Origin of the sequence: Nonomuraea sp. NPDC050540, from assembly GCF_044457485.1 — a bacterium.
Classification (GTDB): Bacteria; Actinomycetota; Actinomycetes; order Streptosporangiales; family Streptosporangiaceae; genus Nonomuraea.
The window spans coordinates 57,672-113,647 of the sequence record NZ_JBITHA010000016.1; the positions used below are offsets into that span (position 1 = coordinate 57,672).

Below are 55,976 nucleotides of genomic sequence, written 5' to 3' on the forward strand. Positions count from 1 at the left end.
GCGGATCGCGGCGAAGCCGACGGCCAGGATGAGGAACGGGAAGGCCAGGACCAGGTCGGTCAGGCGGGAGACCAGGCCATCGAAGGTCCTGAAATATCCGGCGACGAGGCCCAAGGGGACGCCGATGCCCACGGCCAGCAGCACGGACAACACCCCGACCTGCAGGGAGGCCCGCATGCCGTACATGATGCGGGAGAGGATGTCGCGGCCGAGGTCGTCGGTGCCGAGGAAGTGTCCGGGCGAGCCGGGCGGGCGGAACAGGCCGCCGAAGTCGGCGCGGTCGAAGGCGTGCGGCGCGAGCCACGGCGCCAGCAGCGCGGCCCCCACGCCGATCACGAGGACGAGCAGCCCGCCGACGGTCAGGGGATTGCGCAGGAGCCTGCGCACGGCCCTCATGCGACCCTGATCCGCGGGTCGATGACCGAGTAGAGCAGATCGACCAGGAGGTTGATGACGATGTACGCGGTGGCGGTGACCAGCACCACGCCCTGGATGATCGGGTAGTCGCGCTGGAAGACCGCGTCGACCGTCAGCTTGCCGAAGCCCGGAATCGCGAAGATCCGCTCGGTCACCACCGCGCCCGAGATCAGCACGCCCAGTTGCAGCCCGGCGATCGTGACCACCACGATCAGGCTGTTGCGCAGCGCGTGCACGCCGATCACCTGGCGTTCTGCCAGGCCCTTGGCCCGCGCCGTCCGCACGTAGTCGGCCGACAGCGCCTCCAGCATCGACGCCCTGGTCTGCCGCATGATCACCGCGGCCAGGCCGGTGCCCAGGACCACGGCGGGCATGACCATGCGGTGCAGGTTGCCCAGCGGGTCGGTGAAGAACGGGACATAGCCTGAGGCCGGGAACAGGCCGAGCGCCACCGACAGCCACAGGATGCCCATCAGGCCCAGCCAGAAGTTCGGGATCGACAGGCCGAGCAGGGCGAAGCCGTTGGCGACCCACTCGGCGGGGCGGCCGCGCCGTACCGCGGCGACGACGCCCGCGAGCACGCCGATGAGAACCGCGATCGCGAGCGAGAGCAGGGCCAGCTCCACCGTGACCGGCAGCGCCTGGGCCAGCATGTCGCGCACCGGCAGGCCGGTGCGCAGGCTCGTGCCCAGGTCGCCGGTGACGCTGGTCGCGACGTAACGGGTGTACTGGACGAGAAGCGGCTGGTCCAGGCCGTACTGCTCGCGGATGGCGGCGAGCAGTTCGGGCGTGGCGTCCTCACCGGCCAGCGCGCGCGCCGGATCGCCCGGCAGCGCCCGCACGCCGGCGAACACCACCACGGTCGCCAGCAGAAACGTCACCGCCGACTCGGCCAGCCGCCGGAGCAGGTAGCGCCGCATGTCACGACACGAAGCCGGCGAAGGCCACGCGGACCAGGCCGTCCGCGAACCCCTGTACGCCCGTGAGCCGGGCGCTGACGCCGGTGATGTTGCGCTGCCGGTAGAGGTAGATGAGCGGGTTGTCGCGCTGGAGCAGTTCGATCACCTGCGCGTAGGTTTGCGCGCGCTCGGCGGGCTGGAGCTGTTCGCGCGCCTTGTCCAGAAGGGCGTCGACCTGCTCGTCGCTGTAGCCGGCGACGTTCTGCGCCGCCTGGGTGCGCACGAACGGCGTGAGGTTGGCGTCCGCGTCCACCCGCCCCGACCACCCGATCTGCAACGTCTCGTAGTCGCCGGCGTCCTGCAGGTCGAGCAGCGAGGCGAACTCCGCCGCCTGGATCTCCATCTCGAACCCGCCGTCCTTCACCATGGCCTGGAGCGTCTGGGCCAGGCGCAGGTTCAGCGGCGTGTTCGTGACGGCCATCTTGATCTTGTACGGCACCGCCGCCCCCGCCTCGGCCAGCAACTGCCGCGCCTTGGCCGGATCGTGCGGCCGGCATTGCTGGGCCCGCTCGCTCGTATAGGGCGAGTTGGGCGAGACGGGCGAGCAGGCCGTCCGGTAGAGCCCGCGGAAGACGGTCTTGACCAGGGCGTCGCGGTCGATCGCGTGCTCAAGCGCGATCCTGATGCGGGCGTCCTTGGCGATCGGGGTGCCGAGCGTCTTGGGCGGTTTGCCCAGCCCGTCGGTGTTGCCGACGTTGACGGTGAGCGACTGGTAGCCGAGCGAGTCGGACTGCAGCACCCGCAGGTTCGGGTCGGCGCCGAGCTGGGGAACGTCCTCCGGCGAGATCGTGTCGGCGACCTGGGCGTCGCCCGAGCGCAGGTTGGCCGCCCTGATGCTGCCGTCGGTGATGATCCGGTAGACGAGCTTGTCCAGCTTCACCTTGGCCGCGTCGTAGTAGTTGGGGTCCCTGACCAGCTCGATGCTGCTCTGCGGGACCCGCGAGGCGAACTTGAACGGCCCGACGCAGACCGGGCCGGCGGCGAAGTTCCCCTGGAGCGCCTTGGGCGACATCACCATGCCCGCCCGGTCGGCCAGGGCCGCGGTGAGCGGGGCCGTGGGGCGTTCGAGCGTGATGGTGACGGTCCGCGGGTCGGTGGCGCGCACGGCCGTGATCGGCCCAAGTTCGCTGCGGCGCGAGGAGGTCTCCAGCGTGAGGTGCCGGTCGAGGCTGCGCTTGACCGCCTCGGCGTCGAGCGGCGTGCCGTCGGCGAACCTCACTCCGGCGCGCAGGGGGATCGTGTAGGTCCTGCCGTCGGGGCTGATGCTCGGCAGGGCGGCGGCCAGCTGAGGGATGACCTGGACCTTCTCGTCGACGTCGTAGAGCTTCTCGCACATGGCGTGGAAGATCTGCCGACTGACCAGCGAACGGCTGAGCGTGGGATCCAGGTGGTCGGGGTCGGCGTTGAGCGCGAAGGTGAGCGTGCCGCCCGCGCGCACGGGGCCGGTGGAAGGGGCGGGGCTCTGGGGCTGGACGGGTTGGATCGAGGAACAGGCGGCGACGGTCAGCATGGCCGCCACCATGGGGATCACGGGTCTCATGGGGGCCTCCCGTGACCACGAGCTGATCACTCTGACTGGCGCCTGTCAAGAAGTTCAGCGCCGGACTAATCACGTCATAGGACGCGTTATCGTGACTGAGACATAGGTGTCTCGTCATGAGACAGAGGAGGTTGGTCGTGCGCTGGGATCACAGCTTCGACGTCGTCGTGGTCGGATCGGGCGCCGCGGGGCTCACCGCGGCGCTGACCGCGCGGTTGCGCGGGCTCACCGCGGTGGTCATCGAGAAGACGGACAAGTACGGCGGGTCGAGCGCGCTGTCCGGCGGCGCCATCTGGGTGCCCGGCAACCTCTACCTCGACGGCACCGGCCTGAAGGACAGCAAGGAGGAGGCCAGTGCCTACCTGAAGGCGACGGTCGGCGACCGGGTGCCCGAGGAACGCCGGGAGGCGTACCTGGACAAGGGACCGGAGATGGTGCGCTTCCTGCACGAGCGGACCCGCCACGTCCGCTTCGAGTACGCCCGCGGCTACCCCGACTACTTCCCCGAACTCCCCGGCGGCAAGGCGATGGGCCGCTCGGTGGAGCCGCCCGTGTTCGACCTGCGCCGGCTCGGCGCGCTGCGCGGGATCATGCGGCGCTCCGAACTGGCGACCTACGGGATGGTCATGAAGTCCTCGGAGTTCCACGAGGTCAACATGATGACGCGCACCACGCGCGGCAAGCTGATGGCGGCCAAGATCGGGCTGCGCGCGGTCAAGGGGCTGCTCACCGGCGCCCGCTACGCCGCGCTGGGCGAGGCGCTGGTCGGCCGGCTGAGCCTGTCGCTGGCCGAGGCGGGCGGCAAGATCTGGGTGAACACGCCGTTCGAGGAGTTCGTCGTCTCCGGTGACCGGGTCGCCGGAGTACGCGCGGGCGGCAGGACGTTCGAGGCGCGGGGCGGGGTGGTCCTGGCGGCGGGCGGGTTCTCGCACAGCCAGGAACTGCGGGAGAAGTACCTGCCCCTGCCCACCGACGCCCGCTGGAGCTCGGCGGCCCCGGCCCAGACCGGCGACACGATCGCCGCCGCCCTCGCGCTCGGCGCCGAACTCGACCTCATGGAGCGGGTCTGGGGCATGCCGGCCGCGGTGCCGCCGGGCGAGCCGCCGACGTTCCTCGTCACCGACCGCGGCGTGCCCGGGATGATCGTCGTGGACGGGCGGGGCGAGCGCTTCGTCAACGAGGCGGCGCCGTACCACCTGTTCGTCGACACCATGTACGCGCGCGACGCCGTGCGTTCCTGGATGGTCATCGACCAGCGGACCAAGAACCGGCACATCATGCTCGGCCACTTCCCCGGCCAGGCGTTCAAGGCCGCGTGGCTCAAGAACGGCTTCGTCAAGAAGGCCACGACCGTCGAGGAACTGGGCGCCCGCATGGGACTCGACCCGCTCAAGCTGCGCGCCACCGTGGACCGCTTCAACGGCTTCGCCCGCTCCGGCTCCGACGCCGACTTCCACCGCGGCGACAGCGCCTACGACCACTACTACGGCGACCCGACCCTGCCCAACCCGAACCTGCTGCCGATCGAGAAGGGCCCCTTCTACGCGATCCCCCTGATACCCGGCGACATCGGCACGAAGGGCGGCGTGGTCACCGACGTGGACGCCCGCGTGCTGCGGCGGGACGGCGAGCCGATCACCGGCCTGTACGCGGCGGGCAACGTCGCGGCCGCCGTCATGGGCGAGACCTACCCGGGGCCGGGCGCCACGCTGGGCCCGGCGATGACGGCCGGCTACACCGCCGCCCTGCACATCGCCGCCTCGCTACGCTGACCTCCATGGACATAGCAGCATCAATCGCCTCGTTCGCCGCCGTCGTCGCCCTGCTGACGCTGACACCCGGCCTGGACACGGCCTTGATCCTGCGTACGTCCGTGCTGTCGGGCCGGCATCCGGCATGGGGTGTGGTCCTCGGCATCCAGGCCGGCATCCTGGTCTGGGGCCTGGCGACCGCCGCCGGCCTGTCCGCCCTGCTGGCGGCCTCGCAACTGGCCTACGAGATCCTGCGCTGGGCCGGCGTCGCCTACCTCGTCTACCTGGGCGCCCGCATGCTCTGGGACGCCCGCCATCCCGCCCCGCAGGAGGCCGCCCCGGTCACCGACCAGACCTTCGCGCGGGCCTTCCGCCGCGGCCTGCTGACCAACCTCCTCAACCCCAAGGTCGGCGCGTTCTACGTGGCGATGCTGCCCCAGTTCATCCCGGACGACGTGCCGCCCGCGCTGATGGGGCTGGCGCTGGCCGGCGTACACGTGGGCGAGGGGCTGGTGTGGAGTGCCCTGCTGGTCGCCTTCGCCACGTTCATGGGCGGCGTCCTGCGCACCCCCAGGGTCCGCCGCCTGCTCGACCGCCTCACGGGCGTGGTGATCATCGGCTTCGGGGTACGGCTGGCCGTACAGGACTGACCGGAACCGGCCAAGCCCGCTGGCGGCACCCGGGCATCCGATCGTCCAGGGCCGGACAGTAACCAGGTGCTGGAAGGGCTGCGATACTCCCGTTTATGGTCGATAGTCTGCTCGGCCGGGCCGCGTCGATCCTGGAACGGCGCCTGCCGCCACCGGCCGACGAGGCCGGGCCATGACGCGGGCTCCTGCCGGAGACGGCACCGACCCGTCGCCGGACGCGCTGGGGGGCGTGCCGGACACGGGGAGCGTTCTCGTTCTGCGTGACCCCGGTGCCGGGCCGGTCGGCCGTGCGGGGTGAGCTGCGGGATCGGGTCCGGAGGCTGGTGGCGTGGCTGGGGCGGCATCCGCTGGCCGCCGACGCGTCGCCGGCCGGGATCGCGTGTGCGTATCTGCTGATCGAGGTGCCCTACAGCGAGGCGACGCTGGCCCGGATCGGGAGCGTTCCGCTGACGTTCTGGGGGGATCTGGCGGCCTTCGCCTGCCTGGCCCTGCGGCGGCGGTGGCCGCTCGGGGTGCTGGCGGCGGTCTGGGTGTTGTGGCTGGTGGTGGGGCGCTGGGACGTCTGGGCCGAGGTCAACGCCTCGTGGGCCGAGCTGGGGGCGTCCACCGCCCTGCAGGTCGCCTTCTACACGGTGGGCAGGTGGCGGGCCTCGCCGTACCACGGACTGCTGCTTTTGGGGGTGCTGGTGCCGGCGGGGGTGATGTCGGCGCTGGTGTGCGCGCTGCCGTGGGGCGCGGGGGTGGCGCGGCGGCGGTGGGTGGTCGCGGCGGCCGATGCCGAGGAGGGGCGCGCGCGGGCCATGGTGGCGGAGGAGCGGGTGCGGATCGCCCGCGAACTGCACGACATCGTGGCGCACAACGTCAGCGCCATGGTGATTCAGTCGCACGTCGCGGTGTCGGCACTGGCGGCGGAGGACCACGGGCCGGCGCGGACCTCGCTGGAGTCGATCAGGGAGTCGGGGCAGGCGGCGCTGACGGAGCTGCGGCTGCTGCTGGGCGGGCTGCGCGAGGAACCGGGGGAGCGGCAGCCCGGCATCGAGGCGATCGACGCGCTGGTGGAGCGGCATCCGCTGGAGGTGCGGTTACGGGTCGAGGGGCGGGTCAGGGCGGTGCCGGCGGGGCTGGGGCTGGCCGCCTACCGGATCGTTCAGGAGGCGCTGACCAACGCGCTGAAGCACGCGGGCAAGGACGCCGAGGCGGACGTGGTGCTCCGCTACGGCGAGCGGGCGCTGGACATCACGGTCGTCGACGACGGCGCCGGTCGTCCGCCCGCGCCGCGGCGCAGGTCCGGGCACGGCCTGGTCAACATCGCCGAGCGTGCCGCGCTGTTCGGCGGCGTCTCGCGGGCCGCGCCGTCGCCGCAGGGCGGGTTCAGGGTGGAGGCGACGCTTCCGTGGATGTGAGCCGGGCGCCCTGGAGGTAGAGCCTGACGATGGTGTCCGTGGCGTCCTCCACGCCCAGCTCCGACAGCGGCGCCAGCGTCAGCGCGCCCAGGATGAGCGCGCCGTGGGCGGCGGCCAGGAGTTCGGCGGGGACGTCGGCGCGCAGCACGCCCTCGCGCTGACCTCGCTCGGCCAGGGTGCGCAGCCGCTCGCCGACCTCTTCCTCCTCGGGCCACAACTGCGGCCGGTGGGTGCTGACCACCCAGAACTCGCGGCCGGACGTCAGCAGCGCCCTGGTCAGGCGGGTCAGGGCGGCCTCGGTCGCGACGCCGTCGATGCCGGCCGCGTCGATCACCCGGATGGACTCCTCCGCGGCGAAGCGGCCGAGCTCGACCAGCAGGTCGTCGCGGGTGGCGAAGTGGCGGTAGAGGGTGGCGCGGCCGACGCCGGCCGCGGCGGCGATGTCGGCCATGCCGGCTCGCTCGTGGGTACGCAGCGCCGTGGCGGCGGCGCGGAGGATCGCGTCCCGTGTTCTCGCCATGGAGTCGGAGGTGCTCATCAGGACATATCCTAGACGAGACATAGCTGTCTCGTAGTGAGACGTGGAGGATTCATGGAGCGTTTCGCGGGTAAGAAGGTCCTGCTGACCGGCGCGGCCACCGGGATCGGGCGGGCGACGGCCCTGCGGCTGGCGGAGGAAGGGGCGCGGGTCTTCGCCGTCGACCTCAACCCGGAGATTCCCAGCCATCCGGCCATCACCCCGCATGTCGCCGACGTGGCCGACGAGGGGCAGGTCAAGGAGGCCGTGGCCCAGGCGGCCGAGGAGTTCGGCGGGATCGACACGTTGATCAACGTCGCCGGCATCCACAAGACGACGCCGCTGGCCACGCTCTCGCTCGCCGACTTCCGCAGGCTGCTCGAGGTCAATCTGCTCGGCACGTTCCTGTTCTGCCGGGAGGCCATGCCGTACCTGGTGGAGAGCAAGGGCGTCGTGGTCAACACGGCCTCGACCTCGGCCACGCACGCGCACCCCTACATGACCGGGTACGCGGCGTCGAAGGGCGGCGTCCTGGCGTTCTCGCTGAGCCTGGCGGCGGAGGTGGCGCCGCGGGGCGTCCGGGTCGTGGCGGTCTCGCCGGGCGGCGTGGTGACGCCGCTGATGAGCTCGGTGACCTTCCCCGAGGACGTGGACGCCTCCTTCTACGGGCGGATCATGCCGCAGGTCGGCTTCGGCGAGCCGGAGGCGATCGCGGGCACCATCGCCTACGCGGCCTCGGCCGACGGCGCCTACCTCACGGGCGTGGAGCTGCGCGTCGACGGCGGCTCCCACGTGTGAGCCCGAGCCCCGAGGACGGCGAGCCCGTCCTCGGGGCCGGGGTCTCAGGGGATCAGAAGCAGCTTCCCCGTCGTACGGCGGGCCGCCAGGTCCTCATGCGCCCGCGCCGCCTCGGCCAGCGGGTAGCGGTGGGAGACGTCGATGCGCAGCTGCCCGGCGGCGATCCACCCGAAGACCTCGCGGGCCCGCCACAGCAGTTCCTCCCGCTCGGCGACGTGGTGGACCAGCGTGGGCCGGGTCAGGAACAACGAGCCCGACCGGTTGAGCATCTGCGGGTCCATGGGCGGCACGGGGCCGCTGGCCGCGCCGTACAGGGCCATGAGGCCGCGCGGGCGCAGCGCGGTCAGGCCGCCGTCGAAGGTGGTGGCGCCGACGCCGTCGTAGACCACGTCGATGCTGTCCTTGAGCGTCTGCGCGAAGTCGTCGTAGGAGTGGACCTCGTCGGCGCCGGCGGCGCGGGCCAGCTTGGCCTTCTCGTCGGTGGAGACGGTGGTGTGGACGGTGGCGCCGTAGAGCTTGGCGAGCTGGATGAGCAGCTGGCCCATGCCGCCGGCGCCGGCGTGGACGAGGACCCGATCGCCCTCCTTGACCTCGTGCGTGGAGCGTGTGAGGAAGTGGGCGGTCATGCCCTGCAGGAGGGTGGCGGCGGCCAGGTCGGCGCCGACGCCGCCGGGCACGGGCACGAGGCGGTCGGCGGGGACGACGGCCTTCTCGGCGTAGCTGCCCAGGACGTTCGCCCAGCCAACGGTGTCGCCGACGGCGAAGCCGGTGACGCCGGGGCCGACGGCCGCGACGGTGCCGGCGCCCTCACAGCCGATGGGGCTCGGGAGCTGCAGCGGGTAGACGCCGGAGCGCTGGTAGATGTCGATGAAGTTGACGCCGCTCGCGGCGACGTCGACGACCACCTCTCCGGGACCCGCGACAGGATCGGGGTGCTCGGCGTATTCGAGGACCTCTGGGCCGCCCTGGGCGGCGATGACGACTGCGCGCATAGTCCTGTCTAACCCAGGCGCGCGCGTATTGCTTCCAGCCGCGCGGACACCGGCGATCACCGGCAGGTGGTCAGGGCTGCTCCGAGCGCTGGCCGCGCAGTTCGAAGTCGTCGAAGACGGTCTTCATGATCGACTGCTCGTCCTTCGGCACCCGGGCGAACAACCCGACATGACCGGTCTTGATGCCGTTGGGGTCCTCGGCCCGCAGCACCTGCTTGCCGTCCACCCACATGGTCAGCTTCACCGTCGAGCCGGACTGCTCGCAGAAGGCCTCCAGCCGGACCTTGGCCTGCGGTTTGATCTCGAGCTTCGCCTGCTGCGCGAGCGTGCCGCCGGCGCCGTCGATGATCTTCCTGATCCGGGCGTTGCCCGTGGTGTCGAGGCCGAACTCGTAGAAGGTGCCGTCCGCGGTGTTGTGGCAGTACACGCCGTACTCGCCGTCGCCGGAGACCTTCCTGGCCTGCGCCGTCACGCTGATCAGCACGGAGTCGGGCATGAGCGGGGTCGGGGTGGCGCTGGGGGAGGGCGTGGGCGAGGCGTTGGCGAAGGGCGCCGGAGCCTTGGCCCAGCGCTGCTCGTAGCTCGGCTCGACGTCGAGGCCGTAGGTGCCGTCGGTCTTGTAGCCGAAGCTGGCCTCGTCGTCGGCGTCGTAGGTGCCGTCCCAGCCGCCGGAGGAGGTCGTGAAGTCCTCCTGGTAGAGACGGCCCAGGTGAGTCGGCGGCGAGCCCTGCGACAGCATCAGCGCCGCCACGACGCCGCCTGCGATCAGCACCGCCCCGGCCGTGAAGCCCGCGATCAGCTTGACGCGCCGCGCGCCGCCGCCCGGCGGAGCGGGCTGCGCCGTGGTGATCGGGGTGGTCGCCCGCTGCCAGGCCACCTGCACGGTGTGCGCGGCCTGCTCGGGCGCGGCCTGCCTGCCCACCAGGTGGTCGAGCAGTTGCTGCGCGGTCGGGCGCATCGCCGGATCCTTCTGCAGCGCCGCCACGACCAGCGGGCGCAGCCCCGGCTCCACGCCGCCGAGGTCGGGCTCGGTGCTGAGCACCGAATAGATCATCGAGGGCAGCGAGTCGCCGCCGAACGGCGCGCGCCCGCTGGCCGCGAAGGCGATCAGGCAGCCCCAGGAGAACACGTCGCAGGCGGGCGAGACCGGCTCGCCCCGCAGCACCTCGGGCGCCATGTAGCGGGGCGTGCCGATGATCTCGCCGGTGCCGGTCACGCCGCCCAGCTCGTCCAGCGCCCGCGCGATGCCGAAGTCGATCACCCTCGGGCCGACCGGCGACAGCAGCACGTTCGACGGCTTCAGGTCACGGTGCACGACCCCGGCGCCGTGGATGGCGGTGAGCGCGGTGGCCACGCTGACCGCCAGCGCGTCGAGGCTGGAGCCGGTCAGCGGTCCCGACTGCTTGACCGCCTCCTCCAGGTTGGGTCCCGGCACGTACTCGGTGACGACGTAGAGCTGGTTGCCGTCGAGAGCGGCGTCCAGCACCGCGGCCGTGCAGAACCGCCGCACCCGCTGCGCCGCGTCCGCCTCCCGGCGAAAGCGCATGCGAAACTGCTCGTGCTGGCTGAACTCGGGGTTGATCACCTTGACCGCGACCCGCGCGCCGGCGGGGTCCTCGGCCAGGTGAACCGTGCCCATCCCGCCGCGGCCCAGCACACTGATCAGTTTGTAGCGCCCGATGTGGGAGGTTTCACCGCTCACGGCGGGTTAGCTTACCGACATGGAGTGGAGTTCGGGCAGGCCGTGCGCAGGATCGACCACCACGACCCGGCATCCGGCCGAGGTGGCCGCGGCGATGCCGGTCGGACTGTCCTCCACGGCGACGCACTCCTGCGGCCGTACCCCCAGCAGCCGCGCCGCCTTCAGATAGGGATCCGGGTACGGCTTGCCCCGCGAACTGTCCTCCGCCGTGATCACCAGATCGAAGCGGTGCCCGTCGAGGTTGGGCAGCACCCGCTCGACGATGCTGCGCGGCGAGGCGGTCACCAGCGCCGTGGGCACCCCGGCGGCCGTCAGCTCGCGCAACAGGTCAAGGGCGCCGGGGATGAGGTCGATGCCACCGGCGATGCGCTCGGCGAAGGCGTCGGTGAGGCGGACCGCCACCGCCCCCGCGTCGGCGGGCGCCAGGTGGGCGGCGGTGTCCTCGACCGAGCGCCCGAGGACGTGGGGGACGTCATCGGGGCCGAGGCCGCCGTGGCCGAGCGACTCGGCGACGTCGGCGGTGGCCTGCCACCACAGGCCCTCGGTGTCGACCAGGGTGCCGTCCATGTCGAACAGGACGGCGGCGGGGAGATCAGACGGCATCTGCTGTTTCCGTGACGGGGGCGGGGACCGTGACCGTGCGGGTGGCCACCAGGACCGGTCGTTCGACCAGGCGTACGGTCACCTTAGTGCCGGCCGCCAGCCGTACCGCCTCGTGACCTGGTACGTCGGCGAGCACCTCACCCCCTTCCAGGGCCACCCTGAGCCGGACCGAGGCGCCGCGGAAGGAGGCGGCGAGGATCTCGGCCCTGCCGTCCGCCGCGGGGGTGACCTGGACGGCTTCCGGCCGGATGAGCACGTCCACGGACGGGTCCTCGGGCACCTCGCCGTCCACGGGCAGGAGCTGGCCGAGCACCGTCACCTGGTCGCCGGACACCCGCCCGGCCAGGTGGTTCATCGTGCCGACGAACTCGGCCACGAACGGGGTGGCGGGCCGGTCGTAGACCTCGGCGGGGGCGCCGCACTGCTCCAGGCGGCCGTCCCGCAGCACCGCGACCCGGTCGGCGATCGACAGCGCCTCCTCCTGGTCGTGGGTGACGAAGATGGTGGTGATACCGAGGTCGAGCTGCAGGCGGCGGATCTCCTCGCGCAGGTTGACGCGGACCTTGGCGTCGAGCGCCGACAGCGGCTCGTCGAGCAGCAGGACGCGCGGTTCCAGGGCCAGCGCGCGGGCGAGCGCCACCCGCTGCTGCTGGCCGCCGGAGAGCTGGTGCGGGTAGCGGCCGGCGTGGGAGGGCAGGCCGACCAGCTCCAGCAGTTCCAGCGCCTTCGCCCGGCGCTGCGCGGCCGGAGCCTTGCGCACCCGCAGGCCGAAGGAGACGTTGTCGGCGGCGTTGAGGTTCGGGAAGAGCGAGTAGGACTGGAAGACCATGCCCGCGTCACGCTTGTTGGCGGGGACGGCGGTGATGTCCTTGCCGTCCACGAGCACGGCTCCCGAGTCGGGACGCTCGAACCCGGCCACGCAGCGCAGCGCCGTCGTCTTTCCGCAGCCCGACGGGCCGAGCAGGGCGACGAGCTCGCCCGGCTCGATGGTCAGGTCCAGGCCGTCGAGCGCGACCGTCTTGCCGAACACCCTGCGAAGAGCCCGAAACTCGACCTGGGCCGTCATTGCTTCTTCTCCTTACCGAAAACGCTGGAGACCACGAGCAGCAGCAGCCAGATGAGCAGCAGGCTGAGGATCGAGACCGCGACCGACATCTGGCCCCTGGAGCCGGAGATCGTCACGATCCAGACCGCGAACGGCTGGTAGCCGAGCAGCCTGGCCACGGTGAACTCGCCCAGCACCAGGGCCAGCGTCAGGAACGAGGCGCTGGCGATGGCCGAGCGCAGATTGGGGATGATCACCCGGAACATCACGTACGGCCACGAGGCGCCGAGGTTGCGCGCCGCCTCGACCAGCGTGCGCACGTCCATGGTGCGCAGGCCCGCGTCGAGGGAGCGGTAGACGAACGGCAGCACCAGCACCACGTACGCGAGCACGAGCACCATGGGGAAGCCCGGGTTCTGGATCGCGATGAGCGTGGCCCAGAACGGGGTCGGGGCGAGCACCTCGCCGCCCACCGCCAGCGACCTGCCGATCCCGACGACGAACGTGATCGGGGGCACGACGAGGGGCAGCGTGCACAGCACTTCCATCACGGGGCGCAGGCGCGGGGCGGCCAGCCGTACGGCCAGCATCGCCGGCAGCGTGAGCAGCAGGACCAGCACGATCGTCGCGACGGCCAGGCTCAGCGACAGCAGCAGCGACTGGGCGAAGCCCTCGGCGGTCAGCAGTTCGGCATACGGCGCGAGGGAGAAGCCGGTGCCGGCGTTGTAGACCGTGTACCAGAGCGAGGCGCCGAGCGGCACCAGGAAGTACAGGGCGGCCGGCAGGAACACGGCCCACCGCCAGCGGCCTCCCCGCTGCGTGGCGCGGACCTTCTCCAGGCCCGTCACTGCAGCCATCGGGTGCTCCTCTTCTGCAGCGGCAGGTAGACCGCCATCACGAGCCCGGCCACCACGATCATGTCGAGGCTGAGCGCGAGCGCGACGTTCTCCTGGCCGATCAGCACGTCGCTGGTCAGCGCGTTGGCGATCTTGAGGGTGACCAGCGGGACGACGGTCCCGGCGCCCATGGCCGCGGCCGTGGCGTAGGCGGAGAACGCCATGCCGAACAGCAGCACGACGCCGCCGAGCAGGGCCGGGGTGAGCACGGGCAGGGCGACGTAGCGCCAGTAGTGCCAGGAGGTGGCGCCGTTGTTGGCGGCCGCCTCCCGCCACTGGGGCTTCAGCCCGTCCAGCGCGGGCGCCATCACGAGCACCATCATCGGCACCGAGAAGTACAGGTAGACGATGACCAGCCCCCAGAACGTGAACAGCACGCCGGAGGGCAGCCCGAACAGGCCGCTGACGATCCCCGAGTTGCCGAGCGTGGCCACCCAGAAGAACGCCAGCGGCACCCCGCCGAAGTTGGCCAGCACGCCGGAGGCCGTCAGCACGGCCGAGCGCAGCGCGCCCGACCCGGAGGTGACGACGGCGTAGGCCAGGAACGTGCCCAGCACGGCCCCGGCCACCGCCACGACCGCCGACACCTGGACGCTGCCGGCGATCGCGGTCAGGTTGCCGCCCTGCAGGCTCAGCCGCATGTTGTCGAGCGTGGGCTCACCCCGCGAGGTGAACGCCCCGGCCAGCAGGGCGACGGCCGGGACGCCGAAGACGAGCGCGTAGACGGCGAACAGCGGCAGCGCGCCCAGCCAGCCCCGGGACTTCCTCATCCGGAGATCGCGGCGTCCCAGCCTTCGGCGAGCTTCGCCTTGGCCGCGTCCACCTGCTCGGGGGTGGGGAACGTGGGCGTGCCGTCGACCTGCGGCAGCTTCTCGGCGGCGGCCTTGTCGACGCTGCCGTCGGTGGTCATGACGGGCAGCAGGACCGGGCGGGCGAAGCCCTTGAGGTAGAGGTTCTGGCCCTCGGCGCTGTAGAGGTACTCCTGCCACAGGCGCGCGGCGGCCGGGTGCGGGGCGTCCTTGTTGATGGCCTGGGCGTACATCTGGAAGTACTTGCCGTCGCTCGGCACGTTGACCTTCCAGTCGAGGCCCTTGGGGGCCAGCTGCGGCGCGTAGGCGGCGTTGTTGTAGTCCCAGTCGATGCTGATCTGGGTCTCGCCCTTCTCGATGGTCGCCGGCGTGGTCTCGACCGGGTTGTAGTTGCCGGCGGCCTTGAGCTGCTTGAAGAACTCGATGCCGGGCTGGATGTCGTCGAAGGAGCCGCCGTTGGAGATGGCCGCGGCGTAGACGCCGGCGAAGGCGGAACCGGACTTGGTCGGGTTGCCGTTCATCGCGACCTTGCCCTTGTACTCGGGCTTGAGCAGGTCCTTGAAGCTCGTGGGGCAGTTCGGGATCTTCTTGGCGTCGCAGCCGATGGAGACGTAGCCGCCGTAGTCGTTGGTCCAGAGGCCGGTGGCCTCCTTCTGGCCTTCGGGGATCTTGTCGAAGGACTGCACCTTGTAGGGCGCGAACAGCCCCTCCTTGGCGCCGCTGATCGCGAAGGACTGGCCGAGGTCGAGCACGTCGGGCGCGCGGTCCTGGCCCTTGCGGGTCTTGACCGCGTTGATCTCGTCCGCGCTGGCCGCGTCCGGGTCCTCGCTCTCGATCTTGATGCCGTACTTGGCCTCGAAAGTCTTGATGATCTCGCCATAGTTGGCCCAGTCCGGGGGAAGCGCGATCACGTGGAGGTTGCCCTCCTTCTTGGCCGCTTCCACGAGCTTGTCGAAACCACCGAAGTCGGCGGCGGAGGTGGCCGTCTTGGCGTCCACCCCGCCCTTCGACGGCTCGGCGGTCTGCGTGCCGGGTGCCGCGCCGCAGGCGGCGGTGGCTACGGTTAGGGCTGCTATGACGCCTGCCACGCTGGCGCGAGGAGTGAACACGTCGCCTCCACTCTGGGGGTGTAGAACGAACCTAGGGGAACTTGTACAAACAAGGCCAGCCCCTAGTAAGTCGGATAAAGATTGCTCTTTCGTGAACGGGAAGGGTCGAGAATGGTCGCGCGCTATGAACGAATCGCCGCTGAGCTGCGCGATGACATTCTTCGAGGTGCGCACCCCGTGGGGTCCACGTTGCCGACCGATGCCGAGCTGGCTGCGCGCTACTCCGCCGCCCGCGGCACGGTGCGGCAGGCGCTGGCCGTACTGGTGGCGGAAGGGCTGGTCGGCAGCCGTCAGGGAGCGCGCCGCATTGTCCTCGGCAACTCACGCAGTCAGAGTTTCGCGGAATTGCACAGCTTTGCCCAGTGGGCCAAATCCAACGGCTATAGCTTCGGCGGCCAGGTGCTCCAGCAGCGCCGCCGGGCGGCGGGTCCCGCGGAGGCGGCCCGGCTGGGCTCCGAGGAGGTCCTGGAGGTCCTGCGCCTGCGTACGCTCGAGACCGAGCCCGTCCTCGTCGAGCGCACCGTCTACGCGGGCTGGATCGCCGCCGCCGTCGAGGCCATCCCGCGCGACTGCGGCTCGATCACGCAGGCGCTCTACGACTCCACCGGGCTGGTCTTCGCCTATGGCGAGCACCTCATCGACGCCGTGGCCGCGGGCGCGCAGGACGCCCGCCTTCTGGGTGTACGGCGCGGCAGCCCTCTCCTGCGCCAGCGCCGGATCACCACCACGCAGGAGGGCCGGCCGGTGGAGAGCTCGGACGACCGCTACCGGGCCGGCAGCGTGACGTTCAGCATCCGCAACTCGATCGGCGCGAACCCGCTCATACGGCAGGCGGGCGACTTGCACTTCGGGGCGTGAGAACGTATGTTCGAGTATTAGAAGCACCCGTCTTCCCCCGGGTGGCTCACCGAAGGACCAGAGCCGCGGGGAGAAGAAGCGTCTTGAGCAGACTCTATGGCGATCCGATCGAGGTGTGGACCCGTGACGGGCAACCCACCCAATTCGTCTGGCGTGACCGCCTCTACCTCGTCCGGCGCGTCCTCGACCACTGGGTCGTGGCCCGGGAGTGGTGGAAGACCGGCGAGGGGGACCCGGGCGAACGGCAGTTCTGGCGGGTCGAGGCCAGCCCCGGCCGCGAGACCGGCTCCTACGAGCTCCGTTTCGACACCGCCAGCGGTGGCTGGCTGCTGCTGCGGGCGTGGGATTGATGGCGCGCCCGTTCCCGCACCTCAGCGTCAGCTCCGCCTACTCGATGCGCTACGGCACCGCCTTCCCGCGGCAGCTGGCCGTCCGCGCGGCCGAGCACGGGATGGACGTCCTCGCCCTGACCGACCGCGACGGTCTCTACGGCGCGGTCAAGCACGCCCAGGCCTGCGCCGACGCCGGGCTGCGCGCGGTGTTCGGGGTGAACCTGGCGCTGCGGCCGGACATCTACGCGGGCGCGCCGGGTCCCGACCTGTCCTTCTGGGACGCCCCCCCGGCCTCCTTGAGCGATGATCTCTCCGGGTTCGCCGGCAGCGGCTCTTCCCGAGGCGGCTCAAGGGGCGGCTCCCAAGGCGGCTCGCGGGGCGGCGGCCTGCCTAGTAGCTTTTCGGGTGGTTTTTCGGGTGGTGGCCCTTCCCGTGGTGGCCTTTCCGGTGGGCGGCCGAAGACCGGGCCCATGGCGGAGGATCGTGTCACCGTGCTGGCCCGCAAGGGCGGCTGGCCGAGGCTGGCCAGGCTGGTCACCGCCGCTCACCACATGGGCGAGCGCGGCGACCCGTGGATCACCCGCGAACTGCTGGCCGAACTCGGCGCCGACGACCGGCTCGTCGTGCTGCTCGGCCCGCGTTCCGACGTGGGCAGGGCGGTCGCCGAGCGCCGCGACGAGCACGCCAGGGTGCTGCTCAACCTGTGGCGCTCCATGGTCTCCGGGATCGCGATCGAGCTGGTCGACCAGTACGGCTACCGCGACTCCGGCACCGCCGTGCGCATGCTGGCCCTGGCCGAGTCGCTCGGCGTACCCGCGGTGCTGACCAACGCGGTGCGCTACCTCGACCCCGCCGACCACCAGGTCGGCGACGTCCTCGACGCGGCCAGGCAGCTCGTCCCGCTGCACCCCCGGCACCTGGACCGGCCCACCTCGCACGCCTATCTCAAGAGCACCAAGGAGATGTGGCAGGTGGCGCTGAAGGTCACCGGCGCCGACCGCGAGCGGGCCGGGCGGCTGCTGCTGACCACGCGGCAGCTCGCCGAGGCCTGCGCGGTGGAGCCCGAGTCGATGCTGGCGCTGCGGAGCGAGCCGCCGAACCTGCACCTGCCCGAGATCGGCGGCGACCCGGTGCCGCTGCTGCGCCACCGGGTGGAGGACGGCCTGCACGCCCGCGGGCTGGAGGGCTCGCGCGACGCCAGAGAACGGCTGGACGAGGAACTGGCGATCATCGAAAGCAAGCGTCTGTCCGGATATTTCGTGGCAGTGGTCGGTATCACCGACATGATTCGAAAAATGGACATCAGGTGTGCCATCCGGGGCTCCGGAGCGGGCAGCCTGGTCAACTACCTCATCGGCATCGGCGAGGTGAACCCGCTCGAACACGGCCTGCTCATGGAACGCTTCCTGTCCCACGGCCGCATCGGGCTGCCCGACATCGACATCGACGTCGAGTCCGCCCGCCGCCTCGACTGCTACAAGGCCATCTTCGAGGAGTACGGCGAGGCCCGCGTCGCCTGCGTGTCCATGATGGAGACCTACCGGGCCCGCAGCGCCATCCGCGACGTGGCCGGAGCCATGGGCCTGCCGCCCCACGAGATCGACGCCATCGCCAAGGCCTTCCCGCACATCCGCGCCCGCCAGATCACCGCCTCCCTCAGCGACCTGCCGGAACTGCGCGACAGCCGCCTCGGCGAGGCCGGGCTCGACCGGGTCTTCCGGCTGGCCGAGAAGCTCGACGGCCTGCCCAGGCACATCGCGCTGCACCCCTGCGGCGTGCTGATCGGCAACGCCGGGCTCAAGGACGTGACACCGGTCGAGCGCAGCTTCCTGGACTTCCCCATGTCGCAGTTCGACAAGGACGACGTCGAGGAGGCGGGGCTGCTCAAGCTCGACGTCCTCGGCGTACGCATGCAGTCGGCCATGGCCTACACGCTCGGCGAGATCAAGCGGGTGGACGACGCCGACGTCGACCTGGACGCCGTTCCCCACGACGACGCGGCCACCTACGACATGATCTGCGCGAGCCGTACCCTGGGGTGCTTCCAGATCGAGTCGCCGGGGCAGCGCGAGCTCGTCGCCAAGCTCGAACCGCGCACGATGCACGACCTGATCGTGGACATCTCGCTGTTCCGGCCGGGGCCGGTCAACTCCGACATGGTCACGCCGTACCTGGAGGCCAGGCACGGGTGGCGGCAGCCGTACTATCCGCACGAGAAACTGCGGGAGGCGCTCAAGGAGACGCACGGCGTGGTCGTCTTCCACGAGCAGGTACTCAAGATCATTTCGGTGATGACGGGGAAGGACCTGCACTTCGCCGAGAGCATGCGGCGCACGCTCGCCACCGAGGCGGGGCGGCTGAAGGTGCGCGGCCACTTCGTCCCGCTGGCCAAGTCGCGAGGCTTCTCCGACGAGGAGGTGGAGAAGGCGTGGAAGGTGCTCGACGCGTTCGGCGCCTTCGGCTTCTGCAAGGCGCACGCCGCCGCCTTCGCGCTGCCCACCTACCAGTCGGCCTGGCTCAAGCGGCACCACGCGGCCGCCTTCTTCGCCGGGGTGCTCACCCACGAGCCCGGCATGTACCCGCAGCGGGTCATCATCGACGAGGCCCGCCAGTGCGGGGTGGCCATCCTGCCGCTCGACATCAACAAGTCCGGCAAGGACTGGCAGGTCGAACGCCTGAAGGTCCGGGTCAAACCGGCCGACCTGGGCGACTACCGGCGGCGTGAGTTCAAGATCTCCGAGATCGGCAAGGGGTACGCGCTGCGCGTGCCGTTCTCCGCCGTCAAGGGGGTGAGCGAGGCCGAGGTGGAGCGGATGGTGGCGGGCCAGCCGTACACCTCGATGGCCGACTTCTGGGACCGGGCGCGGCCCGCGCGGCCGACCATGGAGCGGATCGTGCAGGTGGGCGGCCTCGACGCCCTGCACGACCTGCACCCCGGCGGCGAGCGCTGGCGCGCGGGCGAGCTGACCAGGCGCGACCTGATCGCCCAGACCGGCGTGCTGGAGCGTGCCTCCACGTCCGGCGCGACCACCGCGCCGCGGCGGCGTCGCGGATACACCCCCAGAACAGCCCCCCGGCAGAACGGAGCCGCGACCCCACCGGGCTCACCGGGCGGCCATCGTCTGCCGGGGGGCCTGCCTTCCGGCATACCTGATTCCGCGCCACCGGACCAGCCGGAAGCCGGAAGCGCGGTGCAACTGCCGCTGGGGTTCACCGAGCACATCGCGCCCGGCGAACTGCCCGAGATGACCGAGAGCGAGATGGTCGAGGCCGAGCTGGAGATCCTCGGCATCGACGTGAGCAGGCACGTGATCCGCTTCCACGACGAACTGCTCGACCTGATCGGCGTGGTGCGCTCCCAGGACCTGCTCGACCAGCGCAACGGCGCCGAGGTGCTGGTGGCGGGGGTCAAGGTGGCCACCCAGACGCCGGCCGTACGCTCCGGCCAGCGGGTCATCTTCGCCACGCTCGACGACTCGACCGGGCCGGTGGACCTGACGTTCTTCGAGTCGGTGCAGGGGCGGTGCGCGGCGACGGTGTTCGGGTCATGGCTGATGGTGGCCCGCGGCGTGATCAGGCGCACCGGGCCGCGGGCGATCTCCATGCGGGCCGTGGACTGCTGGGACCTCGTCGACCTGGACCGCCTGTGGCGCGCACAGGGCGTCGACGCGGTCAGGGCGCTGCTGGCCCAGACGCCGGAGGAACGCGAGAACGTGGGCGGGCGGCGGATCGAGTACGCCAACGGCTTCCTCCTGTCGCCCTACTCCGACCTGGGCCCGGCCATCACCGCCAACCCGCCCCGCAAACTCTGGCACGCCAGCCAGGGCAGCTCCGGCCCGACCCAGATCGCCGTCTGACCCGCTTTATGAGATTTCAGGAGGCCACGTCTTTCAGGAGGCCACGTCGGAGGCGGCGTGGCGGGCGGGGCGGGGACGTGCCAGCGGCAGGCGGCGTACCTGCGGGCTGTCGTGCAGGGAACGCTGGATGGCGGTGACGTCGCGCACGGTCCACGCGCACAGCACCGCGGCCAGCAGCGTCACGGCGAGCTCCGTCAGCCCCAGCCCGGTCAGCTCGCCCACGCTGGTGTCCAGCAGCCGGGCGGCCACCAGGAACACCGCGCCCAGGCACGACACCCACCAGGCCGTCAGCAGCCCCAGCCAGCGCCCGCGCCGGTCGAAGGGCGGGCGGGCGCCCCGCCACACCTCGTCGGCCAGGACGAACGGGGCGACCAGGTTGACGCCGGGCACCAGCCACGCGGCCAGGACGGGAGCCGCGGGCGCGGTGGGGACGTTGACCTGCCTGGCGCGGATCAGCCAGGTCAGGTAGGCGATGGCGGCGGCGACGGTGGTGCCGACCAGCAACATCATCAGGACGGCGAAGACGGTGACCGCGCCGACCACGGCCTGCGAGCCCCGGGCCTCGCCGCCGAGCGCGGCGATCTGCCCGGCGAGGCTGCGGCCGCGGACCTGCTCGAAGACGACCAGGGCCCCGAGGGAAAGGACCTGGATGACGAGCGTCAGGTAGACGGCGGAGGCAGCCCCTGTGGGTGGTGTCTGGACAGCCCGCACGTAGTTCTCCCCCCGGGCCATGCGCTGGGTTCTCCCCTAACTTGTATCCCGCGGGCCCCGGAATTAATCAGCTCACCACACCGGATTCCCACGCCCATGCGGCGATCTCCACCCGGTTCCGGGCACCGAGTTTCGACTGGATGCTCCCGAGATGCGTCTTTACCGTGGACAGTGAGACGAACAGCTCACCGGCCACCTCCTGGTTCGTCCTGCCCCTGGCCACCAGGCGTACCACGTCGAGTTCGCGCTCGGTCAGCGCCTCCTCGGGCTGCGCGGTGCTCCGCTTGGGCTGGGCCAGGTGCTGCAGCAGCCGGACCGTCACCGACGGCGACACCAGGGCGTCGCCCGTCGCCGCCGCCCTGATGGCCTCGATGAGCAGCGTCGGACCGCTGTCCTTCAACAGGAAACCGGTCGCGCCCGCGCGCAGCGCGCCGTAGACGTACTCGTCCAGGTCGAACGTGGTGACGATCACCACGCGCATCGGGTTCTCCACCCCGGGGCCCGCCAGCGCCCTGGTCACCTCCAGCCCGTCCAGCTTCGGCATGCGGATGTCGAGCAGGCACACGTCGGGACGCAGCCGCCTGGCCTCGGCGACCGCGTCGGCCCCGTCGGCCACCGCCGCCACCACGTCCATGTCCGGCTGGGCGTCGAGGATCATCTTGAAGCCCGTGCGCACGAGCTCCTGGTCGTCGGCGATGAGTACGCGAATAGTCACGGCCCCAACTCTAGAATCAGCCGTTCGGCCGAGGGGCAACCGGACGCTCGGCCGATCCGCCGCACCCCTGTTGATCGAGAAGCTTTTCCCCATGAACGAGGTGCTTGCAGGAAGGGCGCTGGCCAAGCGATTCGGCCAGACGGTCGCGCTGGGCGGCGTGGACATAGCGGTACGGGCCGGCGAGGCTGTGGCGATCATGGGGCCGAGCGGCTCCGGCAAGTCGACCCTGCTCCACTGCCTGGCCGGGATCATGAAACCGGACTCCGGCGAGGTGCACCTGCTCGGCCAGCGCATCGACGCCATGGGCGAACGACAGCGCAGCGCGCTGCGCCGTACCCGCTTCGGGTTCGTCTTCCAGTTCGGGCAGCTTCTGCCCGAACTGCCGGCCGAGGAGAACGTCGCGCTCCCGCTCATGCTCGGCGGCGTCACCCGCCTCCAGGCCGTACGGCAGGCCCGCGAATGGTTCGCCCCCCTCGGCCTGCAGGGCATGGAGACCCGGCGGCCCGGCGAACTGTCCGGCGGCCAGGCCCAGCGCGTCGCGATCGCCCGCGCGCTGGTCACCAAGCCGGCCGTCGTCTTCGCCGACGAGCCCACCGGCGCGCTCGACCAGAACACCGGCCACGACACCATGCGGCTGCTCGTCCAGGCCACCAAGCACAACGACGCCTCGCTCATCGTCGTCACCCACGACCCCAACGTGGCCGCCGCCTGCGACCGCACGGTCGAGGTCCGCGACGGCCACATCCTGGCACTCCGGGGAGCGCACGGATGAAGACCACACTCGCGCTGAGCTGGCGGCTGCTGCGTGGCGGGGGCCGCCGCGGCATGCTCGGCACCTGGCTGACCTTCGGCGCCGTGGCCATCTCCACCGCGCTGCTGCTGTTCGCGGTCTCCGCCAACTTCGCCTTCGACGCCCGCGCCGACCGCGGCGCCTGGCGCAATCCCGTCGCCGCCCAGACCGGGGCGGTGGCGATCGAGGCCCAGCGCCACGACTTCGTCCGCGACCGGCAGATCACCGTCGTCGACCTGGCCGCGCTGACCCCCGAAAAGGCGGCTGCCGGAGTGGCGCCCGCCGGAGTGGCGCCTGTGCCGCCTGGGTTGCCGCGGTTTCCCGCGCCTGGGGAGGTGTGGCTGTCGCCCGCGCTGGCCGCCCTGACCAAGGAACTGCCCGCCGACCAGTTGGCAGGTCGCTATCCCAAGGTCGCGGGGCAGATCGGCGACGAGGGGCTCGTTCATCCCGGTGAACTGGTCGCCGTCATCGGGCACCGTCCCGACGCCGCCGCCATGACCGCGCCGCGCAGCGACGACTGGATCGTGGGCTCGCCGCCCACCAAGATCGCTTCCTTCGCGGGGGCGGCGTCGGAGGAGGCCGAGGCGTACCAGGTCCTGGCGCTGATCGCGACCGTGCTCATGATCGTGCCGCTGCTCGTGTTCGGGGGCGCGGCGGCCCGGCTCACGGTCGCCCGCCGGGACCAGCGCCTCGCCTCGCTCCGGCTCATCGGCGCCACTCCCGGGCAGGTCGCCGCCATGACCGTGGCCGAGGCGGTCATCGTCGCCTTCGCCGGTGCGCTGACGGGCGCCATCCTGTACGGCGTGGCCGTACCCCTGCTCTCGCGCATTCAGATCGGCGGCGGCGTCTGGTACCTGTCCGACCTGTGGCCAAGCCCCCTCGTCCTGGCCGCGACGCTGGTGGCGGTGCCGCTGCTCGTCGGCCTGTCGGCGGTGGCGGGACTGCGCCGGGTCGTCGTCAGCCCGCTGGGGGTGGCCAAGCGGGAGACCCCGCCGGGGCTGCGGTTCTTCCGCGTGCTGGCGTTGATCGCGGTGCTGGCGGTCGTTCCCCTGCTGAGCCGGAGCACCAGTGTGAGCGTGATCGCGGCGGTGATCGGGCTGGCGTTCCTCTGCATCAACCTGGTCGGGCCATGGGTGGTGGCGCTGATCGGCCGGATCACGGCCGGATCCGCCCGCCGTCCCGCGCGGCTGCTGGCCGGGCGGCGGCTCGTGGACGACCCGCGCTCGGCCTGGCGCACGGTCAGCGGGGTGGCGCTGACCGGGTTCGTGGCGGGCTTCCTGGGGCTGCTGAGCCCGTCGGCCTTCTCGTCCGACCCGGGGCCCGCGCAACTGCGTGTCACCGTGTTGTCGGGGTCGGCGCAGGACGCGGTGACCCAGGCGAAGGAACGGCTGTCGAAGGCAGGGGTGACCGCCACGGTGAAGGCCGAGAAGAAGGTCGTCGTAGCCGCCCTCGGCTCCACCGCGGACGCCGCGGTCGTCGACCGGGCCAGAACGGCCCTGGACGGCCTGACCCCCGGCAGGACACCGACCACCGAGGCCGACGACCAGCGGTTCGGCATGCAACTGCTCGCCGACGTGGGCGCCGGGACGGTGGTGGTGTTGTCGGTGTCGTTCCTGGTGGCGATCGCCAGCTCGGGCATCACGGCCGCGTCGTCGGTGCTGGACCGTCGGCAGACGTACGCGCTGCTGCGGCTGGCCGGGACGCCGCTGTCGGTCCTAGACAAGGCACGGCGGGCGGAGACGTTGATCCCGCTGACGGTGATGGGCGGCGGCGCGATCGCGGTGGGCGCGTTCTGCGCGATGCCGTTCATGCTGGGCGCGGTGAGCGTGAACGGCCTGATCACGCTGGCCCTGTGTGTGGGCTTGGGCTTCGGAGGAGTGATCGGGGCGGGAGCGTTGAGCAGGCCACTGCTCCGCGCGGTAACGGCCGACCCGGCCCCCCGCCCCGACTAGCTCGGGCCTCCGCTCCTCTCAGAGGGCGCTTCGCGCTGGGGGAGGCTCCGGGCTGCGACACGTGGGGGGCTCAGCGCCCCCCCACACCCCCACAAGGGCATGGTCCTCGCTCCGCTCGGGCGTTCTGCCGAAGGGCAAGCCCAGGTGGGGCCGGGTGCCTGAAGCGAGGAGACCCTAGTGCTCCTGCTCGATGCGCTCGAAGACGTCGGCGTCGGTTTCCCGCTGCCACGCGGGCAGTTCTTCCCAGTCGGCCACGTAGGACGGTTTGGGCTCGTCGATGTGCTTGTAGATCTGGGCGATCCAGCACAGGGCGACGAAGCGGCCCTTCTGCGCACGGGTCAGGCGTGACGTCGTGCCGCCGCTGATCTCGATGAAGTCCCGCACCTGCCCGAACACCGCGGCGGCGGCCTGGCGCTCCCATTCCGGTGTGTCGTTCCACGGGGTGACGTAGCCGGGTTTCGGCTCACCCGGGAAGTGCCGGTGAACCCCGGCGATCCAAGCTTCGCGGAAGATCCGGCCCTGCTCTGTCGCGATCCGCACTGCGCTTCCTCTCAAGGTCAGGCCCAATCGGGGAGCCGGGCGATGCGCTCGGCGAACTGCGCCACGCGGTGGTCGGCGGCGTGGGCCCCGAGTTGTTGCTGGAGGTTCTGGAGTTTCCGGCCGATGTATCCGGTCGACTGGGTCTGCTCGGCGAGCGCGATGGCGGTCTCACCATGATGCAGGACTTCGTCCAGATCGTGGCGCCCGCTGGGATGCCGACGCCATCCGCGATGACGTTGGGGGCTTCGTTGTCGACCGGCTCGGCCCGGACGGCGTGCTGATCGTGGATGAGACCGGCTTCGTCAAGAAGGGCACGGGTTCGGCCGGAGTGCAGCGGCAATACAGCGGCACCGCGGGCCGGATCGAAACCTGTCAGATCGGGGTGTTCCTCGCCTACGCCACCCCGGCCGGGCGGGCGCTGCTGGATCGGCGGCTCTACCTTCCCGCCCACACCTGGCCGGCCGCCCCAGAGCGGTGCCAGGCGGCCGGCGTTCCCGGCGAGATCGCCTTCGCCACCAAGCCCGCCCTGGCCACCGCCATGGTGCCGGCTGCCCTCAACGCCGGCGTACTCGCCCGCTGGGTGAGCGGCGATGAGGTCTACGGCCAAGACCCGCGCCTGCGCGCCGTCCTGCAAGAGCGCCGGATGGGATACGTACCGGCGATCGCGGGCAACCGGCGAGTCGACCTCGACGGCGTCCAGGTGAGCGCGGCCGAGGTCGCCACACACGTGACCGACCGGCACCGGCACCGCCACCGCGCCGGTCAGGGCGCCAAGGGCCCACGCTGGTACGCCTGGGCCCGGGCACGTATCGACCAGGACGAGCCCGACGGGTACCGGTAGCTGCTGATCAGACGCAACCTGACCACCGGCGAGGCGGCGTTCTACCGCTGCTACGCGCCCACCCGGCAGCCGGTGGCCATGCTCGCCCTGGCCCTGCTGACCGCGATCGCCGCCGCTCAGCCACCCAGCGATCACGACCATATTCCGCTGACCCTGCCCGAGATCCGCCGACTGCCGGCCGCCCTCGTGCTATCCCGCAAGCGCTCCATCACGGACGTTCTGCGCTGGTCCCACTGGCGCCGACGCCACCAGGCCACGGCCCGGCACAGTCACTACCAGCGCAGATCCGAACCATGATCCCGAAATGTCACTGGAGTATTAGGGCACTCGGCCGGGCAGGAGGGCGTCGGCCTGGGTGATGATCTCGGTCGAGTGACGATGCGGGTCCTCGTCAGGGACGATCACGCGATGATCGCGGCGACCGTCCAGCGGGACGTCACGGGACCGATCATGGTCACAGGCGGGCGATCCACTCCTCGCCTGTGAGCACCTCAGCGCCTCTGGCCGGGAAGACGCGGTTGACCAGGAAGTCGTGCACGTCCGGTTCTCCGTCGGCGCAGCCGTCGCTGATCACGGTGAGGCGGTAGTCGCGGTCGGCGGCGTCGTACAACGTGGCGGCGACCATCGCCGAGGTCGCCACGCCGGTCAGCACGAGCGAGTCGATGCCCTGGGCGCGCAGGATCAGGTCGAGATCGGTGGCCGCGAACGCGCTGGCGCGGTGCTTGAGTACGACGGCTTCGCCGGGCGACGGCTGGATGCGCGGGTGCACGTGCGTCTCGGGGGACTCCGCGTGGAACAGCGTCCCCGCGCCGTGCAGGCCGCTGATCACCTGGTTCCCCGCCGACACGTCGAGGCCCGAGGCCCGCAGCCCGAACCGGATGAAGATCACCGGGATGCCGGCGGTTCTGGCCGCGGGAATCACCTTTTCCACGACGGGAAGCACTCCGGCGGCGAAGGGATAGTTGTCCACGATGCCCGCTTGCAGATCGCCGACGATGAGCGCGGTGGTCATACGGTCTCCTTGTCTGTGCACGGTCCGACGATAGTGGGCGGGCCGAACCAGGAGGCGAGCGCGTCCGCCAGGCCGGTGACGTCGCCTGACGAGCTCGCCCATGCCACGTACCCGTCCGGCCGGACCGGCGCGGCGGCGAGCCCGTCACCTGCGGGCTTCCCGGCATGCCGTCCCCGATCATCGGTGTTCGCCTCCGGCCCGATCAGCAGTCCGCGGCCGTCGTGGAGCGGCACGTCCGGCAGGAATCTGCCGGCCATCGGGTGCGTGGAGTCCGGCGCGTGGTCGAGGTCGGCGCCGTTGGCCATGGCGATGAAGTGCTGCTTGGCGTCCGGCAGTTCCAGTGTTTCCGCGAGCACCTCGCGCCGGGCGTCCACCTGCGCGCCGGGCCGCATGAGCGCGACCTGGGCGCGGGTGTCGCGCAGCACGCGTTCGGCCACCGGCCGGCGTTCTGCGGTGTGGGTGTCGAGCAGGCATCGTCCACCTGCCCCTTCACGACCAGGGCGAGCTTCCATGGTTGAGGCCCTACTCGCCGATCGGCGAGTGTACGTGCGCGGCGTCGCCGGCCGGCGGAATCCGGCCCGGACCGGTTGCCCCACTTCAGCCGCCTGCCGGCCGCCGTGCCGGACGTCGACCGCGAGAAGGACTTCGAGGCGGCCCTCGACATGCTGATCACCGGACTGGTCGCAGCGGCGGGTGAGTAGCTCACTTCTCCCAGACGGGTACCGGCGGCAGGCCACGCTCCCGCCGGGCGCGGTCGGTCAGCTCCTGGACAAGCTCCGTCTTCGCGCGGGCGTAGTCGCCCGGATCGATCCCGGTGGCGGCGAGCGCCTGCTTGAGTTCGGCGTAGCGGGCCGCGTCCTCAGGGTGCTCGCGCAGGTAGTCGCGGAAGAAGCGCTGGTTGCGCGTCGGCCAGGAGGCGAGCGTGACCACGTGAAGGTTGTACGCGCGGACGCCGCCGCTCGCGCGCACATACAGGAGCCGGTCGGTCATGCCGTTGAAGTGCCGCTCGTAGCCGAGGCCGGTGAGCGCGGACTCGCGCCGTTCGACCGGCGCGAGATCCTCCGCGGCCGCCATCAGGTCGATGATCGGCTTGGCCGCCAGGCCGGGAACCGCGGTCGAGCCGATGTGCTCGATCTCCGCGAACGCGCCGGGCAGCGTGTCCAGCAGTTCGCGCATCGCCGTGGCGGCGAGTGCGGGCCATGCCGGGTCATAGGGGACGATCTGGATGCTCGGCTCAGACATGAACGCCCTCGCTCCCACAGAGCGCTTGGGGGATGCGGTCGAGGACCCGGTGGCTGGCCAGGCCGTAGGCGTAGAAGTCGACGGCGTGGGCGCCGGCCGCGCGGGCGCCGCGCACCTTGGCGGTCAGGCGGTCGGCCGAGTCGTTGTCGGGGTAGCCCGGGCGCAGCACCACGCGTACCTCCCGATGCTTGCCGACCGAGCGCAGGTAGGCGCGCACGTCGTCGGCCACCCGGGCGGCGTCGCGGGCGTAGGCGAGGACGGCGAAGGAGGAGACGAGGTCGGCCAGCGCGGCCGGGTCGACGCCGAGCAGCCAGGCGTCGTGCGCGGCCAGGGCCGGTGAGGGGAGGCCGTCGCGGTAGCCCTTCACGGCGCCGGTCGGGTCGACGAAGACCAGTTCGCAGGTCACCGCCTTCGCCACCTCGGCGACCAGCGAGGTGACGGTCTCCGCGCGGGCGCGGGCGTAGGCGACGACGTCGGGGCCCGCGTAGGCGCTCAGGGCGGCGCGGGTCACCTCGCCCTCGGCGGGCGGGTCGCCGTCGAGGACGCCGCCGACGATCCGCGCGCACTCCTCGCGCGCCGCGCGGGCGTCGATGCCGAGGGCCGACGCCCGTGCCACGCAGTGGTCGCAGAAGCACAGGGCCATCAGGTACGCGTCCATCGGCCCCAGCGGCACGAACGATCGCTCGGCCCGCAACGGCCGGTAGTGCAGCCCCTCGGCGACGACGCTGTCCACCCCGAGCCTGGCGACGGCCCCGGCCAGCGCCACCGCGTACTGCCGCACGTCGGGGTGGGCCGGGCACAGGTCAGTCAGGTAGCCGCGGTCGCCGAAGCAGTTGCGCACGGTCACGTCGGGGTGCTGGGCGCCGAGCGTCCCGTTGCGCAGGAACACCACCCGTCCGTGCAACTTCAGCCCGCGTGTACGGCAGGCCGCGAGCAGGCCGTCGAAGGCGTCCGTGTAGCCGGTCGGCGGTACCAGGCGCAGCCCGGCGAACAGGTCGTCCGGCAGGGCGAAGTGGGCGCCGTCGTGCCGCAGGGTCAGCTTGGACGGCCCGTGCGGGGTGACGTCGCGGGAACCGTGATGGACGGCGCCGACGGTGACCCCGGCCACGCCGTACCCCAGCACCCGGTCGAGCACCCTGCCGACGCCTTCACCACGCAGGTCCTCGACGAGGACGAAGAGCGAACTATCCACGTTCTGACCTTACGCGAGTGATCTCCCGGTGATCTGGGTCTGTCAGGCTCCGTCCCCATGAAGAAGATGATCGCGGCCGTCGCGGCCGCCGGCGTGCTGGTCGCCGGTGCTCTCCCCGCACAGGCCGCGCCCAAGGACCCCGTCGGTGTCCTCAAGAGCCTGATGAAGCCCGGCGCGGGGGTGCGCTTCAGCGACCTGACCATGATGTCGGCCGATGGGAGCAGCGTCGACCTGGTCAAGCGCAAGGGCGTTTTCGGGTTCGGCAAGAAGGGCATCGCCGCGCACGACATCACCAGCAGGATCGTCAGCCCGACGATCGAGTTGACCGACTCGCGCAAGCCGGAGCGCGTGATCGGCCTCGGCAAGGACCTCTACCTCAGCGGCGGCAACTGGGCCGAGGACATGCCCAAGGGCAAGACCTGGTACAAGACCGGCAGCCAGTTGATGCGGGCCGGCGGCTACGGCTTCTACGGTCAGGTCATCAACCCCGCCGAGTTCGGCACCCTGTCGGCCCTGATCAAGCGGGCCAAGCGCGGCGGCAACGCGTACACGGGGAAGGTCACGCTCAAGGAGCTGCACAAGATCTCGCCCTGGTTCGCGAGCACGATCCTCGCCAGGCGCGACAGCACCCCGGTCGAGTACACGATCAACGTCGCCCCGTCCGGCCTGGTGACCAAGGTGACCAGCACCTACGCGGCCGCGGCCGTGGTCAGCTTCCCGGGGCTGGAGGACGAGACGTTCACCGCCGTCAGCACCTTCACCGGGTGGGGCAAGAAGGTGTCCATCAAGGCGCCGGACCCTGCCCTGGTCACGACCAAGCTCAAGAAGTAGGCACGTCTCAGGCCGCTTGGAGAAAGCGCCGGGGAAAGGTGACCTCCGTCAGCTCTTCGGAGACCTCCCACAGGCGCCGCGCCGCTTCGGCGTCCCGCGCTCTCGCCGAGCGGCCGACCAGCTTGGGTGCGCCGCGTGTCTCCAGGAAGCCGCGCGGGCCCGCGTAGCTGTTGCCCGGGATGTCGGCCACGGCCGCGTACAGCGTCGGGAGGGCGCCGTCGTCGTCGCTCTGCGCGAGCAGGCCGACCGCCGCCCTCGCCACGAGATAGCGCACGCGGTTCCGGCCGTCGAACCGCAGCAGGTTCGTGGCCGACGCCCCGGGGTGCGCGGCGGTCGCGATCACCGTTGAGCCGGCCTCGCCGAGCCGCCGCTGGAGTTCCGAGGTGAACAGCAGGTTGGCGAGCTTGGACTGCGCGTAAGCCCCCATCGCCCGGTACGGCCTGCGCTCCCAGCCGAGGTCGTCGAAGTCGATCGAGCCCATCCGGTGCCCGCTGGACGAGACGGTGACGACCCGTTCCCTGATCCGCGGCAGCAGCAGGTTCGTCAGGGCGAAGTGCCCCAGGTGGTTGGTCCCGAACTGGAGCTCGAACCCGTCGGCCGTACGCGAGAACGGCGGGATCATGACGCCCGCGTTGTTGATCAGCACGTCGACCGGCTCGGTGAAGTCCTCGGCGAACGCGCGGACCGAGGCGAGGTCGGCGAGGTCGAGCCGCCGGACCTCGACGCGGCCGGACATCCCGGCGGCGGCCGCCCGCCCCTTGGCGGGGTCGCGGACGGCGAGCACGACCCGCGCGTCCCTGGCGGCGAGCACGTGGGCCGCGGCACGGCCGATCCCGCTGTTCGCGCCGGTGACGACGACCGTGCGTCCGGCCATGGACGGGACGTCAGAAGCAGAGAATGTTGTCATGGACTACAAAGTAGGCACCGACAACAATGTTGTCAACGGGGACATCTGCTAACCTCGGCCCTGTGCCAGAAGTGACCGAGGAGCGCCCTTACCACCACGGAAACCTGCGCGCCGCACTGCTCGACGCGGCCGAACGCGTTCTGCGGGAGCACGGCGCGGACCAGCTGGCGCTGCGCGACCTGGCCAGGGAGATCGGCGTCAGCCACGCCGCCCCGCGCCGGCACTTCCCGAACCGCCAGGCGCTGCTCGACGCGCTCGCGGTGGCCGGATTCGCCCGCCTGAACACCACGCTGCGCACCGCGATGGCGGGCGCGGGCGAGGACTTCGCCTCCCGCGTGCGGGCCACGATGACGGCGTACACCCGCTTCGCCACCGACAACGCCGCGCTGCTTGAGCTGATGTACACCAGCAAGCACCGGCCGGACGCGAAGCAGATCGCCGAGGCGGCCGAGGCCCCGTTCGGGCTGATGATCGAACTGATCCTTCAGGGGCAGGCGGAGTGCAAGCTCCAGGAGGGCGACACCGCCAGGATCGGGATCGTCCTGTTCGCGACCCTCCAGGGCATCGCCGCGCTCATCAACGGCAAACTCGTCCCTCCGGAGCTCCTCGACGGACTCGTGGAGACCGCGGTCGAACAGTTCCTCCGCGGCGCCCGCCCGCTTCCCTAACCGCTGCGCGGCTACCACCTCGGGTATTTACACTGTGCACTGATGCGCACACAGTACACATCTTGTGCACGCGTTACTCTTGTGATTACAGTGTTCACAATGGCGCCTTCGCCATGCCCGCATAAGGAATACTTCCTGTTTGCAGCTATGCATAACAGCGCTGTGTGAATGCAGAGTCGCAATGACGATATTGACCATTCCTGTGAATTGGCTGTAAATTTCCAGTCAGCTTCTCAAGGGGGCCCAGAGAAGCTGATCTGGAGGGTGGCACCACGCTGCCCTCATCGCGATTGCCCCCTTGTCGACAGGTCAAGGAAGGGAAATGCACATGAAGCGAAGAGCAGCTCTCGTCATCAGCGCCCTGGCGCTCGGCGTCGTCGGGTTCGCGGGATTCGGTCCCGCTGCCCAGGCGACTGACGACCCGATCGAACCCACTGCCGACGAGCTGACCGTCGAAGTCATCGACAGTCGCGCCGACGCCGCGGGCCGCTGTGCCAACAACCGCCTGTGCCTGTACGAACACGACGATTTCCGCGGTCTCGCGCTCCGGATCACCATGCCCTCGCCCGGGGTCTGCGGGAACCTCCCACCCGAGTACAGGAACATGGCGAGCTCCCAGCAGAACGAATACAACCGGAACATCAAGTTCTATGCCAGGACAAACTGTTCCGGCTCGTCCGGCTACAAGGCCCTGGCCGAGAGCGAGGACAAGGACCTCACGAACAACGGCTTCGACAACAAGACGGATTCGCTGAGATAGCCGTTGTAATTCAGCGGCAATAATTCGCATCTAGGAGATGAGCATGCCGATCCGGCGATGGGGCATGGCCCTTGTGCTCCTCGTCGGAGCGGCATCCGGCTGCTCGCCGACCGAAACGGAAACGCCGTCGAAAAGGCCGCAGGAGATCGCCGTTCCAGAACCCGATCCGCAAGTGCGGCAACTCACCATTCCTTTTGACGCCTACAACTTCAGCCCCGCCGAGGACATGACCCTGGATGTCGCCGAGGACGTCGTCGTCCGCGACTGCATGAACGCTCGCGGCCTGGCCTGGCAGGCGCTGCCCGGTCCCGGCGAGAGCGAGATCGAGCCGCCGCATCGCCGTCGCTACGGTGTCATCGAGTCGCGGGTAGCCGACGTGTTCGGCTATCACGCGCCGCCGTACCGGCCGGCCGTGGCCGCTCGCGGGGTCAAGGCACTCGCCCGCGTCACCGGGGCTCCGCCGGGCGTACGCGAGGCGGCGAAGGCGTGCCTCAAGCAAGCGCGCGCCAGCATGTACGGCGGTGCCCAGAAGGCCGACGCCGCGTTCTTCAACAAGGTCATCTTCGCGACGTTCGACGCCGCCCAGCGCGACAGGCGGGTCACCCGCGCCTTCCGCTCCTGGAGCGCCTGCATGGCGGAGGAGGGTTTCCGCTACGCCGACCCGCTCGCCGCGATCACCGACCGGCGCTGGTCGACGAAGGCGCCCACCACGCAGGAGATCCGCACCGCCCAGCGGGACGTGCGGTGCAAGGAGAAGACCGGCGTCGTGTCCATCTGGGCCGCGGCCGAGACTCGCGTCCAGAACGCCGCCATCCGCGCCCACCCCGGGAAGTTCCGGGAGCTGAGAGCGGTCAAGGTGCGGCAGCTCGCGGCTGCCCGGCGGATACTCGGCTGACCCCGGCGGCCCGGATCACCTCGGCCCGCTCTGCCCGGTGAGGGTCGTGCGCAGGAGGGTGATCCACCAGTCGAGCGTGCGGTCCCGGGCGGTCGTGTCCAGTCCGACGCTTCTGCGGAACTCGCCGCCGAACAGCGGTTCCAGCGCGACGGCCTGGTGCAGTCCGGCCATCGTGAGCTGGATCGCCTCGCGTGAGGGCGGGGTCCTTCCGGTGCTCGCGCAGTGCAGGCGGGCCTGGGTGTGCAGGCGGTCCACCACCTCGTCGAGTAGCCCGCTGCCGGGGTCGCGCCAGCCGGACTGGTGCAGCGCGATCGCCAGTGCGGCGTAGCCGCCGGCGTACAGCGTGTAGAGGGTGTGGACCAGCGCGGCGGGGTCGACCGGGCCGTCGGCCCACGCGCCGAGGACGGTGCGCAGTTCGGCCTTCAGCTTGGACCCGCCGAACCGCAGCAGGGACTCCAGGAGTTGTTCGCGGGTGCCGAAGTGGTGGTTGATCGCGGCGTCGGTCATCCCGACCTCGGCGGCGACGGCGCGTACCTGCACGGCGGCGGGACCGCCGGCCGTGAGCAGCCTGCTCGCCGCCTCAAGGATCATCCGCTTGGCTTCATCGGGTTTGCGTCGTACTCGGCCGGTCACGCGCTCACTCTACCTTGACTAGCCAAGGTAGTTCTCTTACCTTGAGGGCCCAAGGTAAGGAGGCATCGTGCGAACCACGATTGAGCTGGCGGCGGCGCTCGGAGTCACGATCCACGATCCGGCGCCGCCTCGCGAGATCCGCTTCACCCGCGCGGGCTGCCGGTTGCGCGGGCTCGACTGGGGCGGGACGGGAACCCCGGTGCTCCTGCTGCACGGCGGCGGGCTGACCGCGCGCACCTGGGACTTCGTCTGTCTCGGCCTGCGCGGCGACGCCCGGCTGATCGCGCTGGACCTGCGCGGACACGGCGACAGCGACTGGTCCGACGACTACCGCGTCGACACCCACGCCGCCGACGTCGCCGCCGCGGCCGAGCACCTCGGCCTCGACCGGGTACGGCTGGCCGGCATGTCACTCGGCGGCGTGGTGGGAGCCCGTCTGGCCGAGTCGCGGCCCGGCCTGGTGGACCGGCTGGCGCTCGTCGACGTCGCGCCAGGCGTGGACTTCGAGAGCACCAGGGAAGTACGGGCCTTCATGTTCGGACTGGGCCCGGTGGCGGATCTGGAGACGGTCGTGGAGGCCGCGCTGCGCGTCAACCCGCGCGCCGGCCGCGCGGGTGTCGCCCACCGGATGGGCACCCTGTTCCGCCGCGGGCCCGGCGGCGACTGGGTGCCGAAGGGCGATCTGCGTCCCCCCGACTTCCCCGCCATACTCGCGGCCGTCGAAGGACTGCCCGCCCAGCTGGCCGGGGTGCCGGTGCTGCTGGTCCGCGGCGGCCGCAGCAGGGTGCTCACCCAGGCCGTGGCCGAGCAGTTGGCCGACCGCCTCCCGAACTGGGAGCTCGCGGTCGTGCCCGACGCGGGCCACCTCGTCCAGGAGGACAACCCGGCCGCGCTGATCACCGTCCTGCGCGCCTTCCTGACCTGACGCCGGGGAGGTCAGGAAAGGACCAGGTCGCGGATCGTGCGCAGGGAGTCCTCGTCACGCGGGCCCATCACCAGGAGACTGGTCACGGGGGACTTGTGCCACAGCTCCAGCCGCTCCTTGATCCGGCCGGGCGGCCCGACCAGCGAGATGCCGTCGGCCAGCTCGTCCGGGATCGCCTTGAACGCCTCGTCCCTGCGGCCCGCGAGGTACAGCGACTGGATGTGCTCGGCGGCCTCCGCGTAGCCCATGCGGCCGATGATGTCGGCGTGGAAGTTGCGGTGTTTGGCGCCCATGCCGCCGATGTACAGGGTGAGCATCATCTTCACGCCGTCCAGCGCGGAGCGCACGTCGTCGGAGATGACGACCATCACCATGGCGGCGATCTCGAAGTCGGGGCCCCGGCCGGCCAGGGCGTCGCCGTACATCTCCTCGATCTTGGAGGGGAAGGCGAACAGCGGGAGCCAGCCCTGTCCGATCTCGGCGGCCAGGGCGACGTTCTTGGGGCCTTCCGCGCCGAGATAGACGGGGATGTCGGGGCGCAGGGGATGGGTGATGAGCTTGAGCGGTTTGCCGAGTTCGCCGGGCAGGGGGAGGGGGTAGTGCGGGCCGTCGCTGGTGACGGGGGCTTCACGCCGCCAGACCTGGCGCATGATGTCCACGTACTCGCGGGTTCTGGCCAGGGGTTTGGCGAACGGCCGGCCGTACCAGCCCTCGACGACCTGCGGGCCGGAGGCGCCGACGCCCAGCAGCAGGCGGCCGCCCGTCAGATGGTCCAGGGTCATCGCGGTCATCGCCGTGGCCACGGGCGTCCTGGCCGACAACTGGACCACCGAGGTGCCCAGTTTGATGCGGCTCGTGCGCGCGCCGTACCAGGCCAAGGGGGTGAAGGCGTCGCTGCCGTAGGCCTCGGCCGTCCAGACCGAGTCGTAGCCGAGCCGCTCGGCAGCGAGGACCGCGTCGGTCGCGTCGTCGGCGTTGCGCTGCCAGTAGCCGAGGTTCAGCCCGAGCTTCATGTGACACCTCCGAATTAAGTTCTATTAGTGCTGCGCACGCCGTTGGGTGTCAATGCACCATCTTTCGGGGAAGTCTGTTCTGTGGTTAAGGGTTTCTGTCGACTCGCCTTCCTGTTGCTGCTCCTACCTGCGGCGATGGGGACGACGCTCGCCACGGGAGCGGTGGGGGCGCCCAAGCCGAACATCGTGCTCGTCCTGGTCGACGACCTGGAGTCCGGCACGCTGCAGTACTTTCCGAACATCACCCGGCAACTGGTGAGCCAGGGCACCTCGTTCGACCGCTTCTTCGTGACGAACTCCTGGTGCTGCCCCTCGCGCAGCTCCATCCTGAGATCCCAGTACGTCCACAGCCACGGCGTCCTGACCAACACCGCGCCGGAGGGCGGATTCGACAAGTTCTACCGCTCAGGTCTGGAACGTTCCACGATCGGCACCTGGATGCGTTCCGCCGGATATCGCACCGGCCTCATGGGCAAGTTCCTCAACCACTACCCGGGCGAGTCCGCCCCGCCCACCTACGTGCCGCCCGGCTGGGACGACTGGCGCGTGCCCGTCCGCAACCTCTACGAGGAGTACGGCTACCGCCTCAACGAGAACGGCACCCTCGTCGACTACGGCTGGGCCGAGGACGACTACCTCTCCGACGTGCTCGCCACCAAGGTGCGCGACTTCGTCCAGGCCTCGGGCCAGACGCCGTTCTTCCTCTACCTGGCCCCGGTCGCCCCCCACAACCCCGCCAACCCCGCGGTACGGCACGCCGGAGCCTTCCCCGACGCCCAGGCGCCCAGGACCAAGAACTTCAACCGCGAGGACGTGGGCAACGAGCCGGTCTGGCTCCGCTCGCTGCCGAAACTCGGCCAGCGGGCCATCGACCGCGTCGACGAGCGCTACCGGGCCAGGCTGCGCGCCATGCTCGGCGTCGACGACCTGGTCGGCTCGCTCATGACCACGCTGCAGGAGAGCGGCAAGCTCGCCGACACCTACATCTTCTTCGCCTCCGACAACGGCTTCCACCTCGGCACCCACCGCCTCAAACAGGGCAAGACCACGCCGTTCGAGGAGGCGATCCGGGTGCCGCTCGTGGTGCGCGGGCCCGGGGTGCCGGTGGGGGCGACCGTCAGGGACCTGACCGCGACCGTGGACCTGGCCCCCACCTTCGCCCAGCTCGGCGGGGCCGTCACGCCCGACTTCGCGGAGGGGCGGTCGCTGCTGCCGTTCCTGCGCGGGCAGGCGCCGCGGCCGTGGCGAAAGAACGTGCTCGTCGAGTTCAACCGGCCGCTCAACCAGATGTCGGCCAAGCAGACGCCGGTGCCCGACTACGCGGCGCTGCGTACCAAGGACTACACCTACGTCCAGTACCAGACCGGCGAGACCCAGCTCTACGACCTCAACCAGGACCCCGACCAGCTGAACAACCTCGCGGGGACCGCGCCCCTGGGGCTGGTGCTGGCGTTGCAGGCGCGGCTGACGGCCATGCGCGGCTGCGCCGGGGCCTCGTGCCGCGTCGCCGACCTACAGGAGTGACCAGGCGCACCGGACCGGGGCGGGCAGCCGGCCGGCGCGGAAGGCGCCCGGCGGGACGCCCATGACCGTGCGGAAGTCGGCCGACAGGTGCGACTGGTCGTAGAAGCCGGTCTCGGCGGCCAGCTCCGCCCATGGCTCCTCGCGGGCGGCGGCCAGGACGCTGCGGACCCGGTGGATGCGGGCGTAGCGCTTGGGGGACAGGCCGACGGCGTCGTGGAAGAGGTTGCGCAGGTGCCGTTCCGAGACGCCCAGCTCGCGGGCCACCTCGGGCACCCGGCCCGCTCCGGTGAGGAGTCCCGCGGCGGCGTCCACCAGATCGGCGCGGGCGGTGTCGGCCGCCGAACCGGCCCGAACCCGCTCCTCCAGCGCTCCGGCCAGACCGTGGGCCACTTCGGTGTCGTCGCGGGCGGCCAGCCGGTTCAGGAGGGCGTCGGCGGGGGCGCCCCAGAGGTCTCTGAGCGACACGACCCGGTCCACCAGGTCGCTCATCGTCACCCCGAGCGCCGCCTTGGCCCGGCCGGGGCGCAGCCGCACCGTCACACAGCGCGGCGCGTCGGCCGGGGCGAGATAGGACGCCTGGGTTCTCGGCCCCAGCACCACCAGTCCGGTTCCGTCGGCTCCGCTGCGGAAGGCCAGTACGGCGGCCGTGTCGGGGCCGCGCACGTGCACCCCGCGATCGGCGCCGGTCAGCACCTCGGCCGACGCGTTCAGGGGCGCCAGGGTTCTCATGCTCGTGCCAACCTCGCCACCGTGCCGATTCTTCCTATAGGTCGCGGGGGGACCGCTGGCAGCGTGAACGGCATGATTCTGATCACCGGTGCCACGGGCACCATCGGCAGTGAAGTGACCCGGCTCCTGGCCGAGCAGGGTGTCCCGGCCAAGGCGATGACGCGTGATCCGGGCCGGGTGGCCGGGCCCGCCGTGCGCGGGGACTTCGGGGACGTGCGGTCGCTGGAGGCGGCCGTGGAGGGGGTGTCGGCGGCTCTGCTGCTGACGGCGTTCGGGCCGGAGATCGCCGCGTACGACCGGGCGTTCGTGGACGTGGCGGCCAGGGCGGGCGTGAAGAGGATCGTGAAGATCTCGGCCATCGGGGCGGGCGACAACGAGGACCCCGAGGACGTCGGCGGCATGCACGCGGCCGGCGAGCGCGCCCTGACCGGATCCGGGATCGAGTGGACGATCGTCCGGCCCTCGATGTTCGCCACGAACGCCCTGGGCTGGGCGGAGATGGTCAAGGCCGGGCAGCCGATCCCCAACGTGACCGGCGACGGCCGCCAGGGCATCGTCGACCCGCGCGACATCGCGGCGGTGGCCGTGGCGGCGCTCACCGGCCCCGGACATCACGGCCGGGTCTATGAGGTCACGGGACCCGACCTGCTCACCACCCACGACCAGGCCGAACTGATCGGGCGGGCGATCGGGCGGCGCGTGGAGACGGTGGACGTGCCGATCGAGCAGGCCGTCGCCCAGATCCCCGACCCGGCCTACGCGAAGGCGGCGGCCAAGGGCTGGGCGTTCGTCGCGGCGGGCGGCAACGCGGTGGTGACCACGGCGGTCCAGGACGTTCTGGGCCGCCCGGCGAGCTCCTTCGCGTCGTGGGCCGGGGACAACAAGGCCGCCTTCGGCGGCTAGGACTTCGGGAAGAGGGCGGGGTAGGCGTGGGCCAGGTGGTCGGTGACCGCCCGCGCCGCCTCCTCGGGCGATCCGGCGGCGATCGCGGCCAGGATGCGCCGATGATCGGCCTTCAGCACGCGGGTGTCGCCCAGCTGCTCGACCGCCTCGATCGCGTACCGCCGTACCGACTCCCGCAGCGAGCGCATGATCGCGGCGATCAGCCGGTTTCCCGAGGCGTCGGCGATGGCGCAGTGGAAGGCCGTGTCGTGCTCGACGAACTCCTCCGCCGTCCGCGCCCGCTCCATCCCCTCCAGCGCGGAGACGAGGGCGGCGGTGTCGGCGCGGGCGGTGGCGGCGCCGGCGGCGGCCCAGCGTTCGATCATGAGCCGGGTGTCGATCACCTCGCGCAGCTCCAGGCTGGCCAGGCCGAGGTGGAGCCTGAGCAGGTCGGTCAGCGCGCTGTCGGGCCGTGAGGTGAGCACGGCGCCGGCGTCCGGGCCCCGCCCGGCCTGCGAGGAGACCACGCCGAGCGTCTCCAGCACGCGCAGCGCCTCGCGCACCGACGAGCGTCCGACCCGGAGCTGCTCGGCCAGCTGGCGTTCGCCGGGCAGCCGGTCGCCGACGGTCAGCCCGTCCTCGACGATGCGGTGCTCGATCTGGGCCAGCACGTCCTCGAACGCGCGGGTCCGCTTCACGGGCCGCCATCCGGTGTCGGTCACGGGCACCCCTCTTGTCGCGTTGTATGGTCTGACCATACAGTGGTCAGACCATAGAGAGGAAGGAGTGCCGTGCGGGTCGCCCTGTTCATCACGTGCGTCAACGACACGCTCTTCCCCGGCACCGGCAAGGCGGTGGTGTCGCTGCTGCGCCGGCTGGGCTGCGAGGTCGACTTCCCCGCCGCCCAGACCTGCTGCGGGCAGATGCACGTCAACACCGGGTATCGCGATGAGGGGGTACGGCTGGCGCGCCACTTCACCGAGGTCTTCGCCGGGTACGACGCGGTCGTCGCGCCGTCGGGCTCCTGCGCGGCGATGGTGCGCGAGCAGTACCCCAAACTGGTACGGCCCGGCAGCAGGGGAGCCGCGGCCGTGGCGGAGGTGGCCCCGAAGGTGCACGACCTGTCGGAGTTCCTCATCGACGTCCTCAAAGTCGACGACGTAGGCGCATATTTCCCGCACCGGGTGACATATCACCCGACGTGTCATTCGCTCCGCGGCCTCCACCTGGGCGACCGCCCCACCCGCCTCCTGCGGAACGTGCGCGGCCTCGAACTGATCCCCCTGGGCGGCGCCGACGAGTGCTGCGGCTTCGGCGGCACATTCGCGGTCAAGAACCCGGCCATCTCCGCCGCCATGTGCGCCGACAAGGTACGCAACGTGCTCGACACCGGCGCCGAAGTGCTCTGCGCGGCCGACAACTCCTGCCTCATGCACATCGGCGGCACGATGAAACGCCAGCGGACCGGGGTGCGGATCATGCACCTGGCCGAGATCCTGGCCGCGACGGAGGAACGATGAGCGGCACCTTCCTCGGCATGCCCGGCGCCTTTCCGGCCAACGCGGCGGCAGCCGTACAGGACAGTCAGCTTCGCTACAACCTGCGCAAGGCCACCCACACCATCCGCGGCAAGCGCGTCAAGGCCGTCGACGAGCTGCCCGATTGGACGGAGCTGCGCGCGGCGGGGAAGGCCATCAAGGACCACACCCTGCGCCACCTCGACCGCTACCTGCTGCGGATGGAGGAGGCGGTCACCCGCAACGGCGGCACCGTCCACTGGGCGCGCGACGCCGCCGAGGCCAACCGCATCGTCACCGACCTGGTCAAAGCCACCGGCGAGCGCGAGGTGGTCAAGGTCAAGTCGATGGCCACCCAGGAGATCGGGCTCAACGAGCATCTGGCCGCCGAGGGCATCACCGCGTACGAGACCGACCTGGCCGAGCTGATCGTGCAGCTCGGCGAGGACTTTCCCTCGCACTTCCTGGTCCCGGCGATCCACCGCAACCGCTCGGAGATCCGCGAGATCTTCCTCGACAAGATGGCCGAGTGGGGCCGCCCCGCGCCGCCCGGCCTGACCGACGACCCGCCCGCGCTCGCCGACGCCGCCCGGCTCCACCTGCGCGAGCGCTTCCTGGCCAGCAAGGTGGCCGTCTCCGGCGGCAACTTCATGATCGCCGAGACCGGCACGCTGGTCGTGCTGGAGTCCGAGGGCAACGGCCGCATGTGCCTGACCCTGCCCGAGACGCTGATCAGCGTGGTCGGCATCGAGAAACTGCTGCCCACCTGGCGCGACCTGGAGGTCTTCCTTCAGCTGCTGCCGCGCAGCTCCACCGCCGAGCGTATGAACCCCTACACCAGCACCTGGACGGGCTCCGCCGAAGGCCAGGACTTCCACCTGGTACTCCTCGACAACGGCCGCACCGGCGTGCTCGCCGACGAGGTCGGCCGCCAGGCGCTGCGCTGCATCCGCTGCTCGGCCTGCCTCAACGTCTGTCCCGTCTACGAACGCGCCGGTGGCCACGCCTACGGCTCGGTCTACCCGGGCCCGATCGGCGCCATCCTCACCCCGCTGCTGCGCGGCTTCGACACCGAACTGGACGCCTCGCTGCCCTACGCCTCGTCGTTGTGCGGCGCCTGCTTCGACGCCTGCCCCGTCGCGATCGACATCCCGGAGGTGCTGGTAGACCTGCGCGCCAAGGTCCCGCACGGCCGGGCGGAGCGCGCGGGCATGAAGGTCGCGGGCTGGGTGCTCAACAACGAGGTACGGCTGGCCAAGGCCCAGCGCCTCGCCACGCGCTTCCGCAAGCTGGTGCCCAAGCGCCTGCCCGGCCCCCTGTCGGCCTGGACCGACACCCGGGACCTGCCCGACATTCCAGAAGAGTCGTTCAGAGATTGGTGGGAGCGAACCCGACGCGGCGAGCCGAGTGGACGCCCGAGGAACGAGGGTGGCCGCGGAGGGAGTGAGGAGAGGTGAGCGACCAGATGGATACGGGCGTGACGGGCGCGCGTGAGGAGATCCTGGGCCGGATCAGGAAGGCCGTGGAGGGCGCTCCCGAGGTGGAGATCCCGCGCGACTACCGCACGAGCGTCCCCGTGGCCGACCCGGTCGGGCTGTTCGCCGAGCGGCTGGACGACTACCGGGCCATCGTGCACGTGGTGCCCGCCGCCGACGTTGACGCCAAGGTGGCCGAGCTGACCGCGGGCAAGCGGATGGTCGTGCCCGGCGAACGCGCGTGGTCGCGGGAAGAGCTGGCGGCGGCCGACGGCGTCGTCACCGGCTGCGCGATCGCCATCGCCGAGACCGGCACCATCGTCCTGGACACCCGCCAGGGCGAGCGGGCCCAGACCCTGCTGCCCGACTACCACCTGTGCCTGGTGCGCGCCGGCCAGATCGTCGGCGGCGTCCCCGACGCGATCGCCAGGCTCGACCCGTCCAGGCCGCTCACCTGGATCAGCGGACCGTCGGCCACCAGCGACATCGAGCTCAACCGCGTCGAGGGCGTGCACGGTCCCAGGACCCTGGAAGTGATCATCAGCACCTGACTGGGTAGCCTTCGCACGTGTTCGACGCACAGCTCACCGTCACGACGGAACGCCTGGTCCTGCGCCCGTTCGGCCCTCAGGACGCCGACCGGATCCGCGCGATCGTCGAGTCCGGGGCGATCTTCCTGCCGCCCGGCGCGCCCACGCACGTCGCCGGGATCACCCCGTGGCTCACCGCGGGCGCGCACGAGCTGCGGCGCTCGGGCACCGGCGCGCACCTGGCCATGACCGACGCCCAAGGGCTGGTCGTGGGGGCGATCAGCCTGTTCAAGACCTCGTGGACCGCGGGAACCACCGAGGTCGGCTACGGCGTCCACCCGCTCTACCGGGGCCGCGGCTTCGCGCCGGAGGCGGTCACCGGACTGGCCGATCACGTCTTCGCCCACACCGCGCTGCGGCGCATCGACCTGACCGCCAACCTCGACAACACCGCCTCGCTCCGGGTCGCCGAGAAAGCCGGCTTCACCAGGGAAGGCGTGCTGCGGGCCGCGGTCCTGGAGGACGACGGGCCGCACGATCTGGCCATGTTCGGGCTGCTGCGCGGCGACAGCCGTTCCCCCAAAGAGGTCTTCCCGCACCGTGAGCTGCTCACGGCGCGGCTGCGGCTACGGCGGCCGGACGAGCGCGACATTCCCGGACTGGCCGCGACCGGCGCCGACGAGCGGACGCAGGCCTTCACCACCGTTCCGCGCGGCTACACCGAGGCGGACGCGCGCGGCTTCCTGCGGCACGTCGAGCAGGCGCGCGCCGACGGCGCGGGCGTCGCGTGGACGGTCGAGGAGCGCGAGAGCGGGCGGTACGTCGGCGGCGTCGACCTCAAGGACACCGACTGGCGGATGCGTACCACGGAGGTCGGCTACATGACCGCGCCGTGGGCCCGCGGGCACGGCTACATCGGCGAGGCCGTGCTCGCCGTCGCGCGCTGGATCTTCGCCGAGCACGGCTTCCTGCGGCTCCAGCTGCGGGCCGCGGCGTCGAACACCAGCTCGCAGCGGGTGGCGGAGAAGGCCGGGTTCGTGCGCGAAGGCGTGGCCCGCAACGGCGGCCACGGCGAGGACCTCGTCGTGTACGGCCTTATCCCTTCCGACATCCCTTCCGAGCAGGTGGGAAAGACGTCACTCTGAAGGGGTGACAATCACGGTGATCGGCTGGGACGGTTCCGGCCTTCCGGTCATGGCGGCCGACCGGCTGCGCGCGGCCGCGCTCGTGGTCGGCCCCGACGCCCTGCTCGGCGAGCTCGGGATCGACGCGCCGACCGCTTCGTCCGACGCGCTCCTCGACGCCCTCGACGACCACCTCGAACAGGGCGAAGGCCCTGCCGTCGTGCTCGCGGAAGGCGACCCCGGGCTGTTCGGCGCCGTCGCCGCGCTGCGCGCCCGCGGCATCAAGCCCGAAGTGCTGCCCGCCACCGCGGTGATCACCCGCGCGTTCGCCTGCGCCGGGCTGAACTGGGAGGACGCCCTCGTAGTCGCCCCGGCCGGCGCCTACCAGCTCGCCCGCGTCGTCAACGCCTGCCGCGCCCACCCCAAGGTCGCCGTGCTGTGCACCGACGGCGTCGGCCCCGCCGAACTGGCCCGCGAACTCGCGCCCACCACCCCGCGCTCCCTCATCGTCTGCGAGGACCTCGGCGGCCCCGGCCAGCGCGTCACCCACAGCCGCATGGGCGAGGCCACCACCCGGCCGTGGAAGGACCCCGACGTCGTCCTCGTGCTCGACCCGCTGCACCGGCCCAGGGAAACCGGCTGGGTGGCGGGGGCACAGCCGGGGCCGCGCGAGTGGGCGCTGCCGTTCGGCACGGGGATCGCGCCAGAGGTACGCGCGTTCGTCCTGGCCAAGCTCGGCCCCCGCCTCGGCGAGCTGATCTGGGACGTCGGCGCGGGAGCCGGAGAGATCGCGGTCGAGTGCGCCAGGTTCGGCGCGGCCGTCGTCGCCGTCGAGCGCGAGGAGGAAGCCTGCGCCCGCCTGCGCGCCAACGTCATCGAACACGGCGTCAAGGTCGCCCTCACCCGCGGCCAGGCCCCGCCCGCGCTCGAACCGCTGCCCGACCCCGACGCCGTCTTCGTCGGCGGCGGCGGAACCGACGTGATCGCCGCCTGCGCCGCCCGCGGACCCCGCACGCTCGTGTGCGCGCTCAAGACCGTCGAGCACGTGCCCGCCGTACTCGACCTGCTGCGCGAGCAGGGCTACCAGGCCGAGGGCACCCAGATCCAGGCCTCCAGGCTGACCGCCCAGTCCGACGGCTCACACGGCCTGCACGCCGCCGATCCCGTGTTCGTGGTGCACGCACGGGTTCTCTGAACCGTCGCCGATCGGTTATCCTCGCGTGTCTTGTCTACGCACCGGAGAACCCCTACACATGAAGCCGCCGCTGCTGCTCATCGGGCACGGCTCGAACGATGACGGCGATTCCGCAGAGTTCGGCAGATTCGTCCATCGGCTCCGATGCCGCCTCGACGAGCAGGCCGCCGACGTATCCGGCGGCTACCTCGAACGTGCGACCCCTCGGTTGAGCGACTCCGTCGCCTCCCTGGTGGCGCGCGGCCATCACCGTCTGGTGGCGCTGCCCCTCAGCCTCAGCCGGGTCAGCGACGACTTCCCCGCCGCCATGGCCCTGGAGCAGGAGAGGCACCCCACGCTCATGTACGACTACGGCCGCCCCCTCGGCCCCGACCCCCGCGTGCTCGCCGTCCTCGCCGAGCGGCTCAAGGACGCCGCCACCGACATCGTGGAGCCCGTCTCCGAGCGGCCCCGCCTGCGCGTCGTCGACTCCGCCGCCGTACTTGAGGAGTCCCCCAGGATCGAGCCGGGCGAGACCGCCGTCGTGCTGGTCGGCGAGGGTTCCACGGACCCGGTCGCCAACGCCGAGGTGCACCGGGTCTCGCGGCTTTTCTGGGAGACGCACGCCTACGACTTCATGACCGTCGAGACCGCCTTCGTCTCCGTCACCCCGCCCGGTGTGCCCGGCGGCCTGGAGCGCTGCCGCAGGCTCGGCGCAAAGCGCGTCATCGTCGTCCCCTACCTGCTGTTCGCCGGGGTCATGCTGGAGAAGGTCTGGGCCCAGGCGCTCGCCTACGGCGCCGGCCACCCCGAGCTCGACATCCGCTGCGCCGAGGTGATCGGCGACTGCGAGACCCTCGCCGACGTCGTCATCGACCGCTACGAGGAAGCGCTCCAGCTCGTCCACTAGCTAGGGTGGCGGACGTGCTGGAAGAGACGATCGCCGCGATCCGCCCCGCAGACGCCCGCGCGCTGGCCGAAGCCCGCTCCCACCAGGACCGCCTCACCAAGCCTCCCGGCGCGCTCGGCGCGCTGGAGGAGGTCGCGGTACGCCTGGCGGGCTCGGCCGGAACCTCACCGCCCCCGATGCCGGCACCCGCCGCCCTGGCCATCTTCGCCGCCGACCACGGCGTGCACGCCCAGGGCGTGAGCCCGTGGCCGCAGGAGGTCACGCAGCAAATGGTGGCCAACTTCCTGGCCGGGGGAGCGGTGGCCAACGCCTTCGCCGCCCAGGTCGGCGCGTCCGTGACCGTCGTCGACGTGGGCGTGGCCGCCGACCTCACGCCCGCGTCCGGCCTCATGATCAAGAAGGTGGGGTACGGCACCGCCGACCTCTCCCTCGGCCCGGCGATGACGGAGGCGCAGGCCGTACAGGCGCTCGAAGCGGGCATCTCCGTGGCCCGCACCCTCATCGCGGACGGCGCCCGCTGCCTCATCACCGGCGACATGGGCATCGCCAACACCACGGCGTCGGCCGCCCTCATCGCCGCCTTCACCGGCACGGACGCCGCCGCGGTCACCGGCAGGGGCACCGGCGTGAACGACGAGACCCACACCCTCAAGATCGCCGTGGTCCGCCGGGCTCTCGATGTCGGTTCTCCGGCTGAGACACCCCTGGCCACCCTGGCCGCGCTCGGCGGGTTCGAGCACGCGGCCATCGCCGGGTTCATCCTGGGCGGGGCGGCGGCGCGGGTGCCGGTGATCCTCGACGGCGTCATCGCCGGGGCCGCCGCCCTGGCCGCCCACGCGCTGTCCCCCTCGGTCGCGGACCACTGCGTGGCCGGCCACCGCTCCGCCGAACCCGGCCACGCGGTCGCCCTCGCCCACCTCGGCCTGCGGCCCCTGGTCGACCTGGAGCTCCGGCTGGGCGAGGGGACGGGTGGGCTGCTGGCGCATCCGCTGGTGTGCGCGGCGGTCCGCGTCATGCACGAGGTCGCCACCTTCGACGCCGCGGGCGTGACCGAAAAGCCCAGCTAACCAGCCCCTTCGCCCCTTCGCCCTCTCGGGCCCCTCGCCCCCCAGGGCCCCATGCCCGATGCCCCCCATGCCTCCCTGGGCTCCATGCGCCCCAGGGGCCCCATCGGGCCGTCGCACCCATCCGCCCCTTGTCCGGCCCAGCTCTTGTCCGCCCGTTCTCGCGTTCCGGAGCGTGACCAGGGCGGCCGGCCCTCGTCTCCCGGAACCGCCCACCGCGTCCCCGGGCCGCGTCTCGTGGCCGTGTGCCCGGGTCCCGGACTACCCGGGTCACCGGTCGCCGGCCGGGGCACGCGTCCGGGAGTGGCCTGGCCGTGCGTGGGGTGGTGGGTGTGATGATGGGGTTGTGACTCGTTATGGTGCGATGTACGGACCCGACATCACCTTCCTGGGCGTCGAGCGGTGCGATGTGCTCGATCCGGCCACCTACGCGGGCGCGGACGTGGTCATCGTCGGCGCCCCCTTCGACGGCGGCACCTCGAACCGGCCCGGTGCCAGGTTCGGCCCGATGGCGCTGCGCCAGGCCTGCTACCTGCCCCACGACGGCTCCAGGCCCAGCCTGGCGCTCCGGGTGGACGCCCTCCAGGACCTTCGGGTGCTGGACGCCGGAGACGTCGAGATGTACTCGGGAGACGTCGAGAGCTCGCTGGCCAACATCGAGGACGCGGTCCACCGGATCGCCGCCTCCGGCGCCATCCCGCTGATCCTCGGCGGTGACCACACCGTGGCGCTGCCCGATGCCAAGGGCACCGCGCGGGCCTTCGAGCCGGGCCGTACCTCGATGATCCATTTTGACGCGCACGCGGACACCGGCGACATCGAGTTCGGGCACCTGCACGGGCACGGTACGCCGATGCGCCGGCTGATCGAGTCCGGGGCGATCAGGGGGGACCGCTTCCTCCAGATCGGCCTGCGCGGCTACTGGCCGGGGCCCGAGACGCTCGACTGGATGGCCGAGCAGAACATGCGCTCCTACGAGATGACGGAGATCGTCACGCGTGGGCTGGAGGAGTGCCTGACCGAGGCGTTCACGCTCGCGCTGGACGAGTGCGACCAGATCTTCCTCTCGGTCGACATCGACGTCTGCGACCCCGGCCACGCGCCCGGCACGGGGACGCCGGAACCCGGTGGGCTGTCGGCCAGGCAGCTTCTCGACGCGGTCCGCCGCATCTGCTACGAACTGCCGGTGGCGGGCATGGAGGTGGTGGAGGTGGCGCCGCCGTACGATCACGCGGACATCACCGCGTTCCTCGGCAACCGCGTTATCCTTGAGGCTTTGTCAGCGATGGCCAGACGCCGCAAGGACGGTGAGGGCGGGCCGCGCTGGGATCCCCGGCAGCCTCTACTTGACGGCCGCTAGTTCCACATCGCCAATCTTCCGTTAGGTTTACCTCCTAACACACCAACCTTCGCGAACGGGAGATTCGCCCCATGGGCCCCTACCTCCTCGGCCTGCGGCTTTCCGGCCGCCGGGTCCTCGTCGTCGGTGGCGGCCGGGTCGCCCAGCGACGGGTACCCGCGCTGCTGGAGGCCGGTGCGGCGGTCACGGTGGTCTCGACCTCCGTCACTCCGGCGCTCGACGACCTGATCGCCGCCGACCGGATCACCTGGCACGCCAGGCCGTACGAAGTGGGCGACTGTGACGGCGCGTGGCTCGTGCAGGCGTGCACGAGCGACCACGCGGTCAACGCGGCAGTGGCCGCGGAGGCCGAGGCCAAACGGATCTGGTGCGTGCGCGCCGACGACAAGGACGCCTCGGCCGCCTGGACGCCCGCCTCGGGCAAGGTCGACGAGATCAGCGTCGCGATCACGGCGGGCGGCGATCCGCGCCGGGCCGCCGGAATCCGCGACGCCGTGGTCGACGCGCTGCGCGACGGCACCGTCGACGCCCGCCGTAACCGGGCGAAACCCATCGGTGTCGCCCTCGTCGGCGGCGGGCCGGGCGATCCGGGCCTGATCACGGTGCGCGGGCGGCAACTGCTCGCCCAGGCCGACGTGGTGGTCGCCGATCGGCTCGCGCCCCGGGCGCTGCTCGACGAACTCGCCCCCGACGTCGAGCTGATCGACGCCGCCAAGGTGCCCTACGGGCGTTCGCTGGCCCAGGAGGCCATCAACGAGGTGCTGATCGACCGGGCCAGGCAGGGCAAGTTCGTGGTCCGGCTGAAGGGCGGCGACCCGTTCGTGTTCGGGCGCGGCGGCGAGGAGATGCTGGCCTGCGCCCACGCGGGCATCCCGGTGCTGGTCGTGCCGGGCATCACCAGCCCGGTCGCGGTCCCGGCCGCCGCCGGGGTCCCGGTCACGCACCGGGGGGTCAGCCAGGAGTTCCATGTGATCTCGGTGCACGTCGCGCCCGACGATCCGCGCTCCACGGTCGACTGGCCCGGAATGGCACGCTCCGAAGGCACGCTCGTGCTCATGATGGCCGTGGAACGGCTGGCCAAGGTGGCCGAGGCCTTGCAGCGAGACGGACGTTCGCCGGAAACTCCCGTAATGGTGGTACAGGACGGTACTCTTCCCACGCAACGGGCGGTCACCGCCACGCTTGCCACCGTGGCCGACCGCGTTTCAGCGGCCGGGATACGGCCCCCGGCGATCGTCGTCGTCGGCGACGTCGTGAAGGTCGGCCAGGAGGTCGAGATGGTTCGATCGGAGCGGGTTCCGTGAACGCCATGGGTGACGGGCACCAGGAGTCCGCGGGCGAGCGGACGCTGTTCATGCCGCCCATCAGGCAGCCCGCGGAGGTACGGCCGGCCGCCCCCGACCCGGCCACCGACCGCGACGGCGAGCCACCGGAGGAGACGCCGGAGGCTGCGGCGACCCATGACGCGGGCCCCGAGGACGGCGTGGACGAGGACGTCGCGGCCGAGGGCGGCGTGGACGAGGACGTCGAGGACACCGGTGACGTCGCCGGGCATGACGACGAGGCCGGAGACGACGACGGTCCCGCCGAGGCCGAGGCCGAGGACGAGGACGCCGCCGAGACGCCAGAGGTAGCCGATCACGCGGACGTCGAGGCTGAGGCTGACGACGAAACCGCCGATGACGGGGCCGGGGACGAGGCCACCGAGGTGGCCGGGGACGCGGCGGAAGCCGTACAGGAAAAGGGCGAGGGCGCGCCCGCGGCGGCGGTGCGCGTGGAGGAGCTGCCCAAGGAGGCGGCTCAGCGGCTCGGCGTCGCACTCGACGCGCTGCGGCTGAGCGTGGCCGACCTGAGGTTCGGGCTTGACCTGCCCGGCGCCGAGAAGGCGCGGCAGGCGCGGGACGACCTGCTGGCGCAGTTGCGGGACTACGTGCTGCCCCGGGTGAAGACCAGCACGGCCCCGGCGCTGATCGTGGTGGCCGGGTCGACCGGCGCGGGCAAGTCCACGCTGGTCAACAGCCTGGCGGAGAAGAACATCAGCCGCACGGGCGTGCGCCGGCCCACCACCGGGACGCCGGTGCTCGCCTGCCATCCCGATGACCTGCCGTGGTTCGGCTCGGGCGAGCTGCTCGGCGGGCTGACGCGGATCGAGAAGCCGACCCCGGAGACCGGGCTCGACAGCCTGGTCGTGGTGTCCACCGAGAAGCTGCCCCAGGGCGTGGCGCTGCTCGACACCCCCGACATCGACTCCGTCGTCGAGGAGCACCACGACGTCGCCCACCGCATGCTCGACGCCGCGGACCTGTGGATCTTCGTCACCACCGCCGCCCGCTACGCCGACGCGCCCGCCTGGAAGCTGCTGCGGCTGGCCAAGGAGCGCGGCGCCCGGCTCGGGATCGTGCTCTCCCGGGTGCAGCCGAGGGCGCGCGACGTGGTCGTGAAGCACTTCGTCCGCATGCTCACCGAGTACGGCCTGGGCGACGCCGACCGGTTCGTGGTCAACGAGGCCACGGTCGCCGACGGCAGGCTGCCCGACAGCGAGGTCACCGACCTGCGGCTCTGGCTGGCCGAACTCTCCGTCGACGAGGAGCGCCGGGCCCTCGCGGTACGCGAGACGCTGGACGGCGTGCTCGACAGCTTCCGCACCCGGGTGCCGGAGCTGGCCAGGCAGCTGGAGCAGCAGGTCGCCTTCCGCAACGAGCTGCGCACCGACGTCGAGACCGCCTACCTGGGCGCGCTGTCCGACATCGAGCGGGCCACCAAGAACGGTTCACTGGTCAACGGCGAGGTGCTGGCCCGCTGGCAGGACTTCACCGGCTCCGGCGAGCTCACCCGCGCCCTTCAGGTACGCCGGCGCGGCAAGGCGGCCAAGCAGACGCCCGAGCGCATCCAGGCCTTCCGCACCGCGATCCGCACCGGCCTGGAGTCGCTGATCGCCGCGGCGGCCAACCGGGCCTCCGAGGAGGTCGTGGCCCGCTGGCGGCACCGCGCGGAGCTGGGCGGGCTGCTCGGGGCCGGGCTCGAACGCCCCTCCGACGAGCTCGCGCGCCGCGCCAACCGGGCCATCGCGGCCTGGCAGGAGCACGTCACCGAGCTGGTCAGGACCGAAGGAGTGGCCAAGCGGTCGATCTCCAAGATCGTGTCGTTCGACGCCGACTCGCTGGCGTTGATCTTCATGGTGGCGATGTTCAGCGGCGGCAGTGTCGAGGGCGTGCCGCACAAGCTGGTCAACGCCCTGCTCGGCGCCGAGTCGCTGCGCGGCATCGGCGCGAAGGCGCTCAGCGACCTGCGAGCCAGGATCGGTGTGCTGTTCGACGAGGAATCCATGCGTTACGTGCAGGCGCTCGACGCGGCCGGGATACCGGACGAGTCGGCCGCGACGAGGCTCTACCAGGCGACATACAACCTCGAGGTCGCTCGATGACGGCTGTCACCACCACCGGAAGGCCGGGGCTCGGCCCCCGGCTCAACGCCCTTTCCAAGATCGTGGAGCTCGGCCCCGGACGGCTCGACGAGAAGCTGCTCACCGACTCGGGCGCCCTGCTGCTGCGCGCGGGCGACCGGCTCAAGCTCTCGTCGGAGCACACAGTGGTCGCGCTGGCCGGAGGCACGGGCAGCGGCAAGTCGACGCTGTTCAACGCGGTCTCCGGGCTCGAACTGTCGCCGACGGGCGTCAGGCGGCCGACGACGGCGCGTACCCACGCCTGCGTGTGGGGGCTCGACGGCGCGGCGCCGCTCCTCGACTGGCTGCAGGTGCAGTGGCGGCACCGCTTCGCCCGCGCCAGCGCGCTCGACAAGGGCGAGAGCCGCCTGCACGGGCTGATCCTGCTCGACCTGCCCGACCACGACTCGATCAGGGCGCTCACCGACAACGAGGCCGACCGGCTGATCGGGCTGGCCGACCTGGTGGTGTGGGTGCTGGATCCGCAGAAGTACGCCGACGCCTCCACCCACCGCCGCTACGTCACCGACCTGGCCGGGCACGAGGCCGTCACCGTCTTCGCGCTCAACCAGTCCGACCGGCTCTCCCACGAGGAACTGGCCGAGCTGGTCATCGACCTCAACGACCTGCTCAAGCGCGAGGGCGTGGCGCAGCCGACGGTCGTGCCCACCTCGGCCGTCTCCGGGCGCGGCATCGACAGCCTGAAGAGCGTGATCGCCGACGCGGTCTCCCGTCGGCGGGCCGCCATCCAGCGTCTCGACGCCGACCTTGACCGGTTGACCAGACGGCTGGCCGAAACCTCACCCGTGGGAGAGGCGCCGCCCAACGTCGACGCCGCGCGCCGGGTCGGGCTGACGGACGCGCTCTGCGACGCCGTCGGCGTGCCCGCGCTGGGCGAGGCCATGGAGAACATCTACGCCGAGCGGTCCGGGCGGTGGGTCGGCTGGCCGTACCCGCGATGGATCGCGAAGTTCCGGCCGGATCCGCTGAAGAGCCTCAAGCTGGACGAGATGCAGGTCGTCACCGGGCGGATCACCGCGCAGCCCGCCGAGGTGGTCAACGCCGTGCAGGCGCTGGCCGACGGGCTGTCGGGCGGGATGACCGACGTGTGGCGGACGGGACTGCACCACGCGGCGCGCTCGCGCTCCGGGCAGCTGCCCCAGGCGCTCACCGAGGAGCTGGCCGAGGTCGCGCCGGAGCTCGACCGGGTGCCGGGCTGGTGGCGGGCGCTCAAGGCCTGGCAGTACACGCTGGTGGCGGCGTTCTTCCTCGGGCTGGTGTGGCTGGGGGTCGGGCTGACGGCCGGCGACTCGTTGCCGTCCGCGCTCGCGGTGCTCGGCGATACGGCGGCGCTGCCCTGGGTCGGGGTGATGATGGCCTCCGTGCTCGGACTGGGCGCTTTGTCGGCCGTCGCCTCGCGGAACTTCGTCGTTCTGGGCGCCTCGCGCGAGCGTGAGCGGCTGGAGCGGGAGATGCGCCGCCGGGTCGGCGCGGTGGCGGAGAGCATGGTGGTGGAGCCGGTTGAGCGGGAGCTGACCAGGCACAACGAGTTCGCCGGCGCCATGAGGGGCCTCACGGGCTGAGTTCTCCACAGGGGCCGGTTGTCCCCAGAACGGCGTTCGGCGGGTTCTTCCGGGTGCCGTTCGCGAGAACGTGGCCTCCGTCCGCGGGCAGCCCGCCCGCCGCATGGGAGGCAACCGATGAACGACATCTACATCACGCTCACCGGCAACGTCGCATCCGAGCCGCGCCAGTACACCTTCGAGGACGGGGTCCGGGTGACCTCGCTGCGGGTGCTGACCAGTCACCGCTATTTCGACAAGAAGACCGGCCAGTGGGCCGACGGGGAGAAGGTCTGCTTCGCCGTACGGTGCTGGAGGGCGCTGGCCGACAACGTCGCCCAGTCGATCCGGGTCGGGCATCCGGTCGTGGTGTCGGGGAAGTTGCGGATCAGGGAGTTCGGGGCGGAGGACGACCGGCGGTTCATGGCCGAGGTGGAGGCCTCTTCGGTGGGCCACGACCTCCGGTGGGGGACCGGCGTGTTCAGCAAGCCGGAGCGCGGGGCCTCGATCGTGAGCAGGGAGCGGCGCGATCGGCTCGACGAGGACACCCAGGACTGGGCCATGGGCGGCGGCCGTCCCCGACCCGGTGCCGCGGAGCTCGACCCGGCGTTCGGCCTGCCGGAGCCCCGGGAGCGCGCCCTGACCGGCGGCGACCCGCTCCGCGCCGCCCTTCCGGCCGGGACGGGGGAGGTTCGTGTGCTGGGCGGGTCCGTGGGGGAGGCGGGTGACCCCGCGCTCCGGCGTGCCGGTGGTGACCCCGGTGCCGCCGGTGGTCTCGTGCCAGAGGGTGAGCCTGGGGCAGGCGATGCCGGAGTCGCGCGGGAGCCCGGACCGGGCCTTGCCGGAGCGGCCGGGCAGCTGCGGAGGGCCGAAGCCGGGGAGCTGGGGAAGGGCGGGGCCGGGGCGGCTCGGGAGCCGGGGAAGGGCGGCGTGGCGGCGGAGGCCGCTCGTGGTCGGCGGCGGGTGCGGCGTGAGGGGCCGGAGGGCGCGCTCGACGACGGTGACGCGCTGGTGAGGGTGCTCGGCGCAGCAGGCGACGGCTCAGGCGATCCCGTCGAGGAGCGGGCTGCCGCCTGAGTTCAGGCGGGCGGAGGAGGAGGGGGCACCGGCCGTGACGTGTCGGTGTCCCCGAGCCTGGCGAGCTCGGACACCGCGCGGATCAGCCGATGGTGTTGCCCGTGTCAGATGTTGAGAGCATCTGTCAGGTCCAGGTCACGCCCCGCACCATGGCTGCTCCTTTCCCGCACGGCCCGCTCGCGGAGTGAGCGGCATCCCATTCGGTGGCCGCATGACGCAAAGGCCACCGAGCCAAAGGTAGCGGTTCCCGTCGCGCAACGCACACTCCGCAACTATTGTGTTACACATCGTTAGTCTGAGAGGAGACGGGATGGCGGCGACCAGTCACACCTCGGTCAAGTCTCGCGACGGTGTGTCAACACTGGCCGGCCGCTGGCCGCTGCTGGGGCAGCGCCGCGCCCTCGTGGTCTATCTCATAGGGATCGTAATCCTGGATGTCGCGGCCATTGCGGTCTTTGCGACATCTGCCGAATTTAGCTGGTCAGATCTGCTGATGTTCGGCGCGTTGATGGCCTGTGGGGCGGTCTGCATCGAGGCGACCAGGCGGCTGGGCATGCCGGCCGGTGTCTCACGCGACCTGCTGTCGGCGTGGTGGCTGCCGGTGGCGCTGCTGCTGCCGCCGGTCTACGCCCTGTTCGCGCCGATCCTGTTGCAGGTGTTGCTCCAGTTGCGGGTGCGCGCCACGGTCCTGTACCGGCGCGTGTTCAGCTCGGCCGCCATCGGCCTGGCCGGGTGCACCGCCTCGGTGGTCTTCCACCGCCTGGTCCCCGACCCGGCCGTCCTGTCCAGAGGCGGCGGCACCCCGATCCTCTACGCGGTGGCCTGCGCCACGCTGTTCGCCCTGCTCAACACCGCGCTCATCGCCGTGGCCGCCCACACCGCCGACCCCGACACCCGCTGGCGCGACGTCCTGTGGGACCGGGAGAGCGTCCTGCTGGACGTGGTCGAGCTCTGCCTGGGCGTCACGGTGGCCATAGCCTGCGGCCTGAACCTGGCCTTGCTGGTCCTGGCGCTGCCGCCGGTCGTCCTGCTGCAGCGCAGCCTCCTGCACGCCCAGTTGCAGGCGGCGGCCCGCACCGACCCGAAGACCGGCCTGCTCAACGCGGCGGCCTGGCAGCGCGAAGCCGACACCGAGATCGTCCGCGCCCGCCGTACCGGTGAGACGCTGGCCCTGCTGATCATCGACATCGACCACTTCAAACGTGTCAACGACACCCACGGCCACCTGGTCGGCGACCAGGTCCTGGTCGGTGTGGCCGCGACCCTGCGCGGCCAGCTCCGCGACTACGACGTGGTGGGCCGCTTCGGCGGTGAGGAGTTCGTGGTCCTCCTCCCGAGAGCCGACATCTCCGAAGCCCGCCGCGTCGCCGAACGCCTGCGCCACCGCATCGGCCGCATGGCCATCCCCGCCGACGACGCCATGATCACCATCACGATCTCGGCGGGAGTGGCCATCATGAGCATCCACGGCGACGATCTGATCGAACTCCTCGCCGCCGCCGACCTGGCCTTGTACCGCGCGAAGGAACTGGGCCGCGACCGCATCTGCATCCCCGCCGTCCAGCCCACACCTCCACCCCAACCCCCAGCCGACCCACCCCTCCCCCCACCCTGACCACCCCCGCCCCACAAGACCCTCCTGCCACATGGCCTGCGGAGGCTTCGCCACGGGCCCTTGCGGTCGCGTGCGGCCTCGGTGCACGGGCTCGCCGCTGTCCTCCGTGTGCGGCCTTGGGGTATG

The 55,976-nt window shown here is 71.5% G+C and carries 54 protein-coding genes (1 of these 54 only partly in view); 31 read left to right on the forward strand and 23 right to left on the reverse strand.

What is annotated here, in order from left to right:
* The 3 genes in view from ACIBI5_RS40400 to ACIBI5_RS40410 are tightly spaced (at most 5 nt apart) and all read right to left on the reverse strand, a layout consistent with a single transcriptional unit that may run on beyond the window.
* Positions 1-387 carry the 5' end (the start) of an ABC transporter permease gene (locus ACIBI5_RS40400; RefSeq protein ID WP_397254912.1) on the reverse strand. The gene continues 435 nt to the left of window position 1, outside the view, so the window shows 387 of its 822 coding nt (coding positions 1-387); the start codon lies at positions 385-387; the stop codon falls past the left edge of the window.
* A 5-nt stretch (positions 388-392) separates the two neighbouring features.
* On the reverse strand, positions 393-1,337 hold the full coding sequence (locus ACIBI5_RS40405; protein WP_397254914.1) for an ABC transporter permease: 945 nt from the start codon (positions 1,335-1,337) through the stop codon (positions 393-395).
* Position 1,338: 1 nt separating this feature from the next.
* Positions 1,339-2,916, reverse strand: a complete 1,578-nt coding sequence (locus tag ACIBI5_RS40410; protein ID WP_397254916.1) for an ABC transporter substrate-binding protein — start codon at positions 2,914-2,916, stop codon at positions 1,339-1,341.
* A 137-nt stretch (positions 2,917-3,053) separates the two neighbouring features.
* On the opposite strand from ACIBI5_RS40410, the gene ACIBI5_RS40415 reads away from it, so the two are divergent.
* From ACIBI5_RS40415 to ACIBI5_RS40425, 3 genes are all read left to right on the forward strand, one after another.
* The gene (locus tag ACIBI5_RS40415) at positions 3,054-4,688 is read left to right on the forward strand and encodes an FAD-dependent oxidoreductase (RefSeq protein ID WP_397254918.1); all 1,635 of its coding nucleotides are present in this window, start codon (positions 3,054-3,056) and stop codon (positions 4,686-4,688) included.
* Between the two features lie 5 nt (positions 4,689-4,693).
* Positions 4,694-5,317 carry a LysE family translocator gene (locus ACIBI5_RS40420; protein ID WP_397254920.1) on the forward strand — a complete coding sequence of 208 codons (624 nt, stop codon included), beginning with the start codon at positions 4,694-4,696 and terminating at the stop codon, positions 5,315-5,317.
* 260 nt (positions 5,318-5,577) lie between these two features.
* Positions 5,578-6,720 carry a sensor histidine kinase gene (locus tag ACIBI5_RS40425; protein ID WP_397254922.1) on the forward strand — a complete coding sequence of 381 codons (1,143 nt, stop codon included), beginning with the start codon at positions 5,578-5,580 and terminating at the stop codon, positions 6,718-6,720.
* On the opposite strand, the gene ACIBI5_RS40430 is transcribed toward ACIBI5_RS40425, so the two are convergent.
* Positions 6,689-7,258: a TetR/AcrR family transcriptional regulator gene (locus ACIBI5_RS40430; RefSeq protein WP_397254924.1), complete on the reverse strand. Its 570-nt coding sequence runs from the start codon at positions 7,256-7,258 to the stop codon at positions 6,689-6,691. The genes ACIBI5_RS40425 and ACIBI5_RS40430 overlap by 32 nt on opposite strands.
* A gap of 54 nt (positions 7,259-7,312) precedes the next feature.
* Here ACIBI5_RS40430 and ACIBI5_RS40435 point away from each other — a divergent pair, with 54 nt between their 5' ends.
* Positions 7,313-8,035, forward strand: coding sequence for an SDR family NAD(P)-dependent oxidoreductase (locus ACIBI5_RS40435; RefSeq protein WP_397254926.1), 723 nt, complete (start codon positions 7,313-7,315; stop codon positions 8,033-8,035).
* Between the two features lie 44 nt (positions 8,036-8,079).
* Here ACIBI5_RS40435 and ACIBI5_RS40440 read toward each other — a convergent pair whose 3' ends face one another.
* From ACIBI5_RS40440 to ACIBI5_RS40470, 7 genes are all read right to left on the reverse strand, one after another.
* Entirely contained in the window at positions 8,080-9,027 is a 948-nt protein-coding gene (locus ACIBI5_RS40440; RefSeq protein WP_397254928.1) for a quinone oxidoreductase family protein, read from the reverse strand.
* Between the two features lie 70 nt (positions 9,028-9,097).
* Positions 9,098-10,729 carry a serine/threonine-protein kinase gene (locus tag ACIBI5_RS40445; protein WP_397254930.1) on the reverse strand — a complete coding sequence of 544 codons (1,632 nt, stop codon included), beginning with the start codon at positions 10,727-10,729 and terminating at the stop codon, positions 9,098-9,100.
* 6 nt (positions 10,730-10,735) lie between these two features.
* Positions 10,736-11,332 carry an HAD family hydrolase gene (locus ACIBI5_RS40450; protein ID WP_397254932.1) on the reverse strand — a complete coding sequence of 199 codons (597 nt, stop codon included), beginning with the start codon at positions 11,330-11,332 and terminating at the stop codon, positions 10,736-10,738.
* The gene (locus ACIBI5_RS40455) at positions 11,322-12,398 is read right to left on the reverse strand and encodes an ABC transporter ATP-binding protein (protein WP_397254934.1); all 1,077 of its coding nucleotides are present in this window, start codon (positions 12,396-12,398) and stop codon (positions 11,322-11,324) included. Before ACIBI5_RS40455 ends, ACIBI5_RS40450 begins: the two co-directional genes overlap by 11 nt.
* Complete coding sequence (locus tag ACIBI5_RS40460; protein WP_397254936.1) at positions 12,395-13,234, reverse strand: ABC transporter permease; 840 nt, start codon at positions 13,232-13,234, stop codon at positions 12,395-12,397. Before ACIBI5_RS40460 ends, ACIBI5_RS40455 begins: the two co-directional genes overlap by 4 nt.
* Complete coding sequence (locus ACIBI5_RS40465; protein WP_379614792.1) at positions 13,222-14,043, reverse strand: ABC transporter permease; 822 nt, start codon at positions 14,041-14,043, stop codon at positions 13,222-13,224. Before ACIBI5_RS40465 ends, ACIBI5_RS40460 begins: the two co-directional genes overlap by 13 nt.
* Entirely contained in the window at positions 14,040-15,191 is a 1,152-nt protein-coding gene (locus tag ACIBI5_RS40470) for an ABC transporter substrate-binding protein (protein WP_397254938.1), read from the reverse strand. Before ACIBI5_RS40470 ends, ACIBI5_RS40465 begins: the two co-directional genes overlap by 4 nt.
* Before the next feature lie 111 nt (positions 15,192-15,302).
* Here ACIBI5_RS40470 and ACIBI5_RS40475 point away from each other — a divergent pair, with 111 nt between their 5' ends.
* From ACIBI5_RS40475 to ACIBI5_RS40485, 3 genes are all read left to right on the forward strand, one after another.
* Positions 15,303-16,049: a GntR family transcriptional regulator gene (locus ACIBI5_RS40475; protein ID WP_397254940.1), complete on the forward strand. Its 747-nt coding sequence runs from the start codon at positions 15,303-15,305 to the stop codon at positions 16,047-16,049.
* 83 nt (positions 16,050-16,132) lie between these two features.
* Positions 16,133-16,399 (forward strand): DUF6504 family protein, encoded by a 267-nt coding sequence (locus tag ACIBI5_RS40480; RefSeq protein ID WP_397254942.1) that lies wholly within the window; start codon positions 16,133-16,135, stop codon positions 16,397-16,399.
* Positions 16,399-20,238, forward strand: coding sequence for a DNA polymerase III subunit alpha (locus tag ACIBI5_RS40485; RefSeq protein WP_397254944.1), 3,840 nt, complete (start codon positions 16,399-16,401; stop codon positions 20,236-20,238). The genes ACIBI5_RS40480 and ACIBI5_RS40485 overlap by 1 nt, the downstream gene beginning before the upstream one ends.
* Before the next feature lie 33 nt (positions 20,239-20,271).
* On the opposite strand, the gene ACIBI5_RS40490 is transcribed toward ACIBI5_RS40485, so the two are convergent.
* Both ACIBI5_RS40490 and ACIBI5_RS40495 read right to left on the reverse strand, forming a co-directional pair.
* The gene (locus tag ACIBI5_RS40490) at positions 20,272-20,949 is read right to left on the reverse strand and encodes a DUF4328 domain-containing protein (RefSeq protein WP_397254946.1); all 678 of its coding nucleotides are present in this window, start codon (positions 20,947-20,949) and stop codon (positions 20,272-20,274) included.
* A 67-nt stretch (positions 20,950-21,016) separates the two neighbouring features.
* Positions 21,017-21,664 (reverse strand): response regulator, encoded by a 648-nt coding sequence (locus tag ACIBI5_RS40495; RefSeq protein WP_397254948.1) that lies wholly within the window; start codon positions 21,662-21,664, stop codon positions 21,017-21,019.
* 91 nt (positions 21,665-21,755) lie between these two features.
* Between ACIBI5_RS40495 and ACIBI5_RS40500 the strand changes: the two genes are divergently transcribed.
* Together ACIBI5_RS40500 and ACIBI5_RS40505 are read left to right on the forward strand one after the other, a co-directional pair.
* Positions 21,756-22,436: an ABC transporter ATP-binding protein gene (locus tag ACIBI5_RS40500; protein ID WP_379614807.1), complete on the forward strand. Its 681-nt coding sequence runs from the start codon at positions 21,756-21,758 to the stop codon at positions 22,434-22,436.
* The gene (locus ACIBI5_RS40505) at positions 22,433-24,406 is read left to right on the forward strand and encodes an FtsX-like permease family protein (RefSeq protein ID WP_397254950.1); all 1,974 of its coding nucleotides are present in this window, start codon (positions 22,433-22,435) and stop codon (positions 24,404-24,406) included. The genes ACIBI5_RS40500 and ACIBI5_RS40505 overlap by 4 nt, the downstream gene beginning before the upstream one ends.
* Positions 24,407-24,580: 174 nt before the next feature.
* Here ACIBI5_RS40505 and ACIBI5_RS40510 read toward each other — a convergent pair whose 3' ends face one another.
* Positions 24,581-24,946 carry a hypothetical protein gene (locus ACIBI5_RS40510; RefSeq protein WP_397254952.1) on the reverse strand — a complete coding sequence of 122 codons (366 nt, stop codon included), beginning with the start codon at positions 24,944-24,946 and terminating at the stop codon, positions 24,581-24,583.
* Between the two features lie 127 nt (positions 24,947-25,073).
* Between ACIBI5_RS40510 and ACIBI5_RS40515 the strand changes: the two genes are divergently transcribed.
* Together ACIBI5_RS40515 and ACIBI5_RS40520 are read left to right on the forward strand one after the other, a co-directional pair.
* Entirely contained in the window at positions 25,074-25,787 is a 714-nt protein-coding gene (locus ACIBI5_RS40515) for an IS701 family transposase (RefSeq protein ID WP_397255293.1), read from the forward strand.
* 72 nt (positions 25,788-25,859) lie between these two features.
* The gene (locus ACIBI5_RS40520; RefSeq protein ID WP_397254954.1) at positions 25,860-26,084 is read left to right on the forward strand and encodes a hypothetical protein; all 225 of its coding nucleotides are present in this window, start codon (positions 25,860-25,862) and stop codon (positions 26,082-26,084) included.
* 157 nt (positions 26,085-26,241) lie between these two features.
* Here ACIBI5_RS40520 and ACIBI5_RS40525 read toward each other — a convergent pair whose 3' ends face one another.
* From ACIBI5_RS40525 to ACIBI5_RS40540, 4 genes are all read right to left on the reverse strand, one after another.
* Entirely contained in the window at positions 26,242-26,799 is a 558-nt protein-coding gene (locus tag ACIBI5_RS40525) for a cysteine hydrolase family protein (RefSeq protein WP_397254956.1), read from the reverse strand.
* Positions 26,796-27,236, reverse strand: coding sequence for a hypothetical protein (locus tag ACIBI5_RS40530; protein ID WP_397254958.1), 441 nt, complete (start codon positions 27,234-27,236; stop codon positions 26,796-26,798). The genes ACIBI5_RS40525 and ACIBI5_RS40530 overlap by 4 nt, the downstream gene beginning before the upstream one ends.
* A 265-nt stretch (positions 27,237-27,501) precedes the next feature.
* Positions 27,502-28,041 carry a GrpB family protein gene (locus ACIBI5_RS40535; RefSeq protein ID WP_397254960.1) on the reverse strand — a complete coding sequence of 180 codons (540 nt, stop codon included), beginning with the start codon at positions 28,039-28,041 and terminating at the stop codon, positions 27,502-27,504.
* Positions 28,034-29,233, reverse strand: coding sequence for a hypothetical protein (locus ACIBI5_RS40540; protein WP_397254962.1), 1,200 nt, complete (start codon positions 29,231-29,233; stop codon positions 28,034-28,036). The genes ACIBI5_RS40535 and ACIBI5_RS40540 overlap by 8 nt, the downstream gene beginning before the upstream one ends.
* Positions 29,234-29,290: 57 nt before the next feature.
* Between ACIBI5_RS40540 and ACIBI5_RS40545 the strand changes: the two genes are divergently transcribed.
* Positions 29,291-30,064: a hypothetical protein gene (locus ACIBI5_RS40545; protein WP_397254964.1), complete on the forward strand. Its 774-nt coding sequence runs from the start codon at positions 29,291-29,293 to the stop codon at positions 30,062-30,064.
* A gap of 7 nt (positions 30,065-30,071) precedes the next feature.
* On the opposite strand, the gene ACIBI5_RS40550 is transcribed toward ACIBI5_RS40545, so the two are convergent.
* Entirely contained in the window at positions 30,072-30,971 is a 900-nt protein-coding gene (locus tag ACIBI5_RS40550) for an oxidoreductase (protein ID WP_397254965.1), read from the reverse strand.
* Positions 30,972-31,033: 62 nt separating this feature from the next.
* Between ACIBI5_RS40550 and ACIBI5_RS40555 the strand changes: the two genes are divergently transcribed.
* The 3 genes from ACIBI5_RS40555 to ACIBI5_RS40565 all read left to right on the forward strand — a co-directional run bounded on the left by ACIBI5_RS40555 (position 31,034) and on the right by ACIBI5_RS40565 (position 33,294).
* Positions 31,034-31,639, forward strand: a complete 606-nt coding sequence (locus tag ACIBI5_RS40555; RefSeq protein WP_397254967.1) for a TetR/AcrR family transcriptional regulator — start codon at positions 31,034-31,036, stop codon at positions 31,637-31,639.
* A 322-nt stretch (positions 31,640-31,961) separates the two neighbouring features.
* On the forward strand, positions 31,962-32,399 hold the full coding sequence (locus tag ACIBI5_RS40560; protein WP_397254969.1) for a peptidase inhibitor family I36 protein: 438 nt from the start codon (positions 31,962-31,964) through the stop codon (positions 32,397-32,399).
* Between the two features lie 43 nt (positions 32,400-32,442).
* On the forward strand, positions 32,443-33,294 hold the full coding sequence (locus ACIBI5_RS40565; RefSeq protein WP_397254971.1) for a hypothetical protein: 852 nt from the start codon (positions 32,443-32,445) through the stop codon (positions 33,292-33,294).
* Between the two features lie 15 nt (positions 33,295-33,309).
* Here the strand turns inward: ACIBI5_RS40565 and ACIBI5_RS40570 are convergent, their stop codons facing one another.
* Positions 33,310-33,927: a TetR/AcrR family transcriptional regulator gene (locus ACIBI5_RS40570; protein WP_397254973.1), complete on the reverse strand. Its 618-nt coding sequence runs from the start codon at positions 33,925-33,927 to the stop codon at positions 33,310-33,312.
* Between the two features lie 67 nt (positions 33,928-33,994).
* Here ACIBI5_RS40570 and ACIBI5_RS40575 point away from each other — a divergent pair, with 67 nt between their 5' ends.
* Complete coding sequence (locus ACIBI5_RS40575; RefSeq protein ID WP_397254975.1) at positions 33,995-34,852, forward strand: alpha/beta fold hydrolase; 858 nt, start codon at positions 33,995-33,997, stop codon at positions 34,850-34,852.
* Positions 34,853-34,863: 11 nt separating this feature from the next.
* Here ACIBI5_RS40575 and ACIBI5_RS40580 read toward each other — a convergent pair whose 3' ends face one another.
* Positions 34,864-35,865, reverse strand: coding sequence for an LLM class F420-dependent oxidoreductase (locus ACIBI5_RS40580; RefSeq protein WP_397254977.1), 1,002 nt, complete (start codon positions 35,863-35,865; stop codon positions 34,864-34,866).
* A 135-nt stretch (positions 35,866-36,000) separates the two neighbouring features.
* Between ACIBI5_RS40580 and ACIBI5_RS40585 the strand changes: the two genes are divergently transcribed.
* Positions 36,001-37,389, forward strand: coding sequence for a sulfatase (locus ACIBI5_RS40585; RefSeq protein ID WP_397254979.1), 1,389 nt, complete (start codon positions 36,001-36,003; stop codon positions 37,387-37,389).
* Here the strand turns inward: ACIBI5_RS40585 and ACIBI5_RS40590 are convergent.
* A complete protein-coding gene (locus tag ACIBI5_RS40590; RefSeq protein WP_397254980.1) occupies positions 37,378-38,118 on the reverse strand; it encodes a helix-turn-helix domain-containing protein in 741 nt (246 codons plus the stop codon). The genes ACIBI5_RS40585 and ACIBI5_RS40590 overlap by 12 nt on opposite strands.
* Positions 38,119-38,190: 72 nt before the next feature.
* Between ACIBI5_RS40590 and ACIBI5_RS40595 the strand changes: the two genes are divergently transcribed.
* Entirely contained in the window at positions 38,191-39,021 is an 831-nt protein-coding gene (locus ACIBI5_RS40595) for an NAD(P)H-binding protein (RefSeq protein ID WP_397254982.1), read from the forward strand.
* Here ACIBI5_RS40595 and ACIBI5_RS40600 read toward each other — a convergent pair.
* On the reverse strand, positions 39,018-39,722 hold the full coding sequence (locus ACIBI5_RS40600) for a FadR/GntR family transcriptional regulator (protein WP_397254984.1): 705 nt from the start codon (positions 39,720-39,722) through the stop codon (positions 39,018-39,020). The two genes, ACIBI5_RS40595 and ACIBI5_RS40600, sit on opposite strands and share 4 nt — an antisense overlap.
* A gap of 69 nt (positions 39,723-39,791) precedes the next feature.
* On the opposite strand from ACIBI5_RS40600, the gene ACIBI5_RS40605 reads away from it, so the two are divergent.
* From ACIBI5_RS40605 to ACIBI5_RS40665, 13 genes are all read left to right on the forward strand, one after another.
* Entirely contained in the window at positions 39,792-40,520 is a 729-nt protein-coding gene (locus ACIBI5_RS40605; RefSeq protein ID WP_397254985.1) for a (Fe-S)-binding protein, read from the forward strand.
* Positions 40,517-41,974, forward strand: a complete 1,458-nt coding sequence (locus tag ACIBI5_RS40610) for a lactate utilization protein B (RefSeq protein WP_397254987.1) — start codon at positions 40,517-40,519, stop codon at positions 41,972-41,974. The genes ACIBI5_RS40605 and ACIBI5_RS40610 overlap by 4 nt, the downstream gene beginning before the upstream one ends.
* 8 nt (positions 41,975-41,982) lie before the next feature.
* Positions 41,983-42,543: a lactate utilization protein C gene (locus tag ACIBI5_RS40615; protein ID WP_397255295.1), complete on the forward strand. Its 561-nt coding sequence runs from the start codon at positions 41,983-41,985 to the stop codon at positions 42,541-42,543.
* 17 nt (positions 42,544-42,560) lie between these two features.
* Positions 42,561-43,667: a GNAT family N-acetyltransferase gene (locus ACIBI5_RS40620; RefSeq protein WP_397254989.1), complete on the forward strand. Its 1,107-nt coding sequence runs from the start codon at positions 42,561-42,563 to the stop codon at positions 43,665-43,667.
* Between the two features lie 4 nt (positions 43,668-43,671).
* A complete protein-coding gene (locus ACIBI5_RS40625; RefSeq protein ID WP_397254991.1) occupies positions 43,672-44,841 on the forward strand; it encodes a precorrin-6Y C5,15-methyltransferase (decarboxylating) subunit CbiT in 1,170 nt (389 codons plus the stop codon).
* Positions 44,842-44,899: 58 nt separating this feature from the next.
* Entirely contained in the window at positions 44,900-45,730 is an 831-nt protein-coding gene (locus tag ACIBI5_RS40630; RefSeq protein ID WP_397254993.1) for a sirohydrochlorin chelatase, read from the forward strand.
* A gap of 14 nt (positions 45,731-45,744) precedes the next feature.
* A complete protein-coding gene (gene cobT, locus ACIBI5_RS40635) occupies positions 45,745-46,797 on the forward strand; it encodes a nicotinate-nucleotide--dimethylbenzimidazole phosphoribosyltransferase (protein WP_397254995.1) in 1,053 nt (350 codons plus the stop codon).
* A 361-nt stretch (positions 46,798-47,158) separates the two neighbouring features.
* Positions 47,159-48,154 (forward strand): agmatinase, encoded by a 996-nt coding sequence (speB, locus tag ACIBI5_RS40640; protein WP_397107786.1) that lies wholly within the window; start codon positions 47,159-47,161, stop codon positions 48,152-48,154.
* Between the two features lie 71 nt (positions 48,155-48,225).
* Entirely contained in the window at positions 48,226-49,458 is a 1,233-nt protein-coding gene (gene cobA / locus ACIBI5_RS40645; RefSeq protein ID WP_397254997.1) for a uroporphyrinogen-III C-methyltransferase, read from the forward strand.
* Between the two features lie 5 nt (positions 49,459-49,463).
* Positions 49,464-51,578: an AAA family ATPase gene (locus ACIBI5_RS40650; protein WP_397255297.1), complete on the forward strand. Its 2,115-nt coding sequence runs from the start codon at positions 49,464-49,466 to the stop codon at positions 51,576-51,578.
* Positions 51,575-53,179 carry a GTP-binding protein gene (locus tag ACIBI5_RS40655; protein ID WP_397254999.1) on the forward strand — a complete coding sequence of 535 codons (1,605 nt, stop codon included), beginning with the start codon at positions 51,575-51,577 and terminating at the stop codon, positions 53,177-53,179. Before ACIBI5_RS40650 ends, ACIBI5_RS40655 begins: the two co-directional genes overlap by 4 nt.
* 117 nt (positions 53,180-53,296) lie before the next feature.
* A complete protein-coding gene (locus tag ACIBI5_RS40660; RefSeq protein ID WP_397255001.1) occupies positions 53,297-54,235 on the forward strand; it encodes a single-stranded DNA-binding protein in 939 nt (312 codons plus the stop codon).
* Positions 54,236-54,728: 493 nt separating this feature from the next.
* Positions 54,729-55,850 carry a GGDEF domain-containing protein gene (locus tag ACIBI5_RS40665; protein WP_397255003.1) on the forward strand — a complete coding sequence of 374 codons (1,122 nt, stop codon included), beginning with the start codon at positions 54,729-54,731 and terminating at the stop codon, positions 55,848-55,850.
* The last annotated feature ends 126 nt before the right edge of the window (positions 55,851-55,976 follow it).

Excerpts from the sequence above, each read along its gene's own strand:
- ACIBI5_RS40475 (WP_397254940.1), top strand. The coding sequence starts at position 15,303 with ATGGTCGCGCGCTATGAACGAATCGCCGCTGAGCTGCGCGATGACATT.
- ACIBI5_RS40550 (WP_397254965.1), bottom strand. The coding sequence starts at position 30,971 with ATGACAACATTCTCTGCTTCTGACGTCCCGTCCATGGCCGGACGCACG.
- ACIBI5_RS40525 (WP_397254956.1), bottom strand. The coding sequence starts at position 26,799 with ATGACCACCGCGCTCATCGTCGGCGATCTGCAAGCGGGCATCGTGGAC.
- ACIBI5_RS40585 (WP_397254979.1), top strand. The coding sequence starts at position 36,001 with ATGGGGACGACGCTCGCCACGGGAGCGGTGGGGGCGCCCAAGCCGAAC.
- ACIBI5_RS40595 (WP_397254982.1), top strand. The coding sequence starts at position 38,191 with ATGATTCTGATCACCGGTGCCACGGGCACCATCGGCAGTGAAGTGACC.
- ACIBI5_RS40650 (WP_397255297.1), top strand. The coding sequence starts at position 49,464 with ATGGGTGACGGGCACCAGGAGTCCGCGGGCGAGCGGACGCTGTTCATG.
- ACIBI5_RS40465 (WP_379614792.1), bottom strand. The coding sequence starts at position 14,043 with ATGAGGAAGTCCCGGGGCTGGCTGGGCGCGCTGCCGCTGTTCGCCGTC.
- ACIBI5_RS40430 (WP_397254924.1), bottom strand. The coding sequence starts at position 7,258 with ATGAGCACCTCCGACTCCATGGCGAGAACACGGGACGCGATCCTCCGC.
- ACIBI5_RS40450 (WP_397254932.1), bottom strand. The coding sequence starts at position 11,332 with ATGCCGTCTGATCTCCCCGCCGCCGTCCTGTTCGACATGGACGGCACC.
- cobA (WP_397254997.1), top strand. The coding sequence starts at position 48,226 with ATGGGCCCCTACCTCCTCGGCCTGCGGCTTTCCGGCCGCCGGGTCCTC.
- ACIBI5_RS40665 (WP_397255003.1), top strand. The coding sequence starts at position 54,729 with ATGTTCGGCGCGTTGATGGCCTGTGGGGCGGTCTGCATCGAGGCGACC.
- ACIBI5_RS40590 (WP_397254980.1), bottom strand. The coding sequence starts at position 38,118 with ATGAGAACCCTGGCGCCCCTGAACGCGTCGGCCGAGGTGCTGACCGGC.
- ACIBI5_RS40610 (WP_397254987.1), top strand. The coding sequence starts at position 40,517 with ATGAGCGGCACCTTCCTCGGCATGCCCGGCGCCTTTCCGGCCAACGCG.
- ACIBI5_RS40660 (WP_397255001.1), top strand. The coding sequence starts at position 53,297 with ATGAACGACATCTACATCACGCTCACCGGCAACGTCGCATCCGAGCCG.
- ACIBI5_RS40505 (WP_397254950.1), top strand. The coding sequence starts at position 22,433 with ATGAAGACCACACTCGCGCTGAGCTGGCGGCTGCTGCGTGGCGGGGGC.
- ACIBI5_RS40545 (WP_397254964.1), top strand. The coding sequence starts at position 29,291 with ATGAAGAAGATGATCGCGGCCGTCGCGGCCGCCGGCGTGCTGGTCGCC.
- ACIBI5_RS40560 (WP_397254969.1), top strand. The coding sequence starts at position 31,962 with ATGCACATGAAGCGAAGAGCAGCTCTCGTCATCAGCGCCCTGGCGCTC.
- ACIBI5_RS40435 (WP_397254926.1), top strand. The coding sequence starts at position 7,313 with ATGGAGCGTTTCGCGGGTAAGAAGGTCCTGCTGACCGGCGCGGCCACC.
- ACIBI5_RS40565 (WP_397254971.1), top strand. The coding sequence starts at position 32,443 with ATGCCGATCCGGCGATGGGGCATGGCCCTTGTGCTCCTCGTCGGAGCG.
- ACIBI5_RS40655 (WP_397254999.1), top strand. The coding sequence starts at position 51,575 with ATGACGGCTGTCACCACCACCGGAAGGCCGGGGCTCGGCCCCCGGCTC.
- ACIBI5_RS40500 (WP_379614807.1), top strand. The coding sequence starts at position 21,756 with ATGAACGAGGTGCTTGCAGGAAGGGCGCTGGCCAAGCGATTCGGCCAG.
- ACIBI5_RS40405 (WP_397254914.1), bottom strand. The coding sequence starts at position 1,337 with ATGCGGCGCTACCTGCTCCGGCGGCTGGCCGAGTCGGCGGTGACGTTT.
- ACIBI5_RS40460 (WP_397254936.1), bottom strand. The coding sequence starts at position 13,234 with ATGGCTGCAGTGACGGGCCTGGAGAAGGTCCGCGCCACGCAGCGGGGA.
- ACIBI5_RS40410 (WP_397254916.1), bottom strand. The coding sequence starts at position 2,916 with ATGAGACCCGTGATCCCCATGGTGGCGGCCATGCTGACCGTCGCCGCC.
- ACIBI5_RS40485 (WP_397254944.1), top strand. The coding sequence starts at position 16,399 with ATGGCGCGCCCGTTCCCGCACCTCAGCGTCAGCTCCGCCTACTCGATG.
- ACIBI5_RS40440 (WP_397254928.1), bottom strand. The coding sequence starts at position 9,027 with ATGCGCGCAGTCGTCATCGCCGCCCAGGGCGGCCCAGAGGTCCTCGAA.
- ACIBI5_RS40615 (WP_397255295.1), top strand. The coding sequence starts at position 41,983 with ATGGATACGGGCGTGACGGGCGCGCGTGAGGAGATCCTGGGCCGGATC.
- ACIBI5_RS40580 (WP_397254977.1), bottom strand. The coding sequence starts at position 35,865 with ATGAAGCTCGGGCTGAACCTCGGCTACTGGCAGCGCAACGCCGACGAC.
- ACIBI5_RS40535 (WP_397254960.1), bottom strand. The coding sequence starts at position 28,041 with ATGTCTGAGCCGAGCATCCAGATCGTCCCCTATGACCCGGCATGGCCC.
- speB (WP_397107786.1), top strand. The coding sequence starts at position 47,159 with ATGTACGGACCCGACATCACCTTCCTGGGCGTCGAGCGGTGCGATGTG.
- ACIBI5_RS40455 (WP_397254934.1), bottom strand. The coding sequence starts at position 12,398 with ATGACGGCCCAGGTCGAGTTTCGGGCTCTTCGCAGGGTGTTCGGCAAG.
- ACIBI5_RS40420 (WP_397254920.1), top strand. The coding sequence starts at position 4,694 with ATGGACATAGCAGCATCAATCGCCTCGTTCGCCGCCGTCGTCGCCCTG.
- ACIBI5_RS40630 (WP_397254993.1), top strand. The coding sequence starts at position 44,900 with ATGAAGCCGCCGCTGCTGCTCATCGGGCACGGCTCGAACGATGACGGC.